Here is a 57,671-nt window from a genome sequence, read left to right on the forward strand (position 1 = left end):
ACAGGATATTGGGATACTAAGTTACATATCTCTCCCTCCTCAACAGTGGTCACACAGACCTCCACATCGTAGCCTACCAGTCTGAATGCTGACTGAGTAATGGGTAAGCGGGATATAGTATAGCTGGTGTTGCTGGTGGATCTTACTGCATTGTCAGCCGGGTTGGTCGACTTCCAGGTGACGCCAGTTTCGCTATAGCCTTTCACATCTAAGGTTAAAGTTTGATTGAGTTTTAATTCACCGGTGAGCAAGATAGCCGCTATGTCTGTGGTGATGCAGGCTTGTGAACCTATTTTTGGTGTACCACTCACGGCGACAGCTGTAACACAAAAACTTAGGCTTTTACCGCCACTGTCTGCTAACGGTGTGTATGAGATGTTTTGGCTGACTTCTACATTATCCAGTTTCCAACTGAACAGACTAACCCCTTCAGCATCGCCATCAGAATCGATAAAGTCATAGCTAACAGTTAAAAAGGTACTGGGTTTGACGAAAGTATCCCAACTTAAGTTAGTTGTGCTTGGTGCGCTGCCTGCTTTTGGATTAATGTTAGCGGCAAGAGTACAAACCTGATCTCCAGTTGCATTCTGACCATAAGTTGCTAATGGAGTAACACAGAAACTAATATCTTTACCTTCATCAGCGACGACGAGTGTTACTGTTGAGCCTGTGGCGATTTCGGTGCCATCAACCTGCCAGCTTAGTAAGCTAGCTCCCTCGGGGCGGCTGTTAGCGTCATTATACAGGTAGCTGCCAGTGAGTAAGGTGCCTACCACGGGAGTTGGGCTGATTAACAAAATGGTTGCAGTCGGAGCGGTATAGGTCCCAGTGATATTTTGTGAGAAACACACCTGTAGCCCTTGTTTAGGGGAGCCAGTTTGCGCAATCGGGGTGACACACAATTGCAGAGTTTTCCCTTCGCTGTCTATGGGTAAAGTGAGGCTTAAGCCTGTGCCGCTAGCTAGGTTATCGATTAGCCATTGAGTCAGACTGCTGGCTTCAATATCACCATTGGCATCGCTATAGAGATAACTGGCTGTGACACTTTGCCCGGGTTGCAGTGGCGATGAGATGGTTAAGCCGCTTGCTTCAGGGGCGCTGCCTGCTTTGGGGAAAATGCTCGCTGGCGTCGAGCACACTTGTGTACCGGTGGCATTGATGCCATAGGCTGCCACAGGGGTAACACAAAACGTTAGGATTTTACCTTCATCGGTGGCGGCGAAAGTGAGTGTCTCTCCTGCTGAAACCTCAGTACCATCTAGCTTCCAGGTCAGTAAGCTAGCTCCCTCTGGGCGGCTGTTAGCGTCATTATACAGGTAGCTGCCAGTGAGTAAGGTGCCTATCACGGGAGTTGGGCTGATTAACAAAATGGTTGCGGTCGGAGCGCTATAGGTCCCAGTGATATTTTGTGAGAAACACACCTGTAGCCCTTGTTTAGGGGAGCCCGTTTGCGCAATAGGGGTGACACACAATTGCAGAGTTTTCCCTTCGCTGTCTATGGGTAAAGTGAGGCTTAAGCCTGTGCCGCTAGTTAGGTTATCGATTCGCCATTGAGTCAGACTGCTGGCTTCAATATCACCATTGGCATCGCTATAGAGATAACTGGCTGTGACACTTTGCCCGGGTTGCAGTGGCGATGAGATGGTTAAGCCGCTTGCTTCAGGGGCGCTGCCTGCTTTGGGGAAAATGCTCGCTGGCGTCGAGCACACTTGTGTACCGCTGGCATTGATGCCATAGGCTGCCACAGGGGTAACACAAAACGTTAGGATTTTACCTTCATCGGTGGCGGCGAGAGTGAGTGTCTCTCCTGCTGAAACCTCAGTACCATCTAGCTTCCAGGTCAGTAATCTATCTCCCTCTGGGCGGCTGTTTGCGTCATTATACAGGTAGCTGCCAGTGAGTAAGGTACCTACCACCGGAGCAGGGCTGATTAACAAAATGGTTGCAGTCGGAGCGCTATAGGTCCCAGTGATATTTTGTGAGAAACACACCTGTAGCCCTTGTTTAGGGGAGCCAGTTTGCGCAATCGGGGTGACACACAATTGCAGAGTTTTCCCTTCGCTGTCTATGGGTAAAGTGAGGCTTAAGCCTGTGCCGCTAGCCAGGTTATCGATTCGCCATTGAGTCAGACTGCTGGCTTCAATATCACCATCGGCATCGCTATAGAAATAACTGGCTGTGACACTTTGCCCGGGTTGCAGTGGCGATGAGATAGCTAAGCTGCTAGCAACAGGAGCACTACCAGCTTTTGGATCTATGTTAGAGGGGGCTGAGCAGACTTGGAGCCCTATTGCATTCTGGCCATAAGTTGCTAATGGAGTAACACAGAAACTAATATCTTTACCTTCATCAGCGACGACGAGTGTTACTGTTGAGCCTGTGGCGACTTCGGTGCCATCTACTTCCCAGCTCAGTAAGCTATCTCCCTCGGGGCGGTTGTTAGCGTCATTATACAGGTAACTGCCATTGAGCAGGTTGCCTATCACGGGAGTCGGGCTGATCAGCAACTTGCTAGCTGTTGGGGGCGTATAACTACCAATGACAGTTTTAGTATCGCAAGCTTCTGCACCTATGTTTGGCTCACCAGTTAAAGACTTTGGCGTGACACAAAAGCTAAGTATTGCACCTTCTGAATTCACTGGAAGCAAATAATGCAGCCCTTGTGCGACTTCTGAGGAGTTTAAGCGCCAGATTAACTGGCTAGCAGCTTCGGCATCATCATCCGCATCCGTGTATAAGTATGACCCTTCAATCTTAGAACCTGGCTGCAATGGGGATATTATGAGGATATTTTCAGCAACAGGAACACTACCTGATGTTGGTAAAATAAGTTCTGCGATAGAACAAACTTGTGAGCCAGTGTTGTTGTTTCCGTAAGCTGCGATAGGGGTGACACAGAAGTGGAGCCATTGCCCCTCATGAAGTTTGCTCGGTGTAAACTGACTATCATGGTTTTGCAGTTGATTATCAAGATACCAACTTACTTTACTGCCACCTTCCGGGCGGTTAGCGGCATCATTAAACTGGTAATCTAGGGATAAAATGGTATCGACCTCAGCTTGAGGGGAGGTCGATAGCTGTGTGGCTGTTGGTGGCGAGAAGGTTTCATAACTTGGAAAGCCATCGTCGTCACCACCACAAGCTGTTAACAATGTGGCAGTGATCATCAGGCTTAAAAAGCGAAAGTTTACAGCTAGCAACTGTAAAGCTGAATCTAGATAACCCTTGTTAATTTGACTAAATATGGCCACTTTACCTTCCTCAAATGAGAGCATAATGAGCAATGCTCATGCATTGCAAAGTGATCCATCACATCTAGTATGTTGTTATCAAACTGTTCGTATAAGATATACAAAATTTACTTGTATTGAAAGTTGTTACATGCCATTTGCTTGACGTATGTTGCGTAAAGATTAATTTTAGTCGATTTTTAAAATGAAAAAAGGCCAGTGATTTCTCACTGGCCTTTAATACTTGTATGTCTTGTCCTGGAATTAGCGAATAGCTATAGGCTCATCTCTGGTACATGCTCAGGAACAACTAACTTACCCGCCGTTTTCTCAACTATCTCTTCGACAGAGACACCCGGAGCACGCTCTAGCAGGTGGAAGGCACCATCTTTAATCTCCATAAAGGCCAGATCGGTCAGCACACGTTTGATGCAGCCAAAGCCAGTTAGCGGCAGTTCACACTTAGCGAGCAGTTTAGAGTTTCCGCGCTTGTCTGCATGCATCATGGTGACGATAATATTGTCAGCACCAGCGACCAAGTCCATAGCGCCGCCCATGCCCTTGATGAGCTTACCAGGGATCATCCAGGAGGCGATAGAGCCTTGCTCATCAACCTCGAAGGCACCGAGTACGGTAAGGTCTACATGACCGCCACGGATCATGGCAAAACTTTCAGCCGATGAGAAGAATGAAGCGCCGTCGACGGCGGTGACAGTTTGCTTACCTGCGTTGATAAGATCGGCATCTATGGTCTCTTCAGTGGGGAACTCTCCCATGCCAAGTAGGCCATTTTCCGACTGCAGCATTACATCTATTCCCTGTGGAATATAGTTAGCCACTAAGGTTGGAATACCTATGCCTAAATTAACGTAGAAGCCATCTTTTAGCTCTGCCGCTACACGTTGTGCGAGTTGATCTCTTGTTAATGCCATTATCTCTCCCTCCTGCTTATGCTTCAGCTGGCTTTACAGTACGTTGCTCGATGCGTTTCTCGAATGTGCCTTGGATGACACGATTAACGTAAATCCCCGGGGTGTGGATATGATCTGGGTCTAATTCGCCGGGTTGAACGATATGCTCGGCTTCGACTACGGTAATTTTACCGGCCGTTGCCATCATAGGGTTGAAGTTAGCGGCGGTTTTACGAAAGACCAAGTTACCCATGGTATCGGCTTTCCAGGCGCGAATTAAGGCAAAGTCTGCGGTGAGTGATGGCTCAAGTACGTAATGGCGCCCCTCTATCTCACGGGTTTCCTTGCCTTCAGCAATGGGGGTACCGTAACCCGTTGCGGTGAAGAAGGCGGGGATGCCTGCGCCGCCTGCACGTATTTTCTCGGCGAGTGTGCCCTGGGGGGTCAAGATCACATTGAGCTCGCCGGATAACATCTGCTTCTCGAAAGTGGCGTTTTCACCGACATAGGAGGCTATCATGGTATCGATTTGGCGGCTCTTGAGCAGTAAGCCTAAGCCGAAATCATCGACTCCGGCGTTATTAGAGATGGCCGTCAATCCTGTTACGCCGATTTTGACCATATGTGAGATCAAGCCTTCGGGGATACCACAAAGGCCAAATCCGCCTACCATCACAGTCATGTCATTGGAAAGGCCCTTAAGGGCTTCTTCATAACTGTGTACGACTTTATTCAGTCCTGCCATTATTCTTATCTCCTTTGTAGAAGGGTCGAGTGTTAATTCTGTAGGTTCTAGGTTCGCGCTGCTTTTTACTCGCTGATGGCTCTTAACTGAGCAAGGCTTGGGCAACTTTAGAGCCTGTCTGTCTGCCAAGGGCCTGGCTTATCTTGTTACCTGCCTGGGCAAGTAAAGTGAGATCTATGCCTGTGTCTATTCCGAGTCCATGTAACATGTAGACTAGATCTTCGGTGGCTAAGTTACCCGATGCACCTTTGGCATAGGGACATCCACCGAGTCCAGCTACCGATGAGTCAACGACACTGACGCCGGTTTCAAGACAGGCCAGAATATTCGCCAGTGCTTGTCCATAGGTATCATGAAAGTGTAGTGCGAGTTTATCCACTGGCACGACTTGGCTGACTGCTTGCACCATTTTACGGGCATTATTTGGCGTGCCAACGCCTATGGTGTCACCGAGTGAGATCTCATAGCAGCCCATCTTGTAAAGGATTTCAGACACGCGAGCCACTTCATTCACGTCAATCTCACCTTCATAGGGGCAACCTAAGACGCAGGACACATAGCCTCGTACCCGAATGTTTTCGGCCTTAGCACGCTCCATCAGTGGCTTAAAACGCACAATGGACTCTTGGATTGAGCAGTTAATATTACGCTGAGAGAAACTCTCGGACGCCGCGCCAAAGATGGCAACTTCATCGGCTTTTGCGTCAAGCGCGAGTTCCAGACCTTTCAGGTTCGGGGTCAGCGCACTATAGGTCACATCCGCTTCACGCTTAATATTGCGTAATACTTCACCTGAATCGGCCATCTGTGGTACCCATTTTGGTGATACTAAGCTCGCCGCTTCGATGCGTTTAATGCCTGCTTTGGCTAAGTCTTGTATCAAGATTATCTTGTCCTGAGTACTGACTGTCTTTTCGTTTTGCAGGCCGTCGCGAGCGCCGACTTCAAATATGCTGACCTGTTTAGGGAACATTATTAGGCTCTCCGCTTATCAGTTGCATGTATTACATGAGTCATCTTCATGCTTTCCCTTCTACTTTCTCTTCAGTCTCAGCTGGCTCGACTTCTACTAATATGGTGCCATCAGTGACTAATTCGCCTGGCTCGAAGAAGAACGCATTAACTACGCCATCAAAGGGAGATTCAATTGTGTATTCCATCTTCATCGCTTCCATCACCATCAGCCCTTGACCCGCTGTTACGGCATCACCTTTGTTGACTAGGTGAGTCACGATAGTGCCATTCATCGGCGCCTTGAGCTTATCTTCGAGACACTCTTGCTCTTCAACAAGCTCAGTCTGAATCGCACGGTAATGATAGCTGGTGGCATTGATAAAGAGGGTGAAGTCTTCTTCAACCTGGCTGACCGGCACTTTCACTTTATGACCGGATGTCTTGATAGCTAGAGCCTTGTCATGCTCGTCTTTAACGGCAATCTCAGCGTGAAGCATTTCATCGATGAGCTCGCCCTTTAGCACGTAAGCCTTGTCATCGATTTGAACCTGATAGACAGACTGACCAGCAATCATCATTTCACTGACTTCTAAATGTTGAACTTGATGCTTATCGTCCAGCAGTGAGACCTGGTGGATACTGTTGCTATTGAGCCTAAATCCACTCACAGTACCCCAAGGAGAGTAAGGATCATGACTGTTCACCGCACATTCTTTAGCGGCGACTTTACGGGCGCAGAGTTGGTAGAGCGCCGCTAAGGCTAAGGAATTTTGTTCATCGTTCGACGCAGATAAGCTACGGCCGATAAGTTCATCGCCGTAGCGCTCGATAAAGTCGGTGCTGAAATTAGCATCGCTGAAGGCTTTATGCTCGGTGATGTTAGCCAGGAACTCGATATTGTGTTTCAAGCCACTGATCTGGTATGACTCCAGGGAGTGGACCATACGTTGTAATGCTCGTGGGCGAGTCTCGTCCCACACAATAAGCTTAGAGATCATAGGATCGTAGAAGTTACTGATCACATCGTTTTCACGAATGCCCGAGTCGATTCGTACAAACTTACTCTGCTCTGGTTCACGCAGGAAGTTAAGCTTTCCGCTGGCGGGCAGGAAGTCATTTTGCGGGTCTTCGGCGTAGATACGTACTTCGAATGAGTGACCATGAATACGCACTTCATCTTGTTTCAAGGGTAAGTGACTACCGCTGGCTATCATTAACTGCCATTTAACCAGATCTTGACCTGTGACCATCTCAGTTACCGGATGCTCAACCTGCAAACGAGTATTCATCTCCATAAAATAGAAGCTGTTATCGGTATCGAGTAGAAATTCTATGGTGCCTGCGCCGCGATAGTCGATGGCTTTGGCTGCCGCGACAGCTGCTTCACCCATCTCGACTCTGAGTTCGTCACTCAGGCCTGGGGCTGGGGCTTCTTCGACGACTTTTTGATGGCGACGCTGAATTGAACAGTCGCGATCTGACAAATAGATGCAGTTGCCATAGTTGTCGGCGAAGACTTGTACTTCTACATGACGAGGTTGGCGCAAGTAGCGCTCCATCAGGAGTTTGTCGTTACCGAAAGAGGAGCTGGCTTCACGTCTGGCAGAGTGAATGTTTTCCAATACTTCAGCACTAGTCTCGACGATACGCATGCCTTTACCGCCACCGCCATAGGTTGCCTTGATCAGTAAGGGGAAGCCCATCTTGTTGGCTTCCTTGACGAGCAGGGCATCATCTTGGGCATCACCATGATAACCAGGGACTAGCGGCACATTTGCCGCCCCCATGATATCTTTTGCGGCGCTCTTGCTGCCCATGGAGTCGATGGCATCGGCAGTAGGGCCGACGAAAATGATGCCTGCTTGCTCACATTTTCGTGCAAATTCGGCATTTTCTGAGAGGAAACCGTATCCCGGGTGTATGGCTTGTGCACCAGACTTCTTGGCGATATCTATGATCAGATCGGCTTTAAGATAAGAGTCTGCCGGCGCGCTGCCACCTAAGTAAAAGGATTCATCGGCTAATGCCACATGGCGGGCATTGACGTCGGCGTCGCTGTATAAAGCCACGGTGCGAACGCCCATAGCCTTGGCTGTTTTGATGATACGACAGGCGATTTCACCACGGTTAGCAATTAATAGTTTTTTTATTAAGGATTGGCTAAACATTATTTGGCTCCTTGCGCACTGATATTTTTTGAATCGATTTGAGTGCTGCTCCAGCTTGGCTTGCGCTTGTCGAAGAAGGCATTTAAGCCTTCCTGACCTTCATTTGATACCCGAATTTTTGCGATTCGTTCACTGGTATGCTCTAGAGTCGCGTCATCGATAACGCCATCTTCGAGGCGAGACAGCAAGGTTTTCACCCATGTCATGCCTTGTGGGCTGTTAGCGAGCAGGGCTTGGATAATCGGCTCGGCGGCGGCCTCTAGATCGTCATTAATCTCGTGAATGACTTGTAGACCCAGTGCCTTTTCGGCAGTAAATCGTTCGGCAGTCAACATGTAGCGACGCGAGGCTCGTTGACCCATGGCGCGTACCACATAAGGGCTGATAACCGCCGGGATGAGTCCGAGTTTGACTTCACTTAAGCAAAAACTGGCTCGCTCATTGGCAATGGCGATATCACAACAACAGATAAGCCCTAATGCGCCACCAAATGCTGCCCCCTGGACTAAGGCAATTGTGGGTTTGGGGAATTTATCTAAGGTCGACATCAACTTGGCAAGCTCATTGGCATCACACAAGTTTTGCTCGAAATCCATCTTGGCCTGCTTACGCATCCAATTGAGATCGGCGCCTGCACTGAAGTTTTTACCATTGGCTTTCAGCACCAGTACCTGACATTCGCTATTGCTAGCAAAATGTTCGAGGGTCTGGATCATTTCGCCGATCATCACCTCATCGAAGGCATTATGCTTATCGGCTCGGTTGAGGATCATCTGTCCCACGCCATTAGTTAGTTGGCATGAAACGTATTTAAAATCTTCTATCAATTGTGTCGTCATGGTTCAGCACTCACAGCTTAGTCAATACAGGCTTGTCGGTCAGTATGGCCAAGGCCATTACATACGGAACACACCAAATTTAGTCTCTTCTATCGGCGCATTGAGCGCAGCAGATAAAGCTAAACCCACCACATCCCGGGTTTGTGCCGGATCGATAATGCCGTCATCCCACAAGCGGGCACTGGCATGGTAGGGGTGACCCTCTTTGTCGTATTGCTCGACGATAGGCGCACGGAACTTTTGCTCTTCATCATCTGACCATTCGACACCCTTACGGGCTAAACCATCACGTTTCACCGTGGCTAACACGCCGGCAGCCTGCTCGCCGCCCATCACAGAAATGCGTGCATTGGGCCACATCCACATCATGGTAGGTTCAAATGCGCGGCCACACATGCCATAGTTACCCGCGCCATAACTGCCACCTATGATGACGGTAAATTTAGGCACATTGGCACAAGACACTGCGGTGACCATCTTGGCACCATGCTTAGCTATGCCTTCATGCTCGTATTTTTTACCCACCATGAAGCCGGTAATATTTTGCAGGAACAAGAGAGGGATCTTGCGCTGACAACAGAGCTCGATAAAGTGGGCGCCTTTCTGGGCCGACTCAGAGAAAAGTATGCCGTTGTTGGCAACGATACCTATGGGATAGCCGTGAATACGGGCGAAACCACAGACTAAGGTGTTGCCGTAGTTGGCCTTAAATTCATCAAAATCTGAGTCATCGACCACACGGGCAATCACTTCCCTGACATCATATGGCTTCTTAAGATCTGTGCCGACTATGCCGTAGAGCTCATTGATATCGAACTTAGGCGGTTTTACCGGACTGAGCTGGGCTGCAATTGTCTTTTGATGATTTAAACGAGTCACAGCTTTACGTGCCAGCTCTAATGCATGGTCATCGTTTTGCGCCAAATGATCGGCAACCCCAGAGATCTTAGTGTGCACCTCGGCGCCGCCGAGTTCTTCAGCCGTGACCTCTTCACCGGTTGCCGCCTTTACCAGAGGTGGTCCAGCGAGGAAGATGGTGCCTTGCTCTTTGACGATAATGGACTCATCCGCCATGGCAGGCACATAGGCGCCACCTGCGGTACATAGGCCCATGACCACGGCAATTTGAGGAATGCCTTTGGCTGACATCTGTGCTTGATTGTAGAAGATGCGGCCGAAATGGTCTCTGTCGGGGAAGACCTCATCTTGGCGGGGCAGGTAGGCTCCGCCTGAATCGACCAGATAGATACAAGGCAGATGACAGCGACTGGCAATTTCCTGCGCTCGTAAGTGTTTCTTAACAGTGACAGGATAGTAAGTGCCGCCCTTAACCGTGGCATCGTTGGCGATGATCATACATTCGACACCGCTAACACGACCTATTCCGGCAATAACGCCGGCAGCTGGGATGACATCTTCATATAACTCATAGGCAGCGAACTGAGAGAGCTCAAGAAACGGCGAGCCGGGATCGAGTAGCTTCTCGACCCTTTGTCTGGGTAACATCTTACCGCGGGATAGATGGCGCTGACGAGCAACCTCGCCGCCGCCCTGTTCAATCTGTTGCAGCTTGAGTTTAAGATCTTCAACAAGGGCAGCCATGTCTTCATGTTTTGCCTTGAATTCATCGCTGCGGGAATTTATACGACTGCTAAGTTGCGTCACGGTTTCAATCCTTTTGAGCAAAACTGAGGTCAAATGACGATGCCAAATGAACATTGGCATCGTCTCTGTGTGTGGCGGAGCTACTTAGATTCGTTGAACAGCTCTCGGCCGATTAACATACGGCGGATCTCCGAGGTACCGGCGCCAATTTCATAGAGCTTGGCATCACGCAGGAGTCGGCCCGTAGCATATTCGTTGACGTAACCGTTACCGCCCAGTAACTGAATCGCATCCAGTGCCATCTTAGTGGCGAGCTCGGCGGAGTAGAGAATGGCACCGGCGGCATCTTTACGTGTGGTTTCGCCTCGGTCACAAGACTTGGCCACATTGTAGACATAAGACTTAGCTGCGTTCATGCCGGTATACATGTCGGCAAGCTTGCCCTGTACCAACTGGAATTGTCCGATGGACTTACCAAATTGCTCACGCTCATGAATGTAAGGAATGACGATATCCATACAGGCGTTCATAATTCCCAGGGGGCCACCGGATAGCACCACACGTTCGTAATCCAGGCCGCTCATCAATACTTTAATGCCGTTGTTCAGGCCACCGAGTATATTTTCTGCCGGCACTTCGCAATCTTGGAAAACCAGTTCACAGGTGTTAGAGCCACGCATGCCTAGTTTGTCGAGTTTCTGCGCCGTGCTAAAACCCTTAGAGTCGCGATCGACGATAAATGCCGTGATGCCATGGGCACCCTTGTCCAGATCTGTCTTAGCATAGATGACATAGGTTTGAGCGTCGGGACCGTTGGTGATCCACATCTTGTTGCCGTTTAAGATGTATCTGTCGCCCTCTTTGCGAGCGTGCAGCTTCATGGATACTACATCTGAGCCTGCATTAGGCTCACTCATGGCGAGGGCACCTATGTGCTCACCTGTGACTAATTTAGGCAGATACTTGGCTTTTTGCTCGGCATTACCGTTGCGGTTAATTTGGTTAACGCACAAGTTAGAGTGGGCGCCGTAGCTCAGACCAATCGAGGCAGATGCGCGGGAAATTTCTTCCATGGCAACCACGTGGGCCAGATAGCCCATTTCGGCGCCGCCATATTCTTCAGATACAGTCACACCCAGCAGACCCATATCACCCAGCACTGGCCAGAGATCATTAGGAAATGCGTTGTCTGCATCTGTCTTTGCTGCGATGGGGGCAATTTCATTGGCGGCAAAGTTCTGTACTGCATCACGCAGCATGTCGACATCTTCGCCTAGGCCGAAATTAAGAGATGAGTAGAGTTGAGTCATTGCTTGTGTCCTGTCAATTTCTTAAATCTTTAATGAGTAGATTTTTATTATTGTTTGTATTCTGCTTAGTAACTTTAGTTGGTCACTAATCTTTATAACTTGGGTTTGTCATTGCTGGTGTTTATTTTTCTTGGAGTGCCAGTGCCGTCCTACATTGCTGCTCGGCAGAATTTAGCTCCATCAAGACGACCTTGATGTCATCCATCTGCTGCTGTAGAGACGATTTCTTGTCTTCGACGAGATCTAACATGGTTTGAAGTTGTGAGCTGCTGTTCTTATCGGCATCGTAGAGTTCGAATAGACGGCGAGTCTCAGCGAGTGAAAAGCCCAGACGTTTTCCTCTGAGGATCAGTTTAAGACGCACCCTATCTTTTAGCCCATAGATGCGAGTTTGCCCACGACGCTTAGGCTTAAGTAAGCCCTGATCTTCATAGAAACGGATACTACGCGTCGTAATATCAAACTCTTTCGAAAGATCACTAATAGAGTAAGTTGTCTGGGGGCTCTGATTTTCACTCATAAAAAACACCATAATATTTAACTTTTCCAGAACGATATATGAAGTTTACGTAAAGGTAAAGGTAATGGCCATTTTGAACATTGAATTTTTAATCTCAATTGCGCGGGTGAGCGTCAAGCAAATGTGCCACTTAACTAGAGAGGCTAGGCTTGAGGTGCGAGTCCCTAAGCGCATGGAGTCTACATCTAAGACTAGGTACTCGTTGATTTACAGCTTAAAGCTTATCCCAAAGTCTAATGGGAATCGGTGCAGCTGCCAGCATAATGGAATTTGGTTTGGCTGTTTTATATACAGAGTATCGGTAAGAGATGTGTATAGAAATCGGCTAAGGATTCAAGGTAAGAATATTAATATATCAGCGATTCATACCGATCAGTATTAGGGGAGAGCAATGGAGATGTCGGAACGTACGTCAGGTAGCGAAATGTTACCTAAAGAAGCAGTAGAGTCGCAAGCTAATCAAGACCTTCATCGAGCCTTACATGCCAGATCTCTCGCTGAGCCAGAGTCTTTCTGGGGCGATGCGGCAAAGGCTGTCCATTGGGATAAGCCTTGGGATAAGGTGCTCGATGAGAGCCATGCGCCGCTTTACTCTTGGTTTTCTGGAGCCCAGTGCAATACCTGTTACAACGCTGTCGACCGTCATGTGGAGCAAGGCCGGGGCATGCAGGTCGCTATTCAGTATGTCAGCCCTGTGACGGATACAGAGTATGGCATTACTTATGATGAGTTGTTGGCTCAAGTGAGTCGTCTTGCTGGCTATATGCATGCAAATGGTGTTAAAAAGGGCGATAGGGTGATCATCTATATGCCCATGATCCCGGAGACGGCTTATGCCATGTTGGCCTGTGCTCGTTTAGGCGCTATCCACTCTGTGGTCTTCGGTGGATTTGCGGCCAGTGAGTTGGCTGCTCGTATCGATGATGCTAAACCTAAGCTCATTTTATCCGCATCATGTGGCGTCGAGCCATCCGGCGTGGTGCCCTATAAGCCTTTGCTCGATACCGCTATTGCTCAGTCTCAGCATAAGGTCGAGCAATGTATCATTTTAAATCGCAGCCAATATAGCGCCGAGCTCGTTGAGGGACGGGATAGCGATTGGCAGACTGCGGTAGCTTCTGCTGACGCCATAGCTTGTCAGACTGTCGCCGCTACCGATCCTCTCTATGTGCTCTATACGTCGGGAACCACGGGTCAGCCTAAAGGCGTGGTGCGTGATAACGGCGGTCATAGCGTCGCACTCATGTGGTCGATGCAACATATCTATGATATTGCTCCCGGCGATACCTTCTGGGCCGCATCGGATGTCGGTTGGGTCGTGGGGCACTCCTACATTGTCTATGGTCCCTTGCTGATGGGCGCCACCACACTCCTGTTCGAAGGCAAACCTATTGGTACGCCGGATCCCGGCATATTTTGGCGCACAATTGAAAAGTACAAGGTGAAAAGTTTCTTTACCGCTCCGACCGCCATACGCGCCATAAAACGTGACGATCCAGATGGTGACTTCTTAAGGGACGTCGACCTGTCTTGCTTAAAAACCCTGTTTCTGGCGGGAGAGCGCTGCGATCCCGATACCTTACACTGGGCCGAAGCGCGGCTGAAAAAACCAGTGATCGATCACTGGTGGCAGACTGAAACCGGCTGGCCCGTAGCGGCTAACTTGATGGGGACTGCGCCGGTTCAAGTAAAACCTGGCTCACCGGCACTGGCTGTGCCAGGCTTTAGGGTCGAAGTGCTCGATGAGCAGGGGGAAATAGTGCCTGCAGGCCAATCGGGAAATGTGGTGATCAAGTTACCTCTGCCACCCGGGGCTCTTACCACGCTTTGGCACAATGAAGCCCGATATCTCGACAGCTATTTATCCATGTATCCTGGCTACTACCTTACCGGAGATGCAGGCTATATGGATGAAGACGCTTATCTCTATATCATGAGTCGCATCGATGACATCATCAATGTCGCCGGTCATAGACTCTCTACCGGGCGTTTCGAAGAGGTCTTGTGTCAACATGAGGCGGTTGCCGAAGTTGCCGTCATCGGCGTCGAGGATAAATTAAAGGGCCAGTTGCCTCTGGGTTTAGTGGTATTAAAGAAGGGCGTAAACTTAAGTGATGAGGACTTGCATCGAGAGTTAATAGCCTTGGTGAGAGCGCAGATCGGTCCGGTGGCTTCTTTTCGTCTGGTCAGTGTCATTCAAAAACTGCCTAAGACGCGCTCGGGCAAAGTACTGCGAGGGACCATGAGGAAAATAGCCGATAACCAGAGTTATAAGATGCCGGCGACTATCGAAGATCCCCACACTTTAGACCTGGTTCGCAATACGCTTACACGCATGGGCTATGCGGACTCCCTAGTGTGATCTGCTTAAGCGTGAGCCTGCTAATCTGAGGGGAAATCCTACAATGCTAACGTGTTTAGCATTGTAGGTTTTTTTGATAAACATGAAACTAATTCGCCATTCAAGCGTAAAGCCTAGTAATTAACTTACCAAAGTCTGTATAATCTCCGCCAAAATATAACCTATCGTCTATGCTCCTTAGATGAGCAGCCTCTTATAAAAGAGGGGCTAATATTCTTGCCTTTCCTCTGGACTGGAATGAGTTTTAGTCAATAACAAGATAGGGTAAATTATCTCTGTGACCTGCGGAATATAATCAATGCAAAACCACACCAAATTACATGATATCGGCGTTATTGGACTGGGTGTTATGGGCAAGAATCTTGCACTTAATATTGCCGATAACCAATACAGCGTCGCTGCGTTTGACCTAGATTCAGACAAGGTGCAAGGTGTTGTGCAACAAGAGAAATCTGAGCACGCCGCCAGCAAGCAAGCCCAAGTACCTTTGCGTATCAATGGCTGTAATAATCTTTCTGAAATGTTATCTAGCCTCGAAAAACCGCGTATCTTGGTGCTTTCAGTGCCAGCGGGGGCCCCTGTAGATGGTGTGTGTAATGCACTCATCGACGCGGGTATCGAGTCTGATGATATCGTTATCGATACGGGTAATAGCTTGTGGACCGACACTGTCGAGCGCGAAGCGCGTTACTCGAAGAAATTTGTCTTCTTCAGCTGCGCCGTATCCGGCGGTGAGATGGGCGCGCGTTTCGGCCCATCATTGATGCCAAGCGGTGACATCAAGGCCTGGGATAGAATTAAACCTATCTGGGAAGCGATTGCGGCTAAAGTGGATGCCGAAACCGGCTTGCCCATAGAGCGTCAGGAGCCGGGAAACCCGGTCACTGAAGGCGAGCCATGTACCACCTATATTGGCCCGGCAGGTTCTGGTCATTATGTGAAGATGGTTCATAACGGCATCGAATATGCTGACATGCAGCTTATCTGTGAAGCCTATCAGTTACTCAGTGATGGCTTTGCCATGACGACGACTGAGATTGCGGATCTGTTTGATAAATGGAACCAAGGCAGCCTGAATAGCTACTTGATGGAGATCAGCGCGGAAGTCTTGAGACAGGCCGATCCTATTACTGGTAAGCCTCTGGTTTCGATGATCCTCGATAAGGCAGGGCAGAAGGGCACAGGACTCTGGACTGCGGTTAGCAGCTTGCAGATAGGTTGCCCCGCCCCAACGATTGCCGAAGCCGTCTATGCCCGCGCCGTCAGTACCCAAAAAGAGCAGAGACAGACATTGAGTCATCTGCTAAAAGGTCCAGCGGCTGAAAAGCCAACCGCTGATGAGCGTGATGCTTTTATTGACCAGCTTGAAAATGCCCTCTATTGCGCCAAGATTGCCTGTTATGCACAAGGCTTCCAGCTGATGGCCATGGCGGCGAAAGACAGAGGTTGGACGTTAAATTTCGCCGAAATTGCTAAAATCTGGCGTGCTGGCTGTATTATCAGAGCCAGGTTCCTGCAATCTATCACTCAAGCCTATCAAGCTGCAGCGAATGATGGCATTGAGTTGGACAACTTGTTGATGGCCGATGATTTCAGCATTGCCCTGTCTGAGAAACAACTGGATTGGCGTAAGGCTGTATCGGCGGCGGTACTAAAAGGTATTCCTGTGCCTTGTATCAGTTCGGCTCTGGCCTATTACGACAGTTATCGCTGTGAAACCTTGCCAGCTAGCCTGTTACAGGGACAGAGAGACTTCTTCGGTGCCCACACGTTTGAGCGCACCGATAAGCCTGCGGGTGAGAAGTATCACCTCAACTGGAGCCATGCTGCCAGAGACTTGATTAAGGTCTGACTCTTGGTATCTCCTTGCTAATTATTGCAAAGCGTAAAAAAGGCTTCCATGGGAAGCCTTTTTTGTGCGTGTTAGCTCATAGCAATGACGATTAAAAATCTGCCTCCACGCTAAAACTCATAGCTTCACGTGTTGTAGGATGATTGAGTTCCAATAACTCGGCATGGAGATGTAATCGCTGGCTCTTCTTGCCATACAGATCGTCACCGACGATTGGCATGTTAAGGCCTTGGGGGTGAGCGCTATGAACCCTAAGTTGATGGGTGCGCCCCGTTTTGGGATATAGGTGCACTTTAGTGCGTCCATCGCGCCGAGAAATGACCTGCCATTTGGTTTCTGCTGGCTTACCATGTTCGAAGCATACCAGTTGCCTGGGTCTATCATCGAAATCGCCGCGAAGCGGTAAACTGATGATACCATCATCTTGGGTTAATTCACCGGTTAGCAGGGCGACATAACGCTTCTTAACGGTGCGAGTGATAAATTGCTTCTGCAAGCTCTTATTGGCCGCCTTGTTGAGGGCTATTACCATCAAGCCTGAGGTGGACATGTCGAGTCTGTGGACGATAAGTGGGCCCGTAGCCTCAGGATAAAGCAGTTTAATTCGTGAATATACAGAATCATCTATGTTTCGACCCGGAACAGACAAGAATTCTGCGGGCTTGTTGACCACTAACATGTCTCTATCTTGATAGATAATTTCGAGCTGTTTACCCTCGGCAGGATTGGTCAGTAGCGGGTTTTCATCGGTAGCTAGACCCTCAAGCATATGCCCCAAGATTGGCTGACATTTTCCCTGACAAGCCCCATAGTAGTTCTTATGTTGTCTTATTTCCGATTTTGGGGCGACTCCCCACCAAAACTCGGCCATGGCGAGTGGGGTCATTCCATGTTTAAAGGCGTAATGTAACAGTTTAGGCGCGGCGCACTCGCCTGAGCCTGCTGGTGGGACCTTATGTATGGTGCCTTTAAAGATATCACCTAAGCTTCTCTGCTTACCCTCTATGTTTAAAAATCCATACTCATCAAACAGACGTTGTTGCAGGGCGGCGGACATGGTTTTACGTTGAAGCTTTAAGGCCGACAGGCGTTTATTCACTTGGCCATGGGCTAGCTTAGCGGCAGCCAGTCGTTCATCCCAATAGACGTTTAGCTCCTTTAAGCGGTTCTTATCTTGCACGCTCTCTCTACTCATCTGAATACCGAGTAGTTTGAGGGCGTCTTCATCGAGGGATTCACCCGCCAAACGCTGCGCCTTTCTCTGTTTACGATTCTCAATCATAGATGCACGATGGGTGGCTATCTGCGTTTCAGCGAGTTGAGTTTCATCGGCTAACATAGATTGCAAATGCGCCAGTTCTGGATCGCGTTTACGTTCTGTGATCTCAGCGTTTATCAGGTTTATCTTGTCTTGCTCGGGAATAAAGAAGCCGTCTTTAGCCAACATATCAAATACTGGAGGGACGAAGTGTGGCAGCAGGTTTTGATCCGCTACCTTGCCGGAAAAAGCCGACAGGTAACCTAGCTCACCTTGCTGATTTTTCACCAACAGCACACCGAACATCTTGCCTAAGCTATCAGTATTGTCGCTTTCCAGACCAAAGTTATGTTGCCAATCAGTCTGGTTTTCTAGGTGTTGCTGCAACTCGCTTGCGGCCAACAGACACAGAGGATGAGGCTCATAATAAAACGGAAAGGTAAAACGCTGCGGAAGAGTAAATTCTGAGATTGACGCTTTAAATGAGGTAAAACAATGTTCTGGGGAATGCATTTGCTTGTCTATTGTCATGAAGGTTTAGCCGTGAAGCGCAAACTTGCTTCATCATATCTGGTGAGGAAGTCAGTGCGATAAAGCGGACGATCAATAAGGGTGAAAAATACGGAGGGATTTTAACCTTAAGATGACCAGAGGTCATTAAAGAAAAGCAGATTATTCTATTTAGTTGCATTCGGAAGTGGAAAGCTGAGGGAGTTCAATCAGCAGTTAAAGATTTTATATATTCGTAATCATCATACTTTTAAATCCCTTACTTCATATTCCCACCAGAAAACCTGGGCCATTTATTGCCCGCAGGGCAAGATCTTGCTCAAGTCTGGGCCATATCTTGCCCAACTCAACATCCCCCATTTTTCTGAGTTCTGTAAATTCATCGGGTTATGCAATTGGCATGGTGTTTGCTTTATTAGCGGGTGGCCACCACACGCTCTCGTTAATTTATTGTTAATAAAGGAATAACCAATGCCAACTCCATGTTATATCTCCATCAAAGGACAGACCCAGGGACACATTACAGCAGGTGCTTTCACTGCCGATTCCGTCGGTGACATTTTTGTCGAAGGTCATGAAGATGAGATGCTGGTTCAGCAATTTGACCATGTTGTCACTGTGCCTACAGACCCACAATCAGGACAGCCTTCTGGTCAGCGTATCCACAAGCCCTTTAAGTTCACTGTGGCACTCAATAAAGCCGTTCCTTTGATGTACAACTCGCTGGCGTCAGGTGAGAAAATCTCAGAAGTGGAGCTCAAGTGGTACCGCACCTCAGTTGAGGGTAAGCAGGAACATTTCTTCAGCACCAAGCTTGAAGGCGCCACCATTATCGACATTCAATGTCATATGCCTCATTGCCAGGACAGCAGTAAAGCAGATTTTACCCAGCTACTCACAGTGTCTATGGCTTATCGCAAGATTGATTGGGATCACGTCACTGCCGGTACCTCTGGTGCTGATGACTGGCGTAAGCCAATTGAAGCATAAGATTTAACTTCAACCCAGATTTGCCCTCAGGGTCGGTACCCTGAGCCTGAGGGCTGATATGTTCAGCGTTGTTTTTGACTCCTTTCAAATGGCGCTGAACACCCCGTCGAGTTGCGCTCTCTGCATTATAGTTTGCTGCTCGACACGCTCCCCTTCTTTTGTTGGTCCTTTGGAAGGGGATCACCCCTTAAATTGCATTAGGATGTTGCGATGATTGCTGTTGGAAATGGATTGCGTTACCACTTTAGCGCCGAAGGCGTGAGTGATGACAGCTTTGAGGTGTTAGCGTTTGATTTTAAAGAGGGGTTATCCTCACCCTTTGAGGTCAAGCTCACCTTGCTGAGCCGACTGGATGATTTGACGCCTGAGTCGATTGTCGACCAGACGGGGTTGCTTACTTGGTATCAAAGCGGTGAGCTGCAACGTCAGGTGCACGGCATTGTCAGTCAGTTCAGTAAAGCTGACACGGGAAATCATCATACCCAATACCACATCACCTTAGTGCCTGCACTATCAAGATTAAAGCTCAGGCAAAATAGTCGCATATTCCAGCAAAAAAGCGTGCTCAGTATCATAGCCACGCTCCTCACCGAAATGGGGATTAAGGATTATGCGTTCAGTTGTGATGCCAGATTAGAGTCGCAGGTGCGTGAGTATTGTGTCCAGTATCGGGAAACTGATTTCGACTTTATCTCCCGCTTAGCAGCAGAAGTGGGCTTGTTTTATTATTTTCAGCACAGTGAGAAGAGTCATACCTTGGTGTTCAGTGACAGCACCACTAAGCAGCCTCATGTAGACGCGCCATTCCCCTATAACGCGGTCAATGGCGGCGCTGCAGAAGTGCCATTCATTAGCTCATTTAGCTACCAGCACCAAATAAAGCCTGCCAGCGTCACGCTCAAAGATAACAGCTTCAAGAAGCCCCAATACAGCTTCCTGCAAACCAGTACGGGAAAACCGCTGGATTTTCAACGTCTCGATTACGAACACTTCGATTATCCCGGGCGTTATAAAGACGATGAGAGTGGTATCCCCTTCACGCAAGTTCGTCAGGAATTCCTGCGCCGAGATGCACAAGTGGCCTCGGGCAAAAGCAACCTCATGCAGGCCGTCAGCGGCAGCAAGTTTGATCTGATGGAGCATGGTGATGTGGCGCTGAATCGTGACTGGCTCATGGTGACCGTGACGCACAAAGGTGAGCAAGGCGCTGCGGCGGAAGAAGCCAATACTCAAGCCGTCACCACCTATAGCAACACATTCACCGCCATTCCAGGTAATGCGCCCTGGCAAGCAGAGCCTAATGCAAAACCTTTGGTCACAGGTCCCCAGAGTGCGACAGTGGTCGGTCCTAAGGATGAAGAGATTTTCTGTGATGAGTTTGGCCGAGTAAAAGTACAATTTCCCTGGGACCGCTATGGTTATAGCGATGATAATTCCAGCTGTTGGGTGCGAGTCAGCCAGGGCTGGGCCGGTGGCCAATATGGCATGATGGCCATTCCCAGAATTGGTCATGAAGTGATTGTCAGTTTCTTAGAGGGTGACCCCGACCAACCCATTATTACAGGGCGTACTTTTCACAGTGCCAATCAAGTGCCTTACCCGCTGCCTGCTAATAAGACCCGTACCGTACTGAAGACTCAAACCCATAAGGGCGAGGGCAGTAACGAACTGCGCTTCGAAGATGAGGCTGGCCAGGAAGAAATATATATCCATGCCCAGAAGGACATTAATACCTTAGTTGAACATGACCAGAGCATACACATCAAACACGATGCCCATCTGGACATTGAAAATGAGCGCTTTACCCGCATTAAAACCAATGACCATCTCACCGTTGAAGGAGATAGTCGGTCTCTTGTGAAGCAAGATGTCAGCATCAATATCGACGGTAGCCAACAACAGAAAGTAGGCAAAAAATCTATATTGGAAGCCGGCACTGAAGTGCATCTTAAGGCGGGCACTAAAATTGTCATCGAGGCTGGTGCAGAGTTGACGCTAAAAGTAGGTGGCAGCTTCCTTAAGGTAGATCCTGCTGGTGTGCACTTGGTGGGGCCTGCCGTCAATCTAAACTCTGGCGGTAGTGCAGGCTCTGGCAGTGGTTATGCGGGGCAATTAGCTGCACTGCCGGGGTATGTTGATGCTGTAATATTACCAGAGAGTGATGAGTTGACGCTGGCTGCTGCCAGCATGGAAAGCGTCACGGTACTGGATTACCCGGCGATATTGCAAAAGGGGGCGTTAGTCACCGAGCTTTGCCACTGCAATGGAGAGCAAACATGCAGCATACACTCGACTTAGTTCAGGCTGACATCACGCAGAGCGCGGCCCGTATCGACAGTGCACAATACGCCATTATAGAGCCACTATTGTGTCCGGATATTACCCAATGGTTGTATGAGGAGGGCACTTCAGCAAGGTCTATTCCCCTGTTTTCTGATACGCCTTACCAATCACTGGCCGAAGAAGGGCCGCTATTGATTGAGCTTGCTGAGCGGACGCAGCTCATAAGCCGGATTAAATCCGCTAGCCAGCGGTTCTCTATTGGCTGTTTTATTCAATCAGGCCTGAGTTTTGAAGCGCTAGCTGACTTGCTGGCTGAATGCCTGACCATTAATAGCGGCCAAAACCTTGCCCTGTTCAGATTTTATGAACCCAGAATGCTGCTGCCTTTGATGATGGTGATGAGCACGACAGATAAACAACATTTTTTCCAAGGTATCACCTCATTCATCTGGTTTGACAAGCAATGGTTATCCGCTTCTGTGGCCAATGCCTCCTCACCCTCTCAACACTCAGATGTTATCCGCTGGACAATGACTGCCCAACAGGGTGAGGCAATGCAGCAAGTGTTAACCCAGTGGCAGCAAAGTACTGCCCATTCACCTTCTGTACATTCAGGATAACGGAACCACTCATTATGACTACCACCTATACCGTTAAACAGGGCGATACCCTATTAGGCATCGCCATTGAGCAAAATATTGCCTTTCCTGAGCTGTTAGCGTTAAACCCGCAATATCAATTAAACCCAGACGTCATTTATCCTGGCGAGCTCGTAACACTGCCGAGCACCTTTGAGCCGGCGGAGCCTGAGCTGACCATTGAACCGGTTGAGCCAGTGCGTCCTGTAGAGCCTGGTTGTGTAATGGGCAAACCTGCTTGTAAGGGGATGGATGCCTGCGATGTATTATTTCTAACCGGTGGTGAGCCTGATGGTTATTACGTCCTTGATGAGCATGCCCAGACCTTGCTCAAGCAAGAAATTTCCACTATGGACAAGCTCATTGAAGATTACCGAGCAGTATTAGATAAAGCGCCCGATAACAAAGAAGCCAGCGAAGCCGATGTTGAACAACATCTGAGCCGAAAACAGGCTTGGGTCGCTAAAGCGGTGCACGCCGGGGCCATTGGTGTTGAGTCAAGTAAGGGGGCAACCCAGTCTTCAGCTATTCAGCCACAAAATAAACAGTACCTGGTGGCAAAAATTACCGAGTTACGTCGTACGCGTCAGTTGCTTGCTGATTATGTGCCCTTTTTCTCAGAGTCATCGATGGCAACGCTGCGGAGCCGGCGACTCAAGAGTATCGATACAGAGATAGAAAAACTCATCGCGCAAGTGCCCAGTAAACCTTCACCTGAAAGCTCAGCTAAGCAAGGCGTTAACTTCGATAACCTCGGTAACGTGAGTGGACAGCTCAGTTCCCGCCCTAGCCAGAGAGGCATCATCGAAATCATGTTGGTGAGTGAAAATCGATTGGTGTATATCCGCGCGGAGTTTCTTGAGCGTGAAAGACGATTTTGGCGAACAAATCCGACTCAGACCCGATTACGTCAGTTGATAGCTAATCGTGATGTAGCTGGCATACAGCAGGCGATGTTTGAGGATATACGTGAGGGCCTGGTCAAAGATAAAAGCAATGGCATGTTGGGTAAGTTAGAAGGCAATATCAAGAAGTGGGCACACCCTGGCTGGAAATGGAAGGAGTGGAAAGGTACTAAAAAGTTGTGGGTAAATGAGGATGGGGATACCCGCTTTGCAGTTAGCGCAGAAGCGCAGTTGCTGCGATTTTCGGCTCAAGCCAGCGTTAAGACCAGTTTTGAACCCAGTGAAGGAAAAGTGGATATTGGTATCGGCGGTGATGCCACTTTCTCTTTGGCCGAAGGCAAGGTGGAAGGCAAGTATTTTATGCCCTATGAGAAAGGCTATGCCTTAACCTTGGCTTATCTCGACAGTAACAAACAAACCGCACTCTATTCCTTTGGTTGCTTTCGCGCCTCTGTCGGCGTGACCTTGAGCTGTTTTGCGGGAGTGATTGTCAATGGTGAGGCAAAACTCAGTAATCAAGAGCAGGCATCGGGGGCTGGGATTTTATTATCAGCCAATACTCAGCTTGCCCCCACCAATGCGACAGGTGGCCTCGGGGTAAAAGCGGAAGGTTTTGCTGGAGTACAAGCGGGCGGCCAGGTTGCAGGTGCACTCGAATGGCAATCACCCGATGATATTGCTACCACCAATTTCAGTGCCCTGGCTGAAATTAAGGCCGAGGGTAACATTTCCTTTGGTGCTGGGATTGGCGGCGAGTTTCAATTGGCTCTGGAATCTGGGCAGTTTTACTTCTATTGCTCGGGCCGTCTAGTCTGGGGCCCTGGTGGCAGTGGCGGATTTGGTACTACCGTGGATTTTGAAAAACTCTGGGAACTCGTCAAGGTGATATGGGGCGCACTCGAGGTGGTGGATTATCACGTGCTCGATAATATTGACCCTCTGGCATATGAATATTTGCAACGTGCCAGTTACTATGCGTTCGCTGTGCCGCAAAAGCTACTGGATGAAACAAACGCACTGGTCAAAAATCCCAAGTTCTATTTGCAACAAGCGGTGATGTCAGGAGCGACTGCTATTGATGGTTGGTGGCGTGAGAGAGTTCGCTATTGGGAATCGCAACAGTATCAGGAAGCCGAGGCTTTGCGGGTTGCCGAGCGGATAATTAATCAGGAACATTACGCCGGCATACCTCCACGTTTGTTACCACCGGAAACTATCGGCATGCTACTCAACACCCTAGTGACAACCTTCTGGTTTAACTGGGAGCAGCAACAGGAAATGGCCATCTATCTCTTGCTGAGCACTAGCATCAAGAGTTGGCGTAAGTTCGAAGAAAGCTTAGCCTGCATGAATGTCAGAGGCACTAAGGTATCGGGAGATAAAGCCTTATTTGCGAACTTAAACCGCATCAATGCCATCTTAGATAGACACCAACAGCATGACTTTAATGTCTGGCTCGATGCCTTAGCTGCGCTAAGATGCGCCAATGTTCAAGCCAGCAGCGCACCTCAATTACCTAAAGTGTACCAAGTGCGCAGCCGAAGTGAGATGCGTGATAGAAATAGTCCTAACAAAAAACAAATCGGCCAGCAAATAGCCCGGCTACACGGATATCAGCCGGGAGATACATATTATGTGTAAAGGGTAATATTATTCAATCACAGGAGTGCTTTGCTGCACTGCGCAGCGAAAACCTGTTAAAGTATATTTACTATCAATTGGATCTATTGGGCTGAAGGCGCGGGTGGTGACGACCAGACCTTGGCCTCCTCTGACCACTTTATCGGTGCCTGTTTCCGGCCCCTGAGGATTATCTTCTGGTGAGTGTTGGTAATAATCCGCCGAGAACCAGTCATTAACCCATTCCTCCATGTTGCCGGACAGGTCGTGAATGCCCAATGGGTTAGCCGGCCAGCTACCGACCTCGTCAAATCCTGAGCCGTAATTGACCTCCTCGGGGAGGATGTCGACATGGCGGCCTAACTCAGGTGCATAATAAGTGCCATTGACGCGCTGCACATAACCATTGTTGGTGGCGTAGTAGATATTTTTTCCGCGGTTGCGCGCCGCATACTCCCATTGGGCTTCGGTAGGTAAGTCAAACTTGTAGCCAGTGAGATCGCCCAGCCAGAGGCAGTAGTTTTTGGCTTCTTGCCAGCGTTTCGTTGGCGAGGGATCATTTTTAATTCGTTGAGTTAATCCCTCATACAATACACGAGCTTCGGCACGAGCAAGCTCTATGCCATGGGCTAAACGATATGCATCGGCCCCATAATGTGTGGTTTCATATTTGGCCAATGAATAGCTATCCAGTGTGACCTTGTGCTGATAAATTGCGCCATTTTTTCTGGAGATGAAGTTGCTATAACATGTTGCCTCAGGGGTCCAGTCCATGCGACCTTTATCGATAATGTCACAAGGGGTTCGAATATCGCCCATTATGAAACTGCCGCCTTCAATCCACACCATGTCTTCCATGGATTTAACCGCCACATCTAATATTTGCAGCTTAAGCTGTTTATCCATCTTGGGATAACTGGCTTCTATCTTGGCTGAAATGGCCTTGATATCATCATCTGGCACTGAGCTACTGGTGATGAGGGGGGGATTCAAATCACCAGCGCCACAAGCTGTTAAGAACAAGCTGGTCATTAGGCCCAGAGTCAATGAATTTAACCGATAAAATCTCATGAGTATCATCCTTAATATTTTTGGTTATTTTAAACTCATTCAGTCATTTACCAAAGAAATAAATCAAATTTAACTCAGCTAAATCAGCTTGAGAAATACCAGCTGGAAACATTAGAGGGTCAGATTCGTGAGCGCAGATTTGACTTAGGTTTTGACTTCGGCTTTGACCTTAATGAAAGTCTGAGCCGGATATCTTGGTTTTGAGATCTCTTTATTAAAGTCTCTTTATTGAGAGCCGTAAGGCCCGGTGCTAATATGATATTCGGTTCAATTTATTTTCGTATTCGAGGTGTTGTGATGGACAAGGTATGTAAATGGGTATTAGTGGGTGTAATGTTGAGTTTTTCTCAGTTAGCCAGTGCTGGAATCGTTAATCCGGATTGTACTCCTGAGAAAGCCGCCAAAAGTGCAGTTGCAAATGCCACTGTCGGCGTTAAAGGTCGATGCTCTCCTGCCGAAACGGCTAAAGACGCTACGACTAAAGCGGTGAATGAAGCGTTACCTGATGAGGGCGTTGCGGGTAAAGCGGTGGATATGGCCAAACCGAAAAAACATGACAGTGTGATGAAGAAGGCGACTAAGGCCGTCATCGACTGATTTATGCGGCTTTCTCCTGAAAAATAAATTTTCTGAAGGATTCTTCTGAAGAGAATTTCCTGTATTTATTAAGAAGATTAGGTGCTTGCAGTCTATTAAGAATGAATTCTTTAGTTGATTTTTTGACGAGTAAAAATAAGGCCATCGAAAAATATTGATGGCCATCTAGTGCTTAATGAGCTAGAGAATTGCTTGAACTTTTCTTCGCAGCCTTTGCTGCTTTCTTCTCTTTTGCTGTTAAAAGTGGTTTCTTTTTGACATTTTTTTTACTGTCTTGACCTTTACTCATAATACTTTCCTTTTGAGGTAAACTCTTAAACCTAAAGTTAGTTTGAGCCAACCTAAGGCTGAGGTTACGCAGTGACCTTTATTCAAGCTAGAGGTTAATGCATAACTATATCAGTATGCCTCTACAGACGATCAATTGATAGGAATAGCTTATATTAGCTGGTCGGTATGTGCATTGCTGTATCTAATACCAGTTCCATTAAGTAAGTGATCATTCAGCGGGAGTTAAAAACGCTGTAGGCAAGTAAGGGGATTGAAGCTAATAGTTATTCTCGGCAACAAGCTCCTGCGTTGCTCTACCTCCAGCATCCATGCAGTCGTATATCGAGAGCCACTTACGCAGCATAAAGTGTTTTTAAACCCGCACTACGTGAGCTTCTCAGGACTTCCACTTCTGCGTTGCATTGCCTCAAAAGGAAATAACCATTTCTTCAACAATGCGCCTTGAATTTAAAGCCCTGAGAGAGCTCTGAATTGATTATAAATTTAATGGAATTGGTATTGCATAGCACTTTACATGGAACATCAATCAGGCGAGCTACATATTTTTTAACCAAAAGGATACGCTTCTCCAGTCTCTGAATAGAGCGGAAACTTTTTCATCATTCTGGAAAACAACGGCCGGTTTAAATGGTCTTTTAACCACTGTCTAAGTAAGGGGTAGGGAGATTGCAAATACCAATGACGGTCGACTCGAGCGAACTGACGCACGAAGGGCAGTAGTGCAAAATCAAGTAAACTTAGGTTGTCGCCCATTAGGTATTGATGTTGTGACAGGCGTAGCTCTAAGGCTTGTATAAATGACTCGCACTCTGTTCTCAAATCGGCTTCGGTGTCTTTATGGTAGCGTTTGGCATCTTTATATTGCTCGAGTAACGGCTTGAATACTTTATCGTTATAGCTGATAAATTCGAGCATGATGGGTAGCGCTTCAGGTGTTTGGCTCAACAGCAGATCATCGGGGTCGTTTATATTCAGTGCCCAAAGCATGATATCGACACTTTCATCTATGATCCTTGGCGGTTTTCTTTTGTTTGCGCTCTCGGCCTCAACCTTAACCTTAACCTCGATTCCACTCACACTCGTACCGCGATCCTCTATCACATCCTCAAGTACCAGCACGGGTACCGTGCCCTTGGGGGAGAAAGCTAGCATCTCCTGGGATTTATTTTTAGTGACTACGGCTTTGAGCATCACCTTTTGCTTAGCAAGTAACAAGCCTAAGCGGGCTCGCATGGCATAGGGGCAGTGCTGCAGTGAATATAGGGTAGGTAAAGGGAGCTGGCTCATGGGTATTATCGGCTCTTTAATACTAATCGGTAAATATTTAGGTCGATTATAGGCGAATAAGTGTATAGGTGCAGAGGGAATGAGGAAACTGGCTTATCAAAGAAAGAGCAGCCTATCTTGATAAATACAGATAGGTTGCTCTTCCTACTTTATTCTAAATTATGATATTAATCGGTTACAGACCTTGTCTGTATTGAGCATGAGTCGATACGGTCACCATGGTATCTAGCTGAACCTTAGCGTCTTCACTGCCTAGTAGCAGGCTTTCAAAATGTTCAATAAGCTGAACCTTATCCAGCTTGGCTTTAGAGCCTGAGCCGATATCGGTCAAGTCGATAAAGAACTCATCGAACAGGCTAGAGTAGTCATTGATCACATCCAAGTTTAAGAACTGTTCGTCGTTATAGATGCTCGGGTAACCGCCTTTTTGCTTATCGACGGCAAATGAGATCCCTTTGACATTGGTTATCGTGGTGGCTTTCTCACATTTGAGCATGCAGCCATCTTCGATACTCGGCTTGTTACAGCCTACAGTCTGCTGGAAAAAACATTGGCGGCTGGTCATCATCAAAATGGGATGATAGATGCTGTAAAGCAATTTAAACCCTGCCGGACGTTTCAAGTTCCTTATCTGCATACGATTAATCTCGTTAGAGATAAAGGCGCCAGCACAGTTCAAGTCTTCCTGAAGGGTACTAAGGGCATAGGAGTTAGTGGTATTTAAAAACGGTCCTGCTATCCACTCGATGCCCATCTCGAACGCTTTATAGGCAACGCCGGTGTTATTGCTGACGATACGTGCGGGCTTAACTTCTTCAAGAATTCTCACGGCTTCGATATAGTCTTTACCGATCAATACCGCCGGAAACCAAGGGATGAATCTCGGGTTACGCTGCAATAGCTCGATATATTTATCGCAGTTTTTCTTAAAACTCTCGGGCAACTTAAAGTAGATGTCCGCATCGGTAACATCGCCGAGGTGGGCATCTTTCTCATCACAAATCAACAAAGAGAGGCCTGGTTTTTCGTTTACTTTGGCATGCTGTTGAAGTTTTGGTAGCTCGACGGGTGGGATCACATCCACCGAGTTATTGAGTAGAAAGGCTAGCTTATTTTTTAGCGCCGTCAGCTCTTTAAATGGAATGCTCAGGCCAGTAGACAATTCACAGAAGTCATAATCCTGTATGACATAATCGGCGTTATTGAAACTTCTGAAGCGTTTCTCCAGTGCCTCTGCGTCTAATGGCGATTTATCCGAGGCACGCAGTACGGAATCCGATTGAATTGAGAATGTTTGAATTTGATTGTCTTGTTCGACCTGATTCGAAATGGTCTCGACTCTTGCCTGTATGGAGAACGGTTGATCTAACTGACCCGTGAAACTTAAATTGAGGAGCATCTTGTCGATATTAAGATATTTGATCTTATCTTCAAGGCTGGCACCCAGCTCATTTTTATCGGTTTTGAGTGTTTGCTTTACTGCTTGGATCTGCACCACTGAGATGGCGTTTTGTTTCTCTACCGCATGGTTAACACTGTTATCTCGAGGGTTATCGATAAACATATCTTTAGTGAGATTACCCTTCAAGAATGAGTTGGTAAAATCACGGTTAAAGACCTTGTACAGGTTAGTGTCATCTTCGAGTAACTTACCGGTATCAACAAACTGGTTGATCTGCTTGCGCCAGCTATCGACTACTGTGTAGACATAGTGTGCACCCTTGATGCGGCCTTCAATCTTAAGTGAGTCGACCTGAGCATCGACTAACTCTGGTAAGTCAAAATAGGCTGAATTGTCTTTTAGATTTAAAGGATATTTATTGCCCGCAGCCGTTTCTTCGTACTCATCTCGACAAGCCTGACTGCAACGGCCTCGGTTACCTGAATTACCGACGCTGACTGAGCTCGAATAACATTGGCCCGAGAAGGCGATACAAAGGGAGCCGTGAACAAAGACCTCGGTCAACATATCATGTTCATGGGCCAGAGCCGTGAGTGACTTTATCTCACCTAAGTTCATTTCTCGTGATAGGTTGACGCGTGAAGCACCGATTCTGCTGAGGAAGTGTATCTGGCCTTCATTATGTGTGGTTAGCTGAGTCGAGGCGTGAATGTCTAGAGTCGGGAAGTGCTTCTTAACCAGGTTAAACAGACCGAGATCTTGAACTATGATGCCATCTAAGCTGGTGTTGACTAATTGATTCAGTAACTTAAATAGTGCCGGTAGTTCATGCTCCAATATCACCACGTTCAGAGTCAGGAACACTTCACATTCATACTGATGAGCGAGCCTTAAGATGCCACAGAGATCATCAAATGAAAGGTTGGCGGCACGATTACGGGCATTAAATGTGTCTAAGCCACAATAGACGGCGTTGGCACCGGCAACAATAGCGGCTTTTATTGCTTCAACGTCACCGCCAGGCGCTAACAACTCAATTTTTCTACTCATCCCAGACTAACTCACTCAATTATTCGATTATCATTTTTTGAGGGGCGATTTTACCCGCATCCCGTAAGTAATGCCATACATTAGGTTTCGATGGATTACTTAGCTGAGCACTAATGGCGATTTTTCTCCTGATTTATTAACTGCATCAGGCTATTAAGTTGAATTATCGTCATGTTTCTCTTTGTTATTTGATTTTCCAAGCTTGAATGATTAGGTTCAATTTCAAGAAAGTAACAAAAGGCAAGTTACCCATGAACCACGAGATACACTTTCAAGAAACGCTCACACAAGATGAACAGCAAATATTGTGGGACGGGATAGAGAAAGCCATTAGCGCCAAAGTGGGCAAAACGGGTCGATATGAACTGTGTTTCTTATTGCGTGATGAGCAGGGAGAAATATTGGGCGGGGTACAAGGTAATTGTGATAATTGGGGCTGGCTGTGGATTGATTCACTCTGGGTGAGTGAGTCATTGCGAGGGCAAGGTTTCGGTAAGAAATTGCTAGAGACGATTGAAGATAAAGCAATTGCTCTCGAGTGCACTCACTCTCACCTAACTAGTTTTACCTTTCAGGCTGTGGATTTTTACAAGAGCCTTGGTTATTCGGTGTTTGGTGAGTTAGCAGATTATCCGAAAGGGCATAGTCGATGCTGGTTGAAGAAGGAACTGGTGGATCGGTAAGTGCATTTTTCATCCCTTTCTCAAGATGAAGATATGCTATATCATGTCGCGCTATTTTCAGCATTAAGTAGAGTGATCAGGTTTGCAAACATTAGCAGCACTTAAAAATGGACAGTTAACATTGACGATACGTTTACAGTTAGCCGAAAACCTAACTGAATTCCCCAAGGAGATCTTCGATTTAGCTGACACATTGGAAGTGTTGGATCTCTCTAATAATTGCTTATCCAGTTTACCCGATGATTTGGGTCGGCTGACTCAGCTCAGGATCCTGTTTCTCTCAAACAATCAGTTTGAAACCTTGCCTAAGGTGTTAGGCGATTGCCCTAAGCTTGAGATGATAGGCTTTAAAGCGAATAAGATTCGCACTGTCGATGAAGATGCGTTGCCAGTGCAGACTCGCTGGTTGATTTTAACTGATAATAAAATCGAGACTCTGCCTAATTCCATGGGGCTACTGTATCGCCTACAGAAACTCGCTCTGGCAGGGAATCGTCTCTCGTCGCTGCCTGAGTCGATGGCCAATTGTAAAAATCTAGAGCTAGTACGTTTATCTGCAAACCAGCTTACTCATTTGCCCGATTGGTTACTGCAATTGCCAAAACTTGCTTGGCTTGCATTTGATGGTAATAAGCTTAGTTCCATGGATAAAATATCCTTAGCTGTACCAGAGATGCTCACGGTCAAGATGACAGATATCGACTTAGCCGAGCAACTTGGCGAAGGAGCATCCGGCGTCATCTATAAGGGCAAGTGGAATCGTCAACCCGTCAGGTTACTTGGCACGCCAGAATTGATTGCGATAAAACTGTTTAAGGGGGAGGTCACCAGTGATGGTTATCCTGCCGATGAACTCGCCTGTTGTTTGCAGGCGGGCGAGCATATTAACCTTATTAAAGTCATCTCTCAGATAAACGAAAAAGAGCATCTGGGTCTGGTGATGGAATTGATCCCGCCGAGTTTCTTTAACTTAGGTTTACCACCATCTCTGGTGACTTGTACGCGAGACACCTTCGAGTCCGGGACTCAGTTTAGCGTGTCACAAATCGCAAAAGTCGTGCTACAGATGGCGGCGACGATGACACATCTGCACAGTCAAGCTGTGAGCCATGGGGATCTTTATGCCCATAACACCATGATTAATGCTGATGCCGAGATGCTATTTGGTGATTTCGGTGCCTCGTCGGATCTATCTGTCCTACCTCAGCTACAAAGAGAAGCGATGCAAGCCATAGAGGTCAGAGCCTTTGGCTGCCTAGTGGACGATCTCTTGTCAGTGAATGCGAAACACTTAAGTGATGATGCTGAGATATCGGGCAAGCAAGCGCTTTTGTCTGTGTTATTGCAAATGAGAGACAGCTGCTTACATGATGAATTTGCACTTCGTCCCAGATTCTTCGAGATTAGCGACAAGTTACAATCAGCGGTTTTGGAACTTGTGAGTGAAGCCTTGCATTAAAGTAGAGAGTTTAAGTTTTGTGTGTAAGTGAACGATAACCAAGCACCAAGAGGTGAAGCAGCAAAAGCCCTGTGAAGCTGATACAAAAAAACAGTAGGGCAATGGACTCGACATGAGAAACTCGTTCGCTATAGAGAAACCACCACAAGGGCCAGGCTATAACTGACAATATTGCCAGTTGCCACATACAAGCCTTACAGCGACCCAGTTTTTGCCTGAAAATTGATGATTCGCAGCTGTTACAGGTCATATATCACAATCCTACTTCTAAGCTTAGCGGCGCATAAAGCGCCTCTATTCAGCAGACATTCGTCAGCATGACTCTTAGACAAAGAATAATCCAATACTAAACAAGGCACTGAAAATCATGGTGAGCTTAGCGGTGCGGCCGAGTAACGGGTTTAACGCCTCTCCTGAAGTCACACTAAAATCACTGCTTAGTTTACGCGCTAATATCAATGAAAAACCCGCGAGTAGGACTGGGGTGCCAGGTAGAAAACCGAGAAAGAAGCTGCCAATAATAAGCGCGAAAGGTAAGTAAACCAAGGCTTGATAGACTACTCTTGCTTGACCTACCCCCATACGAACGGCCAAGGTTTGCTTACCCGCTTTGGCGTCAGTTTCAATATCCCGGGTGTTATTTACCAGCATTATCGCCGCATTTAAGCAGCCTATTGCACTGCCTAATATCCAGGCCGCTGTGCTGGTTTCACCTGCTTGTAGAAAATAACTGCCAACCACGGCCACTAAACCGAAAAAGACAAAGGCCGCCACTTCACCTAAACCGTGAGATGCCAGCGGGTATGGACCTCCGCTATAGCCAAGAGCACCGCAAATGGCGGCAATCGCAAGCAGCGCAATGGGCCAACCTCCATGGTAGATGAGATATGAGCCAACGATAAGCGCCAGTATCAAGCTAAGCACCATGGCGTTGCGGACTTTTTCTGGTGTAAGCAAGCCACTTTGGGTCACCCGCACCGGTCCTAAACGTTCTTCGGTATCGACACCACTCTTAAAGTCAAAGTAATCATTAGCCAAGTTAACTGCAATTTGTAACAAGATAGCGCAAAGCATAGATGTACAGGCGATTAACAAGCTGAACTGATCTAATTTGAGGGCTAATATGTTTCCTACCAAGAGAGGCCCAATTGCCGCCGGCAGTGTACGAGGCCTTATGGCCAAAATCCAAGGGTTCATTTATTCGATTCTTATGGGGGAGCATCTATATGCAGATGCCCACTGGCTATTAATGGTCATATCATATCAAGATGAAGGACTCTAAGCGATCGCCTTATTGAACGTGACTCGGCTTAAATATCAAGATTAAGGATAAATGTTTAAAAGGAATCGGATTTTGTTATCGGCTTCAAAGAAATGACCCAATAGATATGCTTCTATACTTAAACTTGACAAGTTAGCTGGGTAAGACGGTTCAGCCGAAGGAGTCATAGTTTTACACTGATTTACATGCTTAATTTATCCATGTTTACAGTTCGTTTAGAGGCTATTCATTGAGGAAAAGTATCGATGCGTTTTGATAATAGGGTCGCTGTGATAACGGGAGCGGGATCGGGTTTAGGTCGAGCCTATGCCCTTGCTTTAGCCGAGCGTGGTGCCAAGGTGGCATTGATTGACTCTGGTACTGATAAGACTGGAGTCAGCTCTGGGTTAGAGAGCAGCCATCAAGCCGTGCTAGCGCTGGGTGAGCAATCTATGCTATTTAACTTAGATGTCAGCGACTTCGCCGGCGTCAAACAGGCCGTGGCGGAGATCATTAGTCACTGGGGGCGTATCGATATTCTAGTCAATAATGCTGGAATTCATGCTCCCTGCGACTTTGATAATCTAACTGTCGATATGTGGCAGCATCAGTTAAATACCGATCTTAATGGTAGCTTCTACATGACCAAGGCGATATGGCCGCAGATGAAGCGGCAAGGCTATGGCAGGGTGGTAATGATCAGTGCGGCCAGTGGTTTGTATGGCGATATGCATGAAACCTCATACAGTGCCAGCAAGATGGGCTTGATAGGTTTAGTTAACAGCCTCTACCTCGAAGGAGTTGATCACAATATTAAGGTCAACACCTTAACGCCCCACGCCCTGACTCCAATGACAGCAAATCGACTCGCATCTTCGGTAAAGCCGCTTTTCTCTAAATCATCAATCACGGCGAGCATGATGTTCCTCTGCGGTGCAGAAGCGCCTACGGGTCAGCATTTACTCACAGCGGCAGGGAGTGTCAGTCACGGTCAATTTACCGAGTTCAAGTCTTGTTATTTACCTGCCGAGGCATGTAAGCCTGAGGCGATACAAGATAGTTGGCAGCAGATATATCAGGCGCAGCCAGTTAACTTACACCGAAGTGGTGAGGATCAAATACTCGCCTGGGCCAAGAGAGGAGCAGGCGAGCGTCATATTACAATTGAATGAAAACTTGTCTATGACAGGAATCTTTTGCTTAGTTTGGTGTCAGACTCTCTAAGCTCTAAGAATGAACGGATAAGCTGTATCTAGCTTGTGTGTCACTAGGGCGGCTTTCCCCCTCCTCACTCAGTAAAACTCTGGCTTGAAGACCATTATGTGAGTTAAGCTGTGTGGCTGTTGATTAGGTGTGTGAGGCATGCAGTGAGTCAGGTATTAAATGATCTATTATCTTTACTCTCTTTAGAGCGAATCGAAGAGGGGCTATTTCGAGGTCAGAGTCAAGATTTAGGCTTCGGCCATGTCTTCGGTGGTCAAGTGATGGGGCAGGCTTTAAGCGCAGCCAAACAGACTGTTTCGGCATCACGTCAGGTCCACTCTTTGCATTCCTATTTTCTTCGTGCCGGTGATGAGAAACTGCCTATCGTTTATGATGTTGAAGTCATGCGTGATGGTGGGAGTTTCAGTGCAAGAAGAGTCAAGGCGATTCAGAAAGGTCGGCCTATCTTCTACATGACCTGTTCATTTCAAGAGTTTGAACAGGGGCTTGATCATCAAGATAAAATGCCTAATGTACCTGGCCCTGAGGGTTTACTGAACCAGCAGGAACTGGCCATGGCACTTCAAGATAAAGTGCCACCTAAAATGTTGGAAAAATTTATGGCAGATGCACCGATTGAGATGCGTCTGGTCGATGCCTGTAATCCTATGGTATCGACAATCACAGAGCCTAAACGCTATGTGTGGATCAGGGCCAATGGCCAAGTGCCAACAGACTTTTCGGTCAACGAATATTTGTTGGCTTATGCGTCGGATTTCAACTTTCTGGTCACGGCAGCGCAGCCTCACGGGGTCTCCTTTCTGACTCCTGGCATGCGTATGGCGACGATCGACCATTCTATGTGGTTCCATCGACCACTGGATCTGAATGACTGGCTGCTTTATAGCATAGAGAGCCCGAGCGCCAGCGGTGGCAGAGGCTTTGTTAAAGGGCAGTTTTTCAATCAGAAAGGTGAGCTAGTGGCATCTGCGACGCAAGAAGGTTTAATGCGCATGGTTTCGCCAAAATAGCGCAGGCGAGACAGGGAAATATTGATGGCTCAATTGGGCCGTTTGTTGAAATAAGGGTTTTATAATGTTGGTAATGTTGAAAAGAACCATAATATTATTGGTTTGTGTCCTATCGCTTTCGGCCTGCGTGACAGTAGAGGCAGAGCCGCCGATTATCATTAATGGTGCTGCTGGATATTTGGAGAAGATTAATCTGCCCCAGGGGAGCAAGATCACCATCGCCATCATAGATATGGACACTCCTGGTGCAATAGTAGCGCAGAAAAGTTTCGATATTGCCAGAGCGCCGGTGCCGTTTAAATTTATTTTACCGGCTGAAACGGTAGAAGAAAATATAAACTACGGGGTCGTTGCTATGATCCTGTATCAAAATCAGGTTATTTTTCAGACTTATGATAGATTCCCAATTATTAGCAATGGTAAATACACTACGGAAGTATTGATGAAGGCGGTTAGGTAGTTAACTTAGTTCATTAATACATCATTGAATTAAAGGGGGCTTAAGGCCCCTTTTTTGTGGCTGACATTTGGGACGTTAGATGGGAAGTTAGATGATGAGGGTAATTATTTAGATTAGCTATTTTCAAGCAATGTTACTTGATTGTGAATATTGTATGCAATAAGCTGGTGTTAACCTTTTCACATGGAGTGTCTTGTGCGATTTATTGGTAGCCATCAAATTATTAAAAATTTCGAACTAATGAGCAGCCCTGAGCCAGACAATAGCCTTGAGCTAAATAACAGCTCTGAGCGGTCTAACTGCAATGAACCGAATAGCCAGACTGGTCTCTTATGTGGGGGAAAGTCCAAGGCCACTCATCAGGATATCCAGGCATTGTTACTGCTTGTCTCCGGGATAATACTGTTCTTGATTGCTGGCTGCACTGATGAGAAGGATATATCCACTAACGATGCCAAAATAGCTAAGGTCGAAGAGGTACAGATCCCGGCAAAGATAGCGACGTTTAATCAATTTTGGCAGCTTACTGATAACGGCATTCACTGGTCTGTGAATTCACCACATCAAGATCAGCTAGAGATGAGTGGATTGCAAGTCTCCGCGGTTATTGATTATGGCTTGGGAACAGATGGCAACTTGGTGCTCGAAAAAACCTTAGTCTGGCCCATGTTGCGCACGCTGCCAAACGATACCCATGCCAGTTTGATTCGCAATTTTTCAAGCCAAGTCGCACCCGATATTTATATCGATGAGGAGCGAGTCACACACGGCGGCCTCAAGGATGTGATGTTTGATGGCCAGTTGACCTTAGTACAGATGCTGAGCACAGACCTCAAGTTAACCCGAACCATTTCTGTTCACCCAAGTGAACCCGCATTGATTGAGCGTTGGCAGTTTGAAAACCAAGGTTCAGATGTTCTGGGTTTGCGATTAACCCCATTGAGAGAATTGGAGACCACTTTAGCGAGTCAAGGTGAATATGGCAGCTACCAGATATCTGTTGATGCAGATGAGCTAAATAGGCGGCTTTCTGCCGGAGACATTGTGGAGCACTTTATTGTATACAGTGCCAAGTTAGCCGATGAAATGATCTATATCGAACCTGCACGAGCACTTGAGCAAAGAGCACTACAAGTAGAAGCTTGGCGCAGCGCACTTAAACTTGAGACTCCAGATCCCAAGATTAACCAGATGTTTGAGTTTGCAAAATTCAGAGCCACAGAATCAATTTTTTCCACTCGAGGCGGTTTAGCTCACGGCCCAGGTGGTACGCGTTATTACGCCGCCATTTGGGCTAATGATCAAGCCGAGTATGTGAATCCATTCTTCCCTTACTTAGGCGATAAGCGAGGCGTTGAGTCGGCCTTAAATAGTTTTAGCTGGTTTGCTCGTTACATGAATTCAGATTATAAGCCATTGCCATCTTCTATCATCGCCGAAGGGAAAGGTTTTTGGAACGGGGCTGGTGATCGTGGAGATTGCGCCATGATTGCCTATGGGGCCAGTGATTTTTCGCTATCCCTAGGCGATGCCACAGCGGCTAAGCAGTTAATGCCCCTCATCGATTGGTGTCTTGAATATAACCGTCGACAGCGAATAGAGAGTGGGGTGATCGCCAGTGATAGCGATGAGCTTGAGGGGCGCTTTCCAGCTGGTAATGCAAATTTAAGCACCAATGTCTTGGCTTATGGCGGTCTAATACGAGCCGCTCGACTCAAATCTGCGTTAGGTGAATCTTCTGAGGGCCTGTTGGAAGAAGCCAAGCAGTTAAAATCTGCAATTATCAAATATTTTTCAGCTGAAATCAGCGGCTATCAGACTTACCGATATTTTGAGGGCAACAATAAGCTCAGGGCCTGGATTGCATTGCCATTAGCCTTCGGTTTCGATGCGAATAAGCAGGGGACGATCGATGCATTATTGTCTGACAAATTATGGACGATAGATGGCTTGCTGACTGAAGAAGGTGATAAGACATTCTGGGACCGTTCTACCCTGTATGGATTTAGAGCCTTAATGAAAGTCGGTGAACTTGAGCGGGTTTGGCCCTACTTCGAGCACTACAGTTACAAGCGATTGACTGGGGAACACGTTCCTTATGCTGTAGAGGCTTGGCCTGAGGGAGAGCAACGTCACTTATCGGCAGAAAGTGGTCTATATGCCAGGGTGGTTGTTGAAGGTTTATTCGGCATAGAGCCTATGGGATTCAATGAGTTTCTGCTCGCCCCGCGTCTGCCTGAGCATTGGGATAAAATGGCATTACGGAAAATATACGCTTTTAACGGGCCCTTCGATATTGAGGTTCACCGACAGGAGAAAGCGTTTACTGTTGATATTTTGCGTAATGGCAATCTGGAGCAATCCTTTGTTTGGGATGGCATAGCGCCTTTTACTGTCAAACTATAGCCCAGTCTTCTAGGTTTCATATCGGGTATAGATTAGTATTTATCATCAGTTTCTTAACTTGGACAAAAAGTGAATTCAAGGTCGACAAGGCAATATGAGATCGAGCAATGGCTGCAACAGGATTCAGTCAGGATGGAAGCCATAGAGTTTGCAATTAAGCTCAATCTGCCTCAATGGTTATTAGCTGCTGGGTTTGTGCGCGATCTGGTATGGGATAGGTTACATGGGGCGTCGAGCCATCTTCTTAATGATATCGACCTCATCTACTTCGATGCGGATGATCTCAGTGAGAGTCGAGAGAAAGCCTATGAAAAGCAGCTAGAGTCATGGGCGCCTCATCTGCCCTGGTCGGTTAAGAATCAAGCGAGAATGCATATTCGAAACTGTGATGCACCTTACACTAGCTGTGAACATGCCATGTCATTCTGGCCAGAATGTGAGACGGCGATTGGTATTCATGTATCGCGACAAGATCATCGCTTCGATTTTGTTGCACCTTTTGGATTTGAAAGCCTGTTCGACTTAAAGCTCACCCATAATCCTAAGCGTGAGCTGTCACTATTCAATGTAAGAAAAGACCAGAAAGCCTGGTTAACTCGATACCCTAAACTACAATTAGCCTGATCCCTCCCACTGTGTTTCTTTTGGTTAACCTTCACTTTTTCTGTCTGTAGCCTAATTTTTACTACGTCCTAGTGAATACACTAGGACTTTGTTAGCAGTGAGATCTAAGTCATTAAATTATAAGGTGCATCTTCAATGTTTGTTATTAAAGTGTGATGCATGTCACCTTGGGGTACTTATAAGTAGGTATCTAGCTTGCTTATTGATTTGGATCAACTTGTTACAGGTTTAGATCTGGCAGGATGCCGACAAATGTAATAAGCATGATAATAAAAACGACAATTAGTCTTGTATTAATGGAGTAGTATGATGAAAAAAAATATCATTTCCGGATTAATCGCGGCCGCCCTACTGGCTACAGGTTTTACAGCTTCTGTTTCGGCTCATCAAGCTGGTGACATTATCATTCGTGCCGGTGTTGCCGTTGTCGCACCGAACGATTCTAGTGAGCAGGTAGCGGACTTCGGTGAATTCGGCGTGAGCAGTAATACTCAATTAGGGCTTAACTTCGGCTATATGTTGACCGATAACATAGGCATTGAGTTGTTAGCGGCGACACCATTCAGTCACGATATTTCTCTGCCTGGTGAAGGTAAGATAGCCGAAACTAAGCAGCTACCGCCTACCTTAGTAGTCCAATACTATTTTGGGAATGCTGAGTCCAAGTTACGTCCTTACATAGGCGGCGGAGTTAACTTCACTAACTTCTACGACAATGAATTCACCAATGATCTGGGTGGGGCGTTATCGGATCTGAGTATGAGCAGTTCGTGGGGGCTAGCAGCTCAGGTTGGCATCGACTATCAAGTGAATAAGAACTGGCTAGTGAATGCCTCTGTCTGGTACGCACAAATCAGTACCGACGTGAAGTTCAATCTTGGCGGTTCGCCGACGACTATCGAAACCGATATCGACCCTTGGGTTTATATGGTCAGCGTAGGTTATACCTTCTAAACTCGTTTCGTAAAAAAGATTCGTAAAGCAAGTTTAGTAAAACCTGCTTCGTAAATCAAAACAAAGGAGCCAATTGGCTCCTTTGTTGTTTTGCTTTCACTGCTTATTACGAGAGCAGTTATCGACTTATTTCTTGCCTTCGGCTTTGGCCGCGAGGCGCTCCGCTTTAGTACGCCAGTGACGCGTATTGTAGATAAATTCAGGCAATAGCTTAGTCAACCAGGCCACCAGAAGCCAACGCTTAGTCACATAGACCTTACGTTTCGCCTTTTGCATTGCTTTAATGATTTGCCTAGCCACCTCATCGGGTGGGGATAACCATAAACGGCTCTGCTGCATCGCGGCCTTATCGAGTAAACCTAGCTGAATATCTGTAATAGTAATTGGTAATTTTAGTCTTTGGGCATGCATACTTAAGCCATCTAAGTAGTTGCTGGCGAAGGCTTTAGAAGCATGATAAGCCACACTCGGGCCACCACGTAGGCCGGCAATGGAATTGATTGCCGCGAGTTGGCCATAGCCTTGATCTCTAAATAGCTTAAATGCTGTGTTGCAGATAGCCGCGTAGCCCTGAACATTGACTGTGATGATATCTTGCTCAGGCAGCCAAGGGAGCTGTGGGTCATAACTGTTTAAGCCGGTATTCACTATGACTAAATGCGCGCCGCCTAGCTTTTCCCAGACTTGTTCGAGAGTGGCGATGATCTTCTGCGGTGCAGTGATTTCGAGTGGGAAGACATGTGTCTGAGTAGGAAGCGAGTCGACAAACTCTTGCAGTGAATCCGGGTCTTGTGCCAGTAGGGCAAGTTCAACACCTTGACTCGCAAGTTGTTTGGCAATTTCACGGCTCAGAAGGGAGTTCGCCCCCACGATAATGGCAGTTGCTTTGGTCATTAGGCTATTCGACTTAATTTGGGTAGCCCATGATAGGAAGATATCAGTAGGAGGACAAGGCTAATGACTTATCGCTGTGAAGCGAGAGGTATATTGTCAGCTAACAAGTTGCAAATTATCTTTTAGCCTCAAGCGTTTTGCTTTTACTTCCATCCTCAACAACCTCAATAACAATGCTTATGTTTTTGCATTGGGATTTGATGTGCCCAAGGAGGACTCTCCGATAACAGAAGGGCTAAAGCGTCTGCAACAACTGCAAAGCCTAACCGTTATGGAAAAAGCTAATGCTAAGCAAACTGCAAACTGCAAGCTATGAGCCACCTAAATTGCCACTAGAAAACTGCCTGAGCGAAGATGATTTTTTGATGGCTTGTAAAGCCAGCTTAAAGCGCTTTTAATTGAAAACCTATGGCTAATCGAACGGTATCAACAGCTACTCGATATTAGTAACTGGCAAGACAGCACCCATTACAACGCCTTTATCAATTCCCTGCCATTTCGAAGCCTGCTAGCCGCACAGAAACTCTATCTTCTCGATGTTTATCAAAATAGAAATAGCACAGCGCCGAGCTTGACCGCTCAAGCTATCGAGCAAGATATGATGTTTTGGCAAAGGTTATCTGTAAACACTCATATATTGAGCAGTAAGGTGGCCAGCGCTGGCGCTATGTCGGTAAATATGAAACTTGGCGAAATAATTATTAATCAGTTAGCGCTAGAACAAGAGGCCGTCGCTATACCTGAAATCTGGCAACTGCCCATGTCACCTCAAGTGTTATCGCTAAACAATGCCAAATTGGGTGAGTGGCATTACTTCACTAAGATAACTGAGGCCACTCAAGTCGTCGATAGCAACACAGACATAGCAATACAGGCCGTCGAGTTTCTGATGCTCCCACCAAGATACAGCCAACCGCTACGCAGTGATTCTCTTGGGCTCAAAGCCCCAGGAAGACTGCCAAATCAGCCTATCGATTGATACCATTAGTCAGTATATCTTCAATCCCATAGGGAAAATTACTCTCTGTTCAGGAATGCCCTCATTTGACAGCTACCAAGCAAGCCTTGATAGACTCGATCAACATAGGGCCAGCCTAGCCCTCCAGTTTGAGCAAGAAACCACAGATACTAAAAACAATACACAATAGTGAGCAAGTTTAGTTTTACTGATAATAATCCTTATTGATAACTATTTTTAACGGGGACGGCTTATACTGTGATTACAAGTGGCCAAACTTGTTCCTGGACAGAAATGGGTTAAAGTTAAAGCTCTTAAAATGATTTTTGATATTAGGGAAAGTATGGCAATAGGACAGGCCGTAACATGGGCTTGTTATAAGCTCAGTTGTTTTTGTAAAAAATAACTTGTGTGTCCTTGAGGCATATTAGATAACTCACCAAAAACTGAATAGCCTGCTTTAACGTAAAACCCTAAAGCTTGAAAAGTAGTTGTTTCGAGGCGAATATTGGTCGTATTTTTTGATAAAGAATATTTTTCCATTTCCGATAAAAGTTTTGCTCCCCAACCGTCTTTACGAATACTTTCATCAACCCAAAGCCCTTGAATGTACATCCAATTCCAGTTTATTTCTCCCAGAATACCTCCAACAATGACACCAGAATCATTTTTCACAAAAGACGAAACTGTCTCTCTATGTACGGCCCCAGTAAAAGATTCATTATATTTAGTTAGACCAGCTTTTAAAGCTTCAAAGTCATTATCTTTAGGCGGTAAAGGTTTTGTTATCTCCATGCTATGCACTCCAGTTGGCATATAACCCCCATATCTAGGGAATCCCAAGGTATCATTCAAATCGTCATCGTCATCGTCATCTTCAAAAGAAAAATAGTGTTAAAAGGTATTGGCGAACACAAAAAACTCAAATTAAGCTGGCAACTCATGGTTTCTATCAATACGTTGCCAACAATATAGAGTGTGCCTATAACGATGCAGTACCTTAGGTCAAAGGGTAAAAGTGCTTGATATTTAATCGCATGAGATTAAACCCTGTGAAACGCCATGGTAATTTCAAATTCCTCTGATGCATTCACACTGGACGCGACTCTACAAGTTCGACAGCGGACGCTTCTTTAATTGTATGAACTCTAAATCGAAGGAATTGCTAGATAAGTTAGCCTGCCAAATTCTTGGATTGAAATTACTCTTTAAAATTATTTCTAACACTGCTTGTTTATCTATATTACTAATTTCTGAGCCTAGGTATACATCCGTTATTGTACTAGAATGCAGCAATAGTGACTCCCCATCATTAGGTAATCTCATTGCACTTGGTACGAACATGGTCCTGTATTCATCTTCATACTCCCAAGCTTTTGCTTTAACTAATACTGGCTTGAATGCTCTTTCATCTGGAGGTAAAGGAAAGGTAATCTGAGGATAGTCATTGCTATACTCAACCTTATATGCAAACGCAATCGGCATTATGGTGGCATCAAACTCAACACAAATTCCTTTATGTGAGTTAGCATAATGAGACCAAAACAGTAAGTTTTTTTTATTAGTGGTAAAACTGCAAATTCTTAATTCGTTAAATATCTTCGCAGTGGCAGATGCGATTGAAGTAGGAATGAAGTTTGGGTCTTTCATAGAGTTACTTATCAAAGTTTCCGCATTTTTCCTACTCATTCCATTATTCCGAGCAACTTTCTTAAGGTGTTCCCTTATTGCCCTAGCGTTGTTTTTTGAATTATCCATCGTGAAGTGAGGCTTACCTTCAAATGGATCATTAAACCCACTAGTCAAAGAATGATATAACTTATTTTCAATGAAAAGGTGCTCTAGAAACTCAGTATTTTCTGAGCATATCGGCATAAAACGAAAAAGAGCACTGACCTCGCTTTGGTCAGGCCAAGGATGAACTTGTTTAAACTCCTCGATGCTCAAATGTCTTTCCTTGTGCATAACCGCGTATTAGCGAAAATCCCGATAAACACTCTAGCAACACTAAGGTTGATTAGTCGTCAAATCGATATTTATTCATAGTGATTTTAGTAACTTACCACTAAATCCATCGTCAGGCAATTGAATGTGGAATGGGAAAACTAGAATTTAGATAATTTAAAATTCTAGGGGCTCGTTAAACTCTATTAGCGAAAAAATAAACTTTATTTTCAGTCTCTTATGGTGAACAGTTTAGTTCGTTGAGAATTTACATGTTTTACATAATGAAAAAAATGAGTATTTAATAGGTATTTAATTATATACGTACCTAGTCTTTAGGCATCTATAGGCATCTATAGGCATCAAGTCAAATGGCAAAGTTGATTAGAAAGTGTAAGACCATATTGGCTGATCTATGATGAATTTACTTATCCTGTTAACACGTAAAAGAGCAGTAATATGTCAGTCACTTTCCTAAATTAATAATCAGCAAATAACCTTGCATGGAAAGTTGCTTCACTCACTGTTCAATATTGATGGAGCAGATCAGTTAGGATTGCAGTTCGTCTTTAGCCTTAACTTGCTGTTGCAATGTTGTTTCGAGGAGTCTCAAATGCAACTCTTTAGCTTTGGCTTCGTTTTCACGCGCGTTGTTTAACCATTTTGGAGAATAAGAAGACGTGATATGCTCCCACGTAATTTGATCTTTGTAGCCAAGTTCATTCGCCATCACTTCCAACAATTTTGTATGGCTATTTTGAACTTTATGAAGATCTGGCGGCGACATATGGTATGCATCATATAGATTTCTCCACGCTTCTCGAACCTTACTGCGATCATAGAATACTACATCAATGCTATTTACAGATTTAACGTAATCCATGTTTGCATTGTTTTCCCTAGTCATCATCAACGTCTTGAAGATATCTAGACGATCTTGTCTAACCTGATGCTTTTTATTTAGCCACAAAGTTACCAGCACGGCGACAAGAGGCGAGGATACGATAGCTATTAGCTCAGGTAGATTGTTTAGTTCCATTAATGAAAATCACCTACAGTTCAAATATTTGAACATAGTACTTCTAAGACGATGAAATGTATATTATCTGGTACCGCCCTAACGAAACTTAGATGGAAAGGGAAGCTAAGTTGATATAATTCAGCCTGTTTAATATGATGAGAGAGTGCTTTACGAAGTCCGATAGGATAACTCTTAGTAGGGAAAATACACATCAACAGGATATGAATGAGTATTTAATCTAACGCACAATGGGGCAGAAATGACTTAGAGCGATCACTCTAAGTCATAAATGGACAAAAATGAGTTAGTGTTTAGGCTCTAACTCTTGAGCTTTTGGTTAGATAAAGTATTGTAATTAGAGATGCGTTAACACTCGGCTCATCGGCGATCGAAGTTAGTCTGTAGGCCAAAGCAGGAATGAAATGCAGCCGTTTGTTAGGCTTGAAGCATAGAAATATATTCATTTTTTAGATTCTCAAGGTCATTTTTTATACCAAGTTCGTGATGTGAATTGTTCCGTTCCATGACTTGGTATAGGCATTGAAAAGCGACTGCGAGAGGAGAACAAAGCATAGAATTTACACTATCTCGATAAATAATCCCATTACCATCTCTTTCTATCATTTGCCCGATTGAAGCTACCCCCCAATGCTGCCAATCAGAATATGGCGAGTAAAGTTCAGCGTATAGATCAACTCCACCAACATCTTTGGAAATAGCCTTCAAAGATTTACCACACCGCCAATTTTTATGAAAAGGATCTTCATTTTCAGGAATAGGCTTGTCTTTGAATTTATTTAACTTGAAATTATTGCCATTCTCGATAATAAATTTTTCGATACGGCTAGCATACTCAGGGTCTACATCCCTTCCGTTATTGATCATATCACGAGCAACTCGCCAATCATTTATCCAAGCATACCCCCTCCATTTAAAAGCCTGTTCAGGCTCCTTAAAACACCATAATAGCTGAACTAATCCTTCAATCATTGTTCTTGAAATTAGTTGTACATCAGGGTGTGGAAGCAACCTCAATATTGCAGACATATGATCGTTTTGTTTACTCAAAAAACATTGCGACATAAAACCAAGATGATCCGTATCATCTAGACTACAACGAGTATTATCTTGGCAAAAAACTAGCAGCTCCTCACAATGACTTTTAAGCAAACTCAGTTGATGATCGGAATATCTCATTCTTTCTACCACCTCTTAGAAGCCTTACGCCTTTGATGCCCATTTTTAGGCTTACGAACCTATTGCTGCTTTACAAACAGGACAACTACGGAATCGACTGTTTACACTATTAGTCATACTTTTACTGCGCTTTGAATCCCAACAACCTCAGTTATACTACTTTTTTCTCCGACGAGCTATAGGGCAATCAGTCTTTGGGCGGTGAGTAAAACGGTCAAAATCGATTAGAAAAAGTCAGGCTATGTTTGACTGGTTCTGGATCGCCTAGTTGTTGCTACCAACACATTTTGGGACAATTCTGAATGACATGCTTTACCGTCGCCCTACAACTCAGAGAAAATCAGCTCAAAACTTGAATCAGATAATGATGCTTTCCATATTTTTGGACACAAATGGCTTAGTGTTAAAACTCTAATTTATAATGTTTTGGTTAGGGAAAGTATAGCAACTAGGGGATGCCGTACCACCGCACTGAGGTGTGAGCAACGCCGAAACCATTACGCCTTAAAATGACAAACACTCGGTAAACTGACAACGCTGAGTGTAATAAATAGTGTTGATGTAATTGTTTATGTTCAATTTTCGCTATAGCCCTTGAATTTGAGTTTCTAAAACAAAAGCTTTTCTTTTACACTCATCAGCTAATTTTGAATCTCCAATAACAGTATTCAATAATGTTTCATAATTTTTGTATGCTGCGTACAATAAGCGATTATCCATTTTCTCAGTTTTTATAATTTTCTCGTAAGCTTGTGAGGCCGTCTTAGCATCCAAACTGTTCCTAATGTTATTAGAAAGTAATAATGCATAGTTACATAGTAATTTATTATCATCAGGTCTAATAAATAACGCTTTTTCTAACAGTTCCCTTGCCCGTTTTGGATTGTTTAATCTAATAGAAAGCAACACAGAATAACCATGTAATGCTTCTACATGTGTTGGGTTTATTTTTAATTCTTTTTCATAATATACTTTCGCAGTGCCATAGTCATTATAATGAAAAAGTACGAAATTTGCGTAATTACTATTAACATCTTTATATTTTGAGAACTCACTTACAAGTTTTTCATAAATACATTTTGCATAAGTTAACGTTTTTTCATCTTGTGATTTAGCATATATAGTTGTTAGTAACAAGCCGTAATTTGACAACGTAACATATCGTTCATTATCTAACAATTGCATATTCAATAGTTTTTCATAAATAACTTTTGCATCATTATCATGTGAATACCTCGCGAGTATCACTGCTTTTCTAAATGAATTTTCAATTATCGTTTTATTATCACATGAACTTTTTAGTACCTTTTCTATCTCAAATAAATCACGTTGATCAAGTACTTCTCTCTCATTGTCTCTATTGTTAATAACGTGTAGGGTTTTAGCCACGTATAGTTCTGGTAGTTTAATGAAATCTAATAATGATTTAAAACCTTCTTCAGATAAATCTTTATATGTTTTAGAATTCATATCCTTTATGAAATTGACAATTGGTATTATATTATTTTTTATTTTTTCAATCTTTATTCTTTGTTCCTCTAGCTGACTAATCATCCTCAAATCATCAACACTTCGAATATCCATCTCAATTTGTTTGAATTTTTCATTCCAAAATTTAGCAATTTTTGTGCTAACAATTTCTGAGTATGTTTCAGAATCCTTAACAATGGGTAATATTTTATTCTTCTCATCAAATAATAAATTGAATTCATAAAGGCAGTTTTCAGATTTAAAGTAATCTGAACTTACGATTACCATTAAATAATCTTTCTCAATAGCTGAGTCCATATATTGCTTTAAGGAATCTTTGTATTCTAAACGTCTAATATCCCTAAACAGTTCAACTCCAACATCTTTGAAGAAAACTTCAATATTATCAACAATTTCCCTATCTTGATGATTATATGAAATAAAAATAGTTGACTTCTTTTTCATTCAAACTCCACGCGAATATACTTACAATATAAGTTTTTTAAACATGACATTTGTTATAATGCGCATGCGCAGTTACTTCATTAGGCCAGTAAAAACACGAATAGCTAATTGTTTAACTCACAACGGTTTTTACGATTACCTCCAATGCACATTTTGTGCGAAATGAAAACGCACACTTTGTGTGCCCACTTGTCCTAAAACCATGCGTAATCTATTTTAGTCCTTTGAATTTACACTAATTTGCATTTTTGCTCAATAGTAATTAGTGAGCCGTTAGACGTGATTTCTGTGATGTCTGCAAAAATCTAATATCACAGTCTAAACACTACTGAACAGATAAAATGACCTTTCCCGCTGATGAGAATAAATATCGAAAAAAGGTTGAGGAGATATTTAACCAAGTGCAAGCGCTAACTCATTTTGGGGCATAAGTGAGTTACGGAACACTAGCCATAACCACAATCGAAGAGAGAAATAACCGAGTGCAGGTGCGGCTGCGGACTTCGGCTTCAAGGATGAAGCCGCAGAGCGTATAGGGATATATTCACAGCGCGCCGCAGAAGTAGCTGCACATTCCTCGCCGGACAGGCGTTTGGTTACATTGAAGGTACGACCTTCAATCACAAATCCCAATACGAATTAAGCCAAGTGAATCGAACAAAAAATGTAATCAGTCTTCATTCGAAGGCTCGCTAACTTTGGGGCAGAAGTGAGCTAGGAAGCCTAGTAATAAAGCTAAATCGAAGAGACCCCATTCTTGTAGAACAGCCAGGTGTAGATGCGGCTACGAGCTTCCAAAACAGGGCCAAAAATGTTCCCTACATTTTTCGGCATTTCCACCATCCGTGGCGGTCAGATGATTTGGCAGAGCCCACAGGGATGTGCTTGAATGATATCCTATCTAAAGGCCAGTTCGGCATCCATGCCTCTCGTTCATAAGCACATGGCTACGCCATATTCACCGTTTCGTAGAAGTATCTGCACTTAAGCACGCTGCAGGCGATAGATTACAATGAAGACTAAACCTTCAAACACACTCCCCAATACCCACTCAGCCAAAAGCTAAACCAGAAAATTTCATTCAGCTTAATTCGAAGCCTGCTCTCTTGGTGGGAATTTAACTGGCCATGGTTACAATATGCCAATGTATGTGGTCTGCTTTAGTTTTAAGCGCATAGTAGAATAATATTTGAGCCAGTCATTTTACAATGGACGTATGGACATCTAGAGGTCTTAATGTATGATTAGGAGAGATACAATGAAAAAATGGTTGAAACTGGTTTTACCTTTGGTCATGGCTGCTGCAACTTTAGTAGGCTGCGCAACACCCAACGCGGTTGTCGAGATACAGGGAGAGATTTGGTACAGGGAGCGCATCGCCTTGCCACAAGATGCTGTGTTGACGGTCCAGGTCAAAGATGTGTCCTTGATGGATGTGCCTGCAGTGGTAATGGCTGAGATTGAGAGAAGTGATGTGACTTCTCCTGCCCCGTTTCACTTTTTGATAAACAGAGATCAATTTGAAGCGGGTCATACCTACTCGATAGGAGCAAGCATTCGCCTCAATGACAAGCTGATGTTTATCAATACTCAAGCGTACAACATAGATTTAGGCTCAACAGTGCCTATGTCTATCATGGTAGAAAAAGTGGGTCGCTAAGCCGGATTACTGATTTAGCCACATTTTTCTACTACTTGGTTAATCAAACGATAGAGGATGAGGCGCTGTATGCCGGTTAAAATTCCCGATAATCTGCCCGCGGCAGGTATTTTAGAGTCAGAAAACATTTTCGTCATGTCCGAGACTCGAGCCGCGAATCAGGACATTCGTCCGATGAAAGTGCTGATCTTGAATCTGATGCCCAATAAGATAGAGACAGAGACTCAGTTACTGCGCTTATTGGGGAACACACCACTACAGGTGGATGTGGATTTGCTGCGGATCCACGATAAAGAATCTAAGCATACCTCTATCGATCATATGAATAATTTCTATCGGGATTTTGAGGCGGTTAGCCATAAAAATTACGATGGCCTGATCATCACGGGGGCTCCTCTGGGGCAGCTCGAGTTTGAAGACGTGACCTATTGGGATCATATACGTGAAATTATCGACTGGTCTCAACGCCATGTTACCTCTGTGCTTTTTCTATGTTGGGCGGCTCATGCGGCACTCTATCACCTGTATGGCTTGAATAGAAAACTGCTCAAGTCTAAACGTTCAGGGGTCTTCCTGCATCAGCGAACCTGTCAACATTACCCTCTGTTACGCGGTTTCGATGATGAATTTTTAGCGCCACATTCCCGGTTTGCTCAGATGGATATTGATGAACTTAAGGCCCACCCCGCTCTGCAGGTGTTAACGGAATCCGATGAGGCTGGGGCTTATATGGTGCTCAGTACCAATAGCCGAAATCTGTTTGTGATGGGTCATCCCGAGTATCAGAAGGCGACGCTTAGAGATGAGTACCTACGGGATCTCGCCGAGGGGCTTGAGCCTGAAACCCCACAGAATTATTTTAGAAATAATGATCCTAAACAGGAGCCTGTCGCTCGCTGGCATGGACATGGCAGCTTGTTGGTCAGTAATTGGCTCAACTATTATGTATATCAGTTAACCCCCTATAATCTGGATGATATGAGTGCCATCACCCCCTGGGAGGAGGAAGTGTAACCTTTCTAATTATAAGGGTATTTTGAAGAATCAATTGAATAACATAAAAGCTACCTAGGTGGCTTTTGTTTTGTCTGCGATCAACCATGATTGAATCGCTGGACTGTGGAATATCAGGTTTACACCTAAGCCTGTTCTAGTTGTAAAGGCTATAACTTCCCGACTTGGCTCAGTCTAAAGTGCTGGCTGACTTGTCTATAAAACACGCTGATTTATATGCGTGTTCATCGTCTTAATTTTTTTAAAATCAAAAGAAACAGTTTGTTAAGACCTTAGCTTAATAACGTCGATTTTCATTCCAGCCAGGTTCTGCGATCTCGTCAATCACTCATCTAGACTAAAGGATTGGTCTAGGGGCGAACGAATACGACTTGTGAATGATATGTTGTTATTTTGTTGTCTCACTTGTCTTCCTTCAGGTAGAGTTTTTTACCTTGCCTCGATTCATAAAAAACTAGCGCAAAACTAGTATCCCGAGGCAGAACTCTATCTCAACAACTGGAAGTTAACGCAGGGGATTCACGTGTTGAATAAAAAACTATTGCAACTAGCCATAGCGCTAGCAGGATTGTCAGGTAATGCGCTCGCAGCAGAGCGTGAACATTCACATCAATCAGGTGCATTCGATCTGGTCATTGCCGACGAGCAAAGACTGATTCAAATGTTAAAAAAATCAGGGAAAATATCTCAAGGGGCTTCATTTAAAGAAGCCGAGGTCGCGCTACGCGGTTTCCTACACACTCGTCAACAGGAAGAGGCGCTGAGAGCTGCAAACTTAGATGCCCAAGCGACGAGTAATTTCGCCATGGATAGCGAGATCAAATCATCTGGCAAGAAAGCCCGCAAGGACAGGGGAAAGAAGCCTGGTAAATTAGGTTCATCGCGTAGAAATCGTCCTGACAATATGATGTTGGAAGACTATAGCGGTGAAACGCGTCAGGGCCGTGTGCTGGCCATCTTGATGGAGTTCCCTGATTTCCCTCATAACTCAATCCTGCCGGAAGATTCCGGTATGTATTATGAAGATTATAATCAAGATCATTATCGTGAAATCTTGTTCGGTGCCAATGGCTGGGTAGCCCCTAACGGGCATCATGCCAACTCATTTACGCAATTTTATGAAAAGCAGTCTGGTGGAAGTTATTCACTCACAGGTGATGTAGCCGGTTGGTATATGGCTACAGAAAACGCGGCTTACTATGGTGGCAATCCTGATGGCGACGCACGTAGCTTAATTCGTGAAGCGTTAGCGGCGGCTTCAGCCGATCCAAGTGTCGATCTTTCTCAGTTCGATATCGAAGATAGATACGATCTTGATGGCGATGGTGATTATTGGGAAGCCGATGGCTTAGTGGATCACGTGATGGTGTTCCATTCCAGTGTGGGTGAAGAAGCCGGCGGTGGTCAACTAGGTGAAGATGCTATCTGGGCACATCGCTGGAATCTAGGTGGTGTCTGGGCGATTCCTGGTGCAACCTCAGATGCTCCTTATTGGGGCGGAGCCATGGTTGCCTATGACTATACTATCGCACCTATCGACAGTGCCGTTGGTGTGATTAGCCATGAATATGGTCATGATCTAGGCCTGCCTGATGAGTACGATACTCAATACACAGGTAAAGGCGAGCCAGTTTCCATGTGGTCTGTGATGTCTTCTGGTAGCTGGGCGGGTCGTCTAGGCGGTACTGAGCCAACAGGTTTCAGTGCCTGGGCCAAGGAGCAGTTACAGGCTTCTCTAGGTGGTAACTGGTTACATGGCGCAACGGTTAACTTCGATGAGATTCCGAGAAGTGGCGTTCAGGGCTTACTCGACCAAGCGTCAAGCAAGGGCACTAACCATGATGCAATTCGCATTAACCTTCCCCAGAAGCAGAGTCTGATCACCACGCCGGTGAGCGGTGAATATGCTTACTTCAGTGGTTCAGGCAATGATCTTGAGAATAGCATGTATGTGACTGTTGATCTGACCGATGCAACGTCAGTCCTAGCTAAGTTTAAGACCTGGTATGACATAGAGGCCGATTGGGATTATGCCTATTTGGCCATCGTAACTGAAGCTGGCCTGGTGACTATACCTAGTTCATTGACGACAGATACCAACCCAAATGACAATAACTTAGGCAACGGTATAACGGGTACATCAAATGGCTGGATCGATGCTGAGTTCGATCTGACTAGCTTTGCTGGTCAGGTGGTAGATGTCACAGTCATGTATAGCACAGATCCCGGTGTGGCAAATGCGGGTATCTATATCGATGATTTCAGTGTCGAACTAGACAGTGTCGCAGTGGTTACAGCGAATGCCGATGACTCGACTTCTGAGCCATTTAGCTTCGATGGTTTTATGGCTGATACAGGTAGTACCTATACGGATCATTATTACTTGCTTGAATGGCGTACTCACCATGGCGTAGACAGTGGCCTTGCCCACATCAATGTTGCCGGTGAAAGCATGAGCTATGAAGAAGGACTTCTCATTTGGTATGTTGATAACAAGTATTCAGATAACTGGGTAGGTATTCACCCTGGAGATGGTTTCTTAGGGGTTGTCGATGCAGATCAGAAGACACTCAAGTGGAGTGACGGTGCACCTGCTTCGACTAAGTATCAGATCCATGATGCGACGTTCAGCATAGATAGAAATGACAAGATGTTCTTAGATCTTGAAGAGCAGTATGGCATAACATTGCGTGATAACCGTGTTCGTGGTCAACGTCTGTTCAATGACCGTAGAAGGTATATCGGCACTGATATTCCTGATGCGGGTCGTAATGTTCCGACCTACGGCCTGAAGGTTCGCTTGATCAATCAGAGTAAAGACAGAAGCGTAGGTTCTGTTTATATTTATCGTTAATTATAAATAGACCAAGCCCTTAAAAAAGCGCTGATTTCAGCGCTTTTTTTATTGTCGAAAATAATCGAGTGAAAGGTGGATAGATGATGAAACCAATAAAACTGATCGCCATATTCTTAGTTAATGCATCTCTGTTAGCCATTACGGCGTCGCCTGCATTGGCTCAACCCAAGCTAACTCAGGCTTGTCAGCAGCCTTCACCTGTTGTCGATATATGGTCATTAGAGCCTATGTTGACTAAAAGCGGAGTGCTGACAGATTCCATGACTCAAACAGAAAAGGAGCGGGCAATTCGGGACTATATCAAGCAGAAAAATGATAAGTACCGTCAATGTCAGGGGAGAGGGAAAACTGTCTCGTCTTGTAAGAAGCCAAAAATGAATGTCCGACAAATTGAAACAAGTTTGCTTAATGAAGGTGTAATTGCACCAGACACCCAGGATGAACAAAAACGACAACTGATAGAAGAGTATCGTCACAAAACTGAGTCTGAGTATAGGCTGTGTCAATTGAAGCAAGGGGCAGCTCTCTAGTGCTGCAAACTTAAATACCAATATGTATAAGGGCTAGTAATTTAAGCTAGCTCGTCAATTTCCTCATATCGGACTAACAGCAAGTGCCTGTGTAAATCTTGAGTGACAATATCACTCTCCTGTTTCCTTTCTTATCTTGCTATTTCCGCTTGCTTTACGTTCGCGTAAACGTCAGAGTGCTATTCTTTAGTTATAGAACTTGAACTAGATCACCTATTTTTGGCTGACGCTAACTAGCTGATAAAAGACGGAGTGGATAATGAGTACAGAGCAATTGAGTCAAGAGATCGTCATTGTGGCAGCCAAGCGCACCCCTATGGGGGGCTTTCAGGGATCCCTATCTACCGTCCCATCGCCTAAACTGGCAGCGACAGCCATCAAGAGTCTGATTGAGCAGACGGGCGTTGCCGCCGATGCTGTCGATGAGGTTTTGATGGGCTGTGTACTTCCTGCGGGTCTAGGCCAGGCGCCGGCTCGTCAAGCGACCCTAGGTGCAGGTTTACCCCTGTCGGTTGGCGCGACGACAGTCAATAAGGTCTGTGGTTCAGGTATGAAGACAGTCATGTTGGCCCATGATCTTATCAAGGCCGGCAGTGCCGATATCGTCATCGCTGGTGGTATGGAAAGCATGAGCCTGGCACCTTATCTGCTCGATAAAGCCCGCGGCGGCATGCGTATGGGTCACGGTAAGATAATGGATCATATGTTCTTAGATGGACTGGAAGATGCCTATACCGGCGGTGCCATGGGCACGTTTGCACAAAACACCGCCGATGAGTTTAAGCTTACTCGCGAACAGATGGACGCTTTCTCTCTGAGCTCATTAGATAAAGCCAACAAGGCCATCGAGTCCGGTGCATTTAAACAAGAGATAGCGCCTGTCACAGTATCGAATCGCCGTGGTGATACCTTAGTCGATACTGATGAGCAGCCGGGTAATGCCCGTCCCGATAAGATCCCCACCCTGCGTCCGGCTTTTGCCAAAGACGGCACCATAACCGCCGCCAACTCGAGTTCAATCTCAGATGGCGCGGCGGCGCTGATGTTGATGACGGCGAAACAGGCCAATATTCAGGGCTTGCCGATACTCGCCACCATCAAGGGACATGCTACTCATGCCCAGGAGCCATCACTGTTTACCACGGCGCCAGTTGGCGCCATGAACAAGCTGTTCGATAAGGTGAACTGGAGTAAGGATGATGTGGATCTGTTTGAGATCAACGAAGCCTTTGCCATGGTGACCATGTTGGCCATCTCTGAGCTCTCTCTTGATGAGTCTAAGGTCAATGTCAATGGCGGCGCCTGTGCACTGGGCCATCCTATTGGCTGTTCAGGTTCGCGTTTGTTAGTGACTCTGATACATGCACTTAAGGCCCGCGGGCTCAAGCGCGGTGTCGCATCGCTCTGTATCGGTGGCGGCGAAGCCACTGCCATGGCAATCGAAGTTTAAGTTGACCATAAGGCTTATCTGAAAAGATAAGCCTTTTTTATTAGTAATGAAAAACCAATGAAAGTTAAAGATAGAGAATAATCAGAGAAGTATACGAATAAATACCAAACACTATGTGAGTAAATAACTAGTCACTCATGTGCCGCAATCAACAAGACAACAGGCTTATGTGGATAAAAAAATAATAAACCACAGCAAACTTGTTCCAAGCAGTCTTAATGGGAAGCAATATGACCACTCAAGTGAAACATTATATCGACGGCCAGTTTATCGATGGTATCGGGAAGCAACAAATCTCGGTAACTAACCCTGCCAACAATGAAACCATCGCCATGATTAATGCCGCTACCGTCCAGGAGGTGGAAACTGCCATAGCCAGTGCCAAATCAGCCTTCAAAACCTGGAAAGAAGTGCCTGTTTCCGAGCGTGCCCGGGTGATGTTCAGATATCAGCATCTGCTGAAAGAGCACCATGATGAGTTGGCGACTATTCTGGCCCAAGAGACGGGTAAGACCTTTGATGATGCTAAAGGCGATGTTTGGCGCGGTATCGAAGTGGCCGAACATGCCTGTAATATCGCGACCCTGATAATGGGGGAAACCGTCGAGAATGTGGCCAGAAGCATAGATACTTATAGCTACAGTCAACCTCTGGGCGTATGTGCCGGTATTACCCCGTTTAATTTCCCTGCCATGATCCCGCTGTGGATGTTCCCCTTGTCTATCGCCTGCGGTAACACCTTCGTACTCAAGCCTTCTGAGCAAGATCCCATGACGCCTCAGCGTTTGGTTGAGCTGTTCGAAGAGGCCGGGGCACCTAAGGGCGTGTTGCAGTTAGTGCATGGTGATAAGACAGCGGTAGATGTGCTGCTGAATCATCAAGACGTTAAGGCTATCTCTTTCGTAGGCTCTGTGGGCGTGGGTCAATATATCTACAAGACAGGCACGGATAACCTCAAGCGTGTACAGGCGTTTGCTGGGGCTAAGAATCACTGCGTTGTCATGCCTGATGCCAATAAGCAGCAAGTGATTAATAACTTAGTCGGAGCCTCGGTTGGCGCGGCAGGTCAACGTTGCATGGCGCTATCTGTGGCGATATTTGTCGGCGCGGCCAAAGAATGGATCCCAGAACTCAAGGAAGCGATTGCCAAGGTAAAACCCGGTCTGTGGGATGATAAAGGGGCGGGCTATGGCCCACTGATAAGCCCAGCAGCCAAAGCGCGAGTGCTGTCGCTTATCGCGCAAGGTAAGGCGGAAGGTGCCACGTGTCTACTCGACGGTTCTGAATTTACCGTGCCAGGTTATGAATCCGGTAACTGGGTGGGTCCGACTGTGTTTAGCAATGTCACCACCGAGATGACCATCTATAAAGAAGAGATCTTCGGTCCAGTGCTGTGCTGCATGGAGTCCGATACCCTGGAAGAGGCCATCGAGATAGTCAATAACAGCCCCTATGGCAATGGAACCTCAATCTTTACTGCCAGTGGCGCGGTCGCGCGTAAATATCAGCATGAGATAGAAGTGGGTCAGGTGGGGATCAATGTACCCATTCCTGTGCCATTGCCATTTTTCTCTTTCACCGGCTGGAAGGGTAGCTTCTATGGCGATCAGCATGCCTATGGCAAGCAGGCGGTGCGTTTCTACACCGAAACTAAGACCATCACGGCGCGCTGGTTCGAGTCACAGATAACTGACGCCGAGCATGCAGCGCCCAACATGACGATCGAGCTCAA

Annotated in this window: 43 protein-coding genes (2 of these 43 only partly in view); 22 read left to right on the forward strand and 21 right to left on the reverse strand. The window is 45.9% G+C overall.

Annotated elements, in window-relative coordinates; translation table 11 throughout:
* From FS373_RS01385 to FS373_RS01425, 9 genes are all read right to left on the reverse strand, one after another.
* On the reverse strand, window positions 1-3,251 hold the 5' portion of the coding sequence (locus FS373_RS01385; protein ID WP_152828888.1) for a hypothetical protein. The gene continues 538 nt to the left of window position 1, outside the view; only the first 3,251 of its 3,789 coding nucleotides appear in the window; it begins with the start codon at window positions 3,249-3,251; the stop codon falls past the left edge of the window.
* 254 nt (window positions 3,252-3,505) lie between these two features.
* Entirely contained in the window at window positions 3,506-4,162 is a 657-nt protein-coding gene (locus tag FS373_RS01390; protein WP_144047438.1) for a 3-oxoacid CoA-transferase subunit B, read from the reverse strand.
* A 16-nt stretch (window positions 4,163-4,178) separates the two neighbouring features.
* Window positions 4,179-4,886, reverse strand: a complete 708-nt coding sequence (locus FS373_RS01395; RefSeq protein WP_152828889.1) for a CoA transferase subunit A — start codon at window positions 4,884-4,886, stop codon at window positions 4,179-4,181.
* A gap of 82 nt (window positions 4,887-4,968) precedes the next feature.
* The gene (locus FS373_RS01400) at window positions 4,969-5,859 is read right to left on the reverse strand and encodes a hydroxymethylglutaryl-CoA lyase (protein WP_144047437.1); all 891 of its coding nucleotides are present in this window, start codon (window positions 5,857-5,859) and stop codon (window positions 4,969-4,971) included.
* A 46-nt stretch (window positions 5,860-5,905) separates the two neighbouring features.
* Window positions 5,906-8,008: an acetyl-CoA carboxylase biotin carboxylase subunit gene (locus tag FS373_RS01405; RefSeq protein WP_152828890.1), complete on the reverse strand. Its 2,103-nt coding sequence runs from the start codon at window positions 8,006-8,008 to the stop codon at window positions 5,906-5,908.
* On the reverse strand, window positions 8,008-8,847 hold the full coding sequence (locus tag FS373_RS01410; RefSeq protein ID WP_144047435.1) for an enoyl-CoA hydratase-related protein: 840 nt from the start codon (window positions 8,845-8,847) through the stop codon (window positions 8,008-8,010). Before FS373_RS01410 ends, FS373_RS01405 begins: the two co-directional genes overlap by 1 nt.
* 57 nt (window positions 8,848-8,904) lie before the next feature.
* Entirely contained in the window at window positions 8,905-10,512 is a 1,608-nt protein-coding gene (locus FS373_RS01415; protein WP_144047434.1) for a carboxyl transferase domain-containing protein, read from the reverse strand.
* An 80-nt stretch (window positions 10,513-10,592) separates the two neighbouring features.
* Complete coding sequence (locus FS373_RS01420) at window positions 10,593-11,762, reverse strand: isovaleryl-CoA dehydrogenase (RefSeq protein WP_144047433.1); 1,170 nt, start codon at window positions 11,760-11,762, stop codon at window positions 10,593-10,595.
* Between the two features lie 121 nt (window positions 11,763-11,883).
* Complete coding sequence (locus FS373_RS01425) at window positions 11,884-12,282, reverse strand: MerR family transcriptional regulator (protein ID WP_144047432.1); 399 nt, start codon at window positions 12,280-12,282, stop codon at window positions 11,884-11,886.
* Window positions 12,283-12,706: 424 nt separating this feature from the next.
* Between FS373_RS01425 and FS373_RS01430 the strand changes: the two genes are divergently transcribed.
* Window positions 12,707-14,644 (forward strand): propionyl-CoA synthetase, encoded by a 1,938-nt coding sequence (locus FS373_RS01430; protein WP_152829090.1) that lies wholly within the window; start codon window positions 12,707-12,709, stop codon window positions 14,642-14,644.
* A 298-nt stretch (window positions 14,645-14,942) separates the two neighbouring features.
* Window positions 14,943-16,496, forward strand: coding sequence for an NADP-dependent phosphogluconate dehydrogenase (gndA, locus tag FS373_RS01435; protein WP_144047431.1), 1,554 nt, complete (start codon window positions 14,943-14,945; stop codon window positions 16,494-16,496).
* 91 nt (window positions 16,497-16,587) lie between these two features.
* Here the strand turns inward: gndA and FS373_RS01440 are convergent, their stop codons facing one another.
* Window positions 16,588-18,267: an RluA family pseudouridine synthase gene (locus FS373_RS01440; RefSeq protein ID WP_144047430.1), complete on the reverse strand. Its 1,680-nt coding sequence runs from the start codon at window positions 18,265-18,267 to the stop codon at window positions 16,588-16,590.
* 468 nt (window positions 18,268-18,735) lie between these two features.
* Between FS373_RS01440 and FS373_RS01445 the strand changes: the two genes are divergently transcribed.
* The 4 genes from FS373_RS01445 (at window position 18,736) to FS373_RS01460 (ending at window position 24,721) form a co-directional block, all read left to right on the forward strand.
* The gene (locus tag FS373_RS01445; protein WP_144047429.1) at window positions 18,736-19,254 is read left to right on the forward strand and encodes an Hcp family type VI secretion system effector; all 519 of its coding nucleotides are present in this window, start codon (window positions 18,736-18,738) and stop codon (window positions 19,252-19,254) included.
* A 210-nt stretch (window positions 19,255-19,464) separates the two neighbouring features.
* Window positions 19,465-21,552 carry a type VI secretion system Vgr family protein gene (locus FS373_RS01450; RefSeq protein ID WP_152828892.1) on the forward strand — a complete coding sequence of 696 codons (2,088 nt, stop codon included), beginning with the start codon at window positions 19,465-19,467 and terminating at the stop codon, window positions 21,550-21,552.
* Entirely contained in the window at window positions 21,531-22,157 is a 627-nt protein-coding gene (locus FS373_RS01455; protein ID WP_152828893.1) for a DUF4123 domain-containing protein, read from the forward strand. The genes FS373_RS01450 and FS373_RS01455 overlap by 22 nt, the downstream gene beginning before the upstream one ends.
* A 14-nt stretch (window positions 22,158-22,171) precedes the next feature.
* A complete protein-coding gene (locus FS373_RS01460; RefSeq protein WP_152828894.1) occupies window positions 22,172-24,721 on the forward strand; it encodes a LysM peptidoglycan-binding domain-containing protein in 2,550 nt (849 codons plus the stop codon).
* 9 nt (window positions 24,722-24,730) lie between these two features.
* Here the strand turns inward: FS373_RS01460 and FS373_RS01465 are convergent, their stop codons facing one another.
* A complete protein-coding gene (locus FS373_RS01465) occupies window positions 24,731-25,771 on the reverse strand; it encodes a formylglycine-generating enzyme family protein (RefSeq protein WP_144047425.1) in 1,041 nt (346 codons plus the stop codon).
* Between the two features lie 255 nt (window positions 25,772-26,026).
* Between FS373_RS01465 and FS373_RS01470 the strand changes: the two genes are divergently transcribed.
* A complete protein-coding gene (locus FS373_RS01470; RefSeq protein WP_227992503.1) occupies window positions 26,027-26,368 on the forward strand; it encodes a hypothetical protein in 342 nt (113 codons plus the stop codon).
* Window positions 26,369-27,205: 837 nt separating this feature from the next.
* On the opposite strand, the gene FS373_RS01475 is transcribed toward FS373_RS01470, so the two are convergent.
* Together FS373_RS01475 and FS373_RS01480 are read right to left on the reverse strand one after the other, a co-directional pair.
* Entirely contained in the window at window positions 27,206-27,946 is a 741-nt protein-coding gene (locus FS373_RS01475; RefSeq protein ID WP_144047424.1) for a glutathione S-transferase, read from the reverse strand.
* Between the two features lie 175 nt (window positions 27,947-28,121).
* Window positions 28,122-30,398, reverse strand: coding sequence for a peptidase U32 family protein (locus FS373_RS01480; RefSeq protein WP_144047423.1), 2,277 nt, complete (start codon window positions 30,396-30,398; stop codon window positions 28,122-28,124).
* Between the two features lie 251 nt (window positions 30,399-30,649).
* Between FS373_RS01480 and FS373_RS01485 the strand changes: the two genes are divergently transcribed.
* Window positions 30,650-31,081, forward strand: coding sequence for a GNAT family N-acetyltransferase (locus tag FS373_RS01485; protein WP_144047422.1), 432 nt, complete (start codon window positions 30,650-30,652; stop codon window positions 31,079-31,081).
* Window positions 31,082-31,163: 82 nt separating this feature from the next.
* Window positions 31,164-32,540, forward strand: coding sequence for a leucine-rich repeat-containing protein kinase family protein (locus FS373_RS01490; RefSeq protein WP_152828895.1), 1,377 nt, complete (start codon window positions 31,164-31,166; stop codon window positions 32,538-32,540).
* Window positions 32,541-32,550: 10 nt separating this feature from the next.
* On the opposite strand, the gene FS373_RS01495 is transcribed toward FS373_RS01490, so the two are convergent.
* Both FS373_RS01495 and FS373_RS01500 read right to left on the reverse strand, forming a co-directional pair.
* On the reverse strand, window positions 32,551-32,790 hold the full coding sequence (locus tag FS373_RS01495) for a DUF3624 domain-containing protein (RefSeq protein ID WP_144047420.1): 240 nt from the start codon (window positions 32,788-32,790) through the stop codon (window positions 32,551-32,553).
* 74 nt (window positions 32,791-32,864) lie between these two features.
* The gene (locus FS373_RS01500; RefSeq protein ID WP_144047418.1) at window positions 32,865-33,737 is read right to left on the reverse strand and encodes a 1,4-dihydroxy-2-naphthoate polyprenyltransferase; all 873 of its coding nucleotides are present in this window, start codon (window positions 33,735-33,737) and stop codon (window positions 32,865-32,867) included.
* A gap of 330 nt (window positions 33,738-34,067) precedes the next feature.
* Between FS373_RS01500 and FS373_RS01505 the strand changes: the two genes are divergently transcribed.
* From FS373_RS01505 to ompW, 6 genes are all read left to right on the forward strand, one after another.
* A complete protein-coding gene (locus FS373_RS01505; protein ID WP_152828896.1) occupies window positions 34,068-34,973 on the forward strand; it encodes an SDR family NAD(P)-dependent oxidoreductase in 906 nt (301 codons plus the stop codon).
* Between the two features lie 195 nt (window positions 34,974-35,168).
* A complete protein-coding gene (gene tesB / locus FS373_RS01510) occupies window positions 35,169-36,035 on the forward strand; it encodes an acyl-CoA thioesterase II (RefSeq protein ID WP_144047416.1) in 867 nt (288 codons plus the stop codon).
* A gap of 64 nt (window positions 36,036-36,099) precedes the next feature.
* Window positions 36,100-36,495: a YbaY family lipoprotein gene (locus FS373_RS01515; protein ID WP_144047415.1), complete on the forward strand. Its 396-nt coding sequence runs from the start codon at window positions 36,100-36,102 to the stop codon at window positions 36,493-36,495.
* A gap of 195 nt (window positions 36,496-36,690) precedes the next feature.
* On the forward strand, window positions 36,691-38,901 hold the full coding sequence (locus tag FS373_RS01520; protein WP_144047414.1) for a hypothetical protein: 2,211 nt from the start codon (window positions 36,691-36,693) through the stop codon (window positions 38,899-38,901).
* Between the two features lie 69 nt (window positions 38,902-38,970).
* A complete protein-coding gene (locus FS373_RS01525) occupies window positions 38,971-39,525 on the forward strand; it encodes a nucleotidyltransferase family protein (RefSeq protein WP_322619449.1) in 555 nt (184 codons plus the stop codon).
* A gap of 309 nt (window positions 39,526-39,834) precedes the next feature.
* Window positions 39,835-40,479: an outer membrane protein OmpW gene (gene ompW, locus FS373_RS01530; RefSeq protein ID WP_144049054.1), complete on the forward strand. Its 645-nt coding sequence runs from the start codon at window positions 39,835-39,837 to the stop codon at window positions 40,477-40,479.
* A 126-nt stretch (window positions 40,480-40,605) separates the two neighbouring features.
* Here the strand turns inward: ompW and FS373_RS01535 are convergent, their stop codons facing one another.
* On the reverse strand, window positions 40,606-41,373 hold the full coding sequence (locus FS373_RS01535; protein WP_152828897.1) for an SDR family NAD(P)-dependent oxidoreductase: 768 nt from the start codon (window positions 41,371-41,373) through the stop codon (window positions 40,606-40,608).
* A gap of 571 nt (window positions 41,374-41,944) precedes the next feature.
* Here FS373_RS01535 and FS373_RS01540 point away from each other — a divergent pair.
* On the forward strand, window positions 41,945-42,352 hold the full coding sequence (locus tag FS373_RS01540) for a hypothetical protein (RefSeq protein ID WP_152828898.1): 408 nt from the start codon (window positions 41,945-41,947) through the stop codon (window positions 42,350-42,352).
* Between the two features lie 354 nt (window positions 42,353-42,706).
* On the opposite strand, the gene FS373_RS01545 is transcribed toward FS373_RS01540, so the two are convergent.
* The 5 genes from FS373_RS01545 to FS373_RS01565 all read right to left on the reverse strand — a co-directional run bounded on the left by FS373_RS01545 (window position 42,707) and on the right by FS373_RS01565 (window position 48,428).
* Window positions 42,707-43,126: a GNAT family N-acetyltransferase gene (locus FS373_RS01545; protein ID WP_152828899.1), complete on the reverse strand. Its 420-nt coding sequence runs from the start codon at window positions 43,124-43,126 to the stop codon at window positions 42,707-42,709.
* A 312-nt stretch (window positions 43,127-43,438) separates the two neighbouring features.
* Window positions 43,439-44,278, reverse strand: coding sequence for a DUF2971 domain-containing protein (locus FS373_RS01550; RefSeq protein ID WP_194165805.1), 840 nt, complete (start codon window positions 44,276-44,278; stop codon window positions 43,439-43,441).
* 547 nt (window positions 44,279-44,825) lie between these two features.
* Window positions 44,826-45,314: a DUF6680 family protein gene (locus FS373_RS01555; RefSeq protein ID WP_152828901.1), complete on the reverse strand. Its 489-nt coding sequence runs from the start codon at window positions 45,312-45,314 to the stop codon at window positions 44,826-44,828.
* 417 nt (window positions 45,315-45,731) lie between these two features.
* Complete coding sequence (locus FS373_RS01560) at window positions 45,732-46,493, reverse strand: DUF5677 domain-containing protein (RefSeq protein ID WP_152828902.1); 762 nt, start codon at window positions 46,491-46,493, stop codon at window positions 45,732-45,734.
* A gap of 585 nt (window positions 46,494-47,078) precedes the next feature.
* A complete protein-coding gene (locus tag FS373_RS01565) occupies window positions 47,079-48,428 on the reverse strand; it encodes a toll/interleukin-1 receptor domain-containing protein (protein ID WP_152828903.1) in 1,350 nt (449 codons plus the stop codon).
* Window positions 48,429-49,686: 1,258 nt separating this feature from the next.
* Here FS373_RS01565 and FS373_RS01570 point away from each other — a divergent pair.
* The 6 genes from FS373_RS01570 to FS373_RS01595 all read left to right on the forward strand — a co-directional run.
* A complete protein-coding gene (locus tag FS373_RS01570; RefSeq protein WP_144047408.1) occupies window positions 49,687-50,088 on the forward strand; it encodes a YbaY family lipoprotein in 402 nt (133 codons plus the stop codon).
* Between the two features lie 69 nt (window positions 50,089-50,157).
* Complete coding sequence (metA, locus tag FS373_RS01575) at window positions 50,158-51,102, forward strand: homoserine O-acetyltransferase MetA (RefSeq protein WP_152828904.1); 945 nt, start codon at window positions 50,158-50,160, stop codon at window positions 51,100-51,102.
* 523 nt (window positions 51,103-51,625) lie between these two features.
* The gene (locus tag FS373_RS01580; RefSeq protein ID WP_322619450.1) at window positions 51,626-53,956 is read left to right on the forward strand and encodes an immune inhibitor A domain-containing protein; all 2,331 of its coding nucleotides are present in this window, start codon (window positions 51,626-51,628) and stop codon (window positions 53,954-53,956) included.
* Window positions 53,957-54,039: 83 nt separating this feature from the next.
* Window positions 54,040-54,489: a hypothetical protein gene (locus FS373_RS01585; protein WP_144047405.1), complete on the forward strand. Its 450-nt coding sequence runs from the start codon at window positions 54,040-54,042 to the stop codon at window positions 54,487-54,489.
* 259 nt (window positions 54,490-54,748) lie between these two features.
* Complete coding sequence (locus tag FS373_RS01590) at window positions 54,749-55,939, forward strand: thiolase family protein (RefSeq protein WP_144047404.1); 1,191 nt, start codon at window positions 54,749-54,751, stop codon at window positions 55,937-55,939.
* 230 nt (window positions 55,940-56,169) lie between these two features.
* Window positions 56,170-57,671: the 5' portion of a CoA-acylating methylmalonate-semialdehyde dehydrogenase gene (locus FS373_RS01595; protein ID WP_144047403.1), read on the forward strand. Its footprint extends 4 nt past the window's final position; 1,502 of the gene's 1,506 nt are visible here — the first part of the coding sequence; its start codon is at window positions 56,170-56,172; the stop codon falls past the right edge of the window.

The organism is Shewanella sp. YLB-07 (assembly GCF_009377275.1).

Bases quoted from the DNA above. Each gene is read 5' to 3' on its own strand.
- FS373_RS01390 (WP_144047438.1), bottom strand. From the start codon at position 4,162: ATGGCATTAACAAGAGATCAACTCGCACAACGTGTAGCGGCAGAGCTA.
- FS373_RS01395 (WP_152828889.1), bottom strand. From the start codon at position 4,886: ATGGCAGGACTGAATAAAGTCGTACACAGTTATGAAGAAGCCCTTAAG.
- FS373_RS01400 (WP_144047437.1), bottom strand. From the start codon at position 5,859: ATGTTCCCTAAACAGGTCAGCATATTTGAAGTCGGCGCTCGCGACGGC.
- FS373_RS01405 (WP_152828890.1), bottom strand. From the start codon at position 8,008: ATGTTTAGCCAATCCTTAATAAAAAAACTATTAATTGCTAACCGTGGT.
- FS373_RS01410 (WP_144047435.1), bottom strand. From the start codon at position 8,847: ATGACGACACAATTGATAGAAGATTTTAAATACGTTTCATGCCAACTA.
- FS373_RS01420 (WP_144047433.1), bottom strand. From the start codon at position 11,762: ATGACTCAACTCTACTCATCTCTTAATTTCGGCCTAGGCGAAGATGTC.
- FS373_RS01425 (WP_144047432.1), bottom strand. From the start codon at position 12,282: ATGAGTGAAAATCAGAGCCCCCAGACAACTTACTCTATTAGTGATCTT.
- FS373_RS01430 (WP_152829090.1), top strand. From the start codon at position 12,707: ATGTTACCTAAAGAAGCAGTAGAGTCGCAAGCTAATCAAGACCTTCAT.
- gndA (WP_144047431.1), top strand. From the start codon at position 14,943: ATGCAAAACCACACCAAATTACATGATATCGGCGTTATTGGACTGGGT.
- FS373_RS01440 (WP_144047430.1), bottom strand. From the start codon at position 18,267: ATGCATTCCCCAGAACATTGTTTTACCTCATTTAAAGCGTCAATCTCA.
- FS373_RS01445 (WP_144047429.1), top strand. From the start codon at position 18,736: ATGCCAACTCCATGTTATATCTCCATCAAAGGACAGACCCAGGGACAC.
- FS373_RS01450 (WP_152828892.1), top strand. From the start codon at position 19,465: ATGATTGCTGTTGGAAATGGATTGCGTTACCACTTTAGCGCCGAAGGC.
- FS373_RS01455 (WP_152828893.1), top strand. From the start codon at position 21,531: ATGCAGCATACACTCGACTTAGTTCAGGCTGACATCACGCAGAGCGCG.
- FS373_RS01460 (WP_152828894.1), top strand. From the start codon at position 22,172: ATGACTACCACCTATACCGTTAAACAGGGCGATACCCTATTAGGCATC.
- FS373_RS01465 (WP_144047425.1), bottom strand. From the start codon at position 25,771: ATGAGATTTTATCGGTTAAATTCATTGACTCTGGGCCTAATGACCAGC.
- FS373_RS01470 (WP_227992503.1), top strand. From the start codon at position 26,027: ATGATATTCGGTTCAATTTATTTTCGTATTCGAGGTGTTGTGATGGAC.
- FS373_RS01475 (WP_144047424.1), bottom strand. From the start codon at position 27,946: ATGAGCCAGCTCCCTTTACCTACCCTATATTCACTGCAGCACTGCCCC.
- FS373_RS01480 (WP_144047423.1), bottom strand. From the start codon at position 30,398: ATGAGTAGAAAAATTGAGTTGTTAGCGCCTGGCGGTGACGTTGAAGCA.
- FS373_RS01485 (WP_144047422.1), top strand. From the start codon at position 30,650: ATGAACCACGAGATACACTTTCAAGAAACGCTCACACAAGATGAACAG.
- FS373_RS01495 (WP_144047420.1), bottom strand. From the start codon at position 32,790: ATGACCTGTAACAGCTGCGAATCATCAATTTTCAGGCAAAAACTGGGT.
- FS373_RS01500 (WP_144047418.1), bottom strand. From the start codon at position 33,737: ATGAACCCTTGGATTTTGGCCATAAGGCCTCGTACACTGCCGGCGGCA.
- FS373_RS01505 (WP_152828896.1), top strand. From the start codon at position 34,068: ATGCGTTTTGATAATAGGGTCGCTGTGATAACGGGAGCGGGATCGGGT.
- FS373_RS01515 (WP_144047415.1), top strand. From the start codon at position 36,100: ATGTTGGTAATGTTGAAAAGAACCATAATATTATTGGTTTGTGTCCTA.
- ompW (WP_144049054.1), top strand. From the start codon at position 39,835: ATGAAAAAAAATATCATTTCCGGATTAATCGCGGCCGCCCTACTGGCT.
- FS373_RS01535 (WP_152828897.1), bottom strand. From the start codon at position 41,373: ATGACCAAAGCAACTGCCATTATCGTGGGGGCGAACTCCCTTCTGAGC.
- FS373_RS01545 (WP_152828899.1), bottom strand. From the start codon at position 43,126: ATGGAGATAACAAAACCTTTACCGCCTAAAGATAATGACTTTGAAGCT.
- FS373_RS01555 (WP_152828901.1), bottom strand. From the start codon at position 45,314: ATGGAACTAAACAATCTACCTGAGCTAATAGCTATCGTATCCTCGCCT.
- FS373_RS01560 (WP_152828902.1), bottom strand. From the start codon at position 46,493: ATGAGATATTCCGATCATCAACTGAGTTTGCTTAAAAGTCATTGTGAG.
- FS373_RS01565 (WP_152828903.1), bottom strand. From the start codon at position 48,428: ATGAAAAAGAAGTCAACTATTTTTATTTCATATAATCATCAAGATAGG.
- FS373_RS01570 (WP_144047408.1), top strand. From the start codon at position 49,687: ATGAAAAAATGGTTGAAACTGGTTTTACCTTTGGTCATGGCTGCTGCA.
- metA (WP_152828904.1), top strand. From the start codon at position 50,158: ATGCCGGTTAAAATTCCCGATAATCTGCCCGCGGCAGGTATTTTAGAG.
- FS373_RS01585 (WP_144047405.1), top strand. From the start codon at position 54,040: ATGATGAAACCAATAAAACTGATCGCCATATTCTTAGTTAATGCATCT.
- FS373_RS01590 (WP_144047404.1), top strand. From the start codon at position 54,749: ATGAGTACAGAGCAATTGAGTCAAGAGATCGTCATTGTGGCAGCCAAG.